Origin of the sequence: Streptomyces sp. CA-294286 (genome assembly GCF_050947155.1) — a bacterium.
GTDB lineage: Bacteria > Actinomycetota > Actinomycetes > Streptomycetales > Streptomycetaceae > Streptomyces.
This window is the reverse complement of sequence record NZ_CP192004.1, coordinates 848,529-905,454: the sequence shown is the minus strand read 5'-3', so window position 1 is coordinate 905,454 and position 56,926 is coordinate 848,529. Positions and strand designations below refer to the sequence as shown.

General features: G+C 72.1%; 47 protein-coding genes and 1 pseudogene (2 of these 48 only partly in view). 17 read left to right on the top strand and 31 right to left on the bottom strand.

Translation table 11 applies throughout. From position 1 onward, the window contains the following. From ACQPZG_RS03965 to ACQPZG_RS03955, 3 genes and pseudogenes are all read right to left on the bottom strand, one after another. Positions 1 to 3,616, bottom strand: partial view of an amino acid adenylation domain-containing protein gene (locus tag ACQPZG_RS03965; RefSeq protein ID WP_433544344.1) — the start only. Its footprint begins 7,727 nt before the window's first position; only the first 3,616 of its 11,343 coding nucleotides appear in the window; it begins with the start codon at positions 3,614 to 3,616; its stop codon lies beyond the left edge, outside the window. Continuing rightward, entirely contained in the window at positions 3,576 to 4,829 is a 1,254-nt protein-coding gene (locus ACQPZG_RS03960; protein WP_433544343.1) for an MFS transporter, read from the bottom strand. The genes ACQPZG_RS03965 and ACQPZG_RS03960 overlap by 41 nt, the downstream gene beginning before the upstream one ends. A gap of 172 nt (positions 4,830 to 5,001) precedes the next feature. Then, a pseudogene (locus ACQPZG_RS03955) lies at positions 5,002 to 5,169 on the bottom strand (transposase family protein); the annotation flags it as partial. Positions 5,170 to 5,271: 102 nt separating this feature from the next. Here ACQPZG_RS03955 and ACQPZG_RS03950 point away from each other — a divergent pair. Continuing rightward, positions 5,272 to 6,171, top strand: coding sequence for an NAD-dependent protein deacetylase (locus tag ACQPZG_RS03950; protein ID WP_433544342.1), 900 nt, complete (start codon positions 5,272 to 5,274; stop codon positions 6,169 to 6,171). Positions 6,172 to 6,627: 456 nt separating this feature from the next. Here the strand turns inward: ACQPZG_RS03950 and ACQPZG_RS03945 are convergent, their stop codons facing one another. From ACQPZG_RS03945 to ACQPZG_RS03935, 3 genes are read right to left on the bottom strand one after another with little or no spacing between them, the layout of a single operon-like run. After that, a complete protein-coding gene (locus ACQPZG_RS03945) occupies positions 6,628 to 7,287 on the bottom strand; it encodes a response regulator (protein WP_433544341.1) in 660 nt (219 codons plus the stop codon). Next, positions 7,284 to 8,447 carry a sensor histidine kinase gene (locus ACQPZG_RS03940; RefSeq protein WP_433544636.1) on the bottom strand — a complete coding sequence of 388 codons (1,164 nt, stop codon included), beginning with the start codon at positions 8,445 to 8,447 and terminating at the stop codon, positions 7,284 to 7,286. The genes ACQPZG_RS03945 and ACQPZG_RS03940 overlap by 4 nt, the downstream gene beginning before the upstream one ends. Then, positions 8,447 to 9,283, bottom strand: coding sequence for a lysostaphin resistance A-like protein (locus ACQPZG_RS03935; RefSeq protein WP_433544340.1), 837 nt, complete (start codon positions 9,281 to 9,283; stop codon positions 8,447 to 8,449). Before ACQPZG_RS03935 ends, ACQPZG_RS03940 begins: the two co-directional genes overlap by 1 nt. Before the next feature lie 248 nt (positions 9,284 to 9,531). Between ACQPZG_RS03935 and ACQPZG_RS03930 the strand changes: the two genes are divergently transcribed. Beyond that, positions 9,532 to 10,491 carry an ATP-dependent DNA ligase gene (locus ACQPZG_RS03930; protein ID WP_433544635.1) on the top strand — a complete coding sequence of 320 codons (960 nt, stop codon included), beginning with the start codon at positions 9,532 to 9,534 and terminating at the stop codon, positions 10,489 to 10,491. Between the two features lie 300 nt (positions 10,492 to 10,791). Here ACQPZG_RS03930 and ACQPZG_RS03925 read toward each other — a convergent pair whose 3' ends face one another. The 5 genes from ACQPZG_RS03925 to ACQPZG_RS03905 form a co-directional block, all read right to left on the bottom strand. Next, entirely contained in the window at positions 10,792 to 10,956 is a 165-nt protein-coding gene (locus ACQPZG_RS03925; RefSeq protein WP_433544339.1) for a hypothetical protein, read from the bottom strand. Between the two features lie 44 nt (positions 10,957 to 11,000). After that, positions 11,001 to 11,951, bottom strand: a complete 951-nt coding sequence (locus ACQPZG_RS03920) for a hypothetical protein (protein ID WP_433544338.1) — start codon at positions 11,949 to 11,951, stop codon at positions 11,001 to 11,003. Between the two features lie 611 nt (positions 11,952 to 12,562). Beyond that, the gene (locus ACQPZG_RS03915) at positions 12,563 to 12,817 is read right to left on the bottom strand and encodes a hypothetical protein (protein ID WP_433544337.1); all 255 of its coding nucleotides are present in this window, start codon (positions 12,815 to 12,817) and stop codon (positions 12,563 to 12,565) included. Beyond that, positions 12,814 to 13,881, bottom strand: coding sequence for a DNA polymerase Y family protein (locus tag ACQPZG_RS03910; protein WP_433544336.1), 1,068 nt, complete (start codon positions 13,879 to 13,881; stop codon positions 12,814 to 12,816). Before ACQPZG_RS03910 ends, ACQPZG_RS03915 begins: the two co-directional genes overlap by 4 nt. Further along, positions 13,878 to 17,327, bottom strand: coding sequence for a DNA polymerase III subunit alpha (locus tag ACQPZG_RS03905; protein WP_433544335.1), 3,450 nt, complete (start codon positions 17,325 to 17,327; stop codon positions 13,878 to 13,880). Before ACQPZG_RS03905 ends, ACQPZG_RS03910 begins: the two co-directional genes overlap by 4 nt. Positions 17,328 to 17,574: 247 nt before the next feature. Here ACQPZG_RS03905 and lexA point away from each other — a divergent pair, with 247 nt between their 5' ends. Beyond that, positions 17,575 to 18,258, top strand: coding sequence for a transcriptional repressor LexA (gene lexA / locus ACQPZG_RS03900; protein ID WP_433544334.1), 684 nt, complete (start codon positions 17,575 to 17,577; stop codon positions 18,256 to 18,258). Positions 18,259 to 18,417: 159 nt separating this feature from the next. Here lexA and ACQPZG_RS03895 read toward each other — a convergent pair whose 3' ends face one another. The 5 genes from ACQPZG_RS03895 to ACQPZG_RS03875 all read right to left on the bottom strand — a co-directional run bounded on the left by ACQPZG_RS03895 (position 18,418) and on the right by ACQPZG_RS03875 (position 26,033). Next, entirely contained in the window at positions 18,418 to 19,014 is a 597-nt protein-coding gene (locus ACQPZG_RS03895; RefSeq protein ID WP_433544333.1) for a hypothetical protein, read from the bottom strand. A 514-nt stretch (positions 19,015 to 19,528) separates the two neighbouring features. Beyond that, complete coding sequence (locus ACQPZG_RS03890) at positions 19,529 to 19,801, bottom strand: hypothetical protein (RefSeq protein ID WP_433544332.1); 273 nt, start codon at positions 19,799 to 19,801, stop codon at positions 19,529 to 19,531. A 562-nt stretch (positions 19,802 to 20,363) separates the two neighbouring features. Continuing rightward, complete coding sequence (locus tag ACQPZG_RS03885; RefSeq protein WP_433544331.1) at positions 20,364 to 21,494, bottom strand: serine hydrolase domain-containing protein; 1,131 nt, start codon at positions 21,492 to 21,494, stop codon at positions 20,364 to 20,366. A gap of 578 nt (positions 21,495 to 22,072) precedes the next feature. Further along, complete coding sequence (locus tag ACQPZG_RS03880; RefSeq protein WP_433544330.1) at positions 22,073 to 23,182, bottom strand: alpha/beta hydrolase; 1,110 nt, start codon at positions 23,180 to 23,182, stop codon at positions 22,073 to 22,075. Between the two features lie 196 nt (positions 23,183 to 23,378). After that, positions 23,379 to 26,033 (bottom strand): helix-turn-helix domain-containing protein, encoded by a 2,655-nt coding sequence (locus ACQPZG_RS03875; protein WP_433544329.1) that lies wholly within the window; start codon positions 26,031 to 26,033, stop codon positions 23,379 to 23,381. Between the two features lie 93 nt (positions 26,034 to 26,126). Between ACQPZG_RS03875 and ACQPZG_RS03870 the strand changes: the two genes are divergently transcribed. From ACQPZG_RS03870 to ACQPZG_RS03855, 4 genes are all read left to right on the top strand, one after another. Next, complete coding sequence (locus ACQPZG_RS03870; RefSeq protein ID WP_433544328.1) at positions 26,127 to 26,429, top strand: hypothetical protein; 303 nt, start codon at positions 26,127 to 26,129, stop codon at positions 26,427 to 26,429. Positions 26,430 to 26,755: 326 nt separating this feature from the next. Continuing rightward, positions 26,756 to 27,358, top strand: coding sequence for a LysE family translocator (locus ACQPZG_RS03865; protein ID WP_433544327.1), 603 nt, complete (start codon positions 26,756 to 26,758; stop codon positions 27,356 to 27,358). A gap of 1 nt (position 27,359) precedes the next feature. Then, positions 27,360 to 28,115, top strand: coding sequence for a B3/B4 domain-containing protein (locus ACQPZG_RS03860; RefSeq protein ID WP_433544326.1), 756 nt, complete (start codon positions 27,360 to 27,362; stop codon positions 28,113 to 28,115). 96 nt (positions 28,116 to 28,211) lie between these two features. Beyond that, positions 28,212 to 29,936 (top strand): PLP-dependent aminotransferase family protein, encoded by a 1,725-nt coding sequence (locus ACQPZG_RS03855; protein WP_433544325.1) that lies wholly within the window; start codon positions 28,212 to 28,214, stop codon positions 29,934 to 29,936. Positions 29,937 to 30,124: 188 nt separating this feature from the next. Here the strand turns inward: ACQPZG_RS03855 and ACQPZG_RS03850 are convergent, their stop codons facing one another. From ACQPZG_RS03850 to ACQPZG_RS03840, 3 genes are all read right to left on the bottom strand, one after another. After that, positions 30,125 to 30,937, bottom strand: coding sequence for a DUF6042 family protein (locus tag ACQPZG_RS03850; protein ID WP_433544324.1), 813 nt, complete (start codon positions 30,935 to 30,937; stop codon positions 30,125 to 30,127). Between the two features lie 1,040 nt (positions 30,938 to 31,977). After that, positions 31,978 to 32,100 carry a hypothetical protein gene (locus ACQPZG_RS03845; RefSeq protein ID WP_433544323.1) on the bottom strand — a complete coding sequence of 41 codons (123 nt, stop codon included), beginning with the start codon at positions 32,098 to 32,100 and terminating at the stop codon, positions 31,978 to 31,980. After that, positions 32,097 to 32,882: a lipase family protein gene (locus ACQPZG_RS03840; RefSeq protein ID WP_433544322.1), complete on the bottom strand. Its 786-nt coding sequence runs from the start codon at positions 32,880 to 32,882 to the stop codon at positions 32,097 to 32,099. The genes ACQPZG_RS03845 and ACQPZG_RS03840 overlap by 4 nt, the downstream gene beginning before the upstream one ends. A gap of 449 nt (positions 32,883 to 33,331) precedes the next feature. Between ACQPZG_RS03840 and ACQPZG_RS03835 the strand changes: the two genes are divergently transcribed. Further along, positions 33,332 to 34,309, top strand: a complete 978-nt coding sequence (locus tag ACQPZG_RS03835) for a zinc-binding dehydrogenase (protein ID WP_433544321.1) — start codon at positions 33,332 to 33,334, stop codon at positions 34,307 to 34,309. A gap of 260 nt (positions 34,310 to 34,569) precedes the next feature. On the opposite strand, the gene ACQPZG_RS03830 is transcribed toward ACQPZG_RS03835, so the two are convergent. After that, entirely contained in the window at positions 34,570 to 35,301 is a 732-nt protein-coding gene (locus ACQPZG_RS03830) for an SDR family oxidoreductase (RefSeq protein WP_433544320.1), read from the bottom strand. 85 nt (positions 35,302 to 35,386) lie between these two features. Between ACQPZG_RS03830 and ACQPZG_RS03825 the strand changes: the two genes are divergently transcribed. After that, the gene (locus ACQPZG_RS03825) at positions 35,387 to 36,379 is read left to right on the top strand and encodes a helix-turn-helix transcriptional regulator (RefSeq protein WP_433544319.1); all 993 of its coding nucleotides are present in this window, start codon (positions 35,387 to 35,389) and stop codon (positions 36,377 to 36,379) included. Between the two features lie 137 nt (positions 36,380 to 36,516). On the opposite strand, the gene ACQPZG_RS03820 is transcribed toward ACQPZG_RS03825, so the two are convergent. Beyond that, entirely contained in the window at positions 36,517 to 36,774 is a 258-nt protein-coding gene (locus ACQPZG_RS03820; protein WP_433544318.1) for a hypothetical protein, read from the bottom strand. Then, the gene (locus tag ACQPZG_RS03815) at positions 36,764 to 37,000 is read right to left on the bottom strand and encodes a hypothetical protein (RefSeq protein ID WP_433544317.1); all 237 of its coding nucleotides are present in this window, start codon (positions 36,998 to 37,000) and stop codon (positions 36,764 to 36,766) included. The genes ACQPZG_RS03820 and ACQPZG_RS03815 overlap by 11 nt, the downstream gene beginning before the upstream one ends. Positions 37,001 to 37,253: 253 nt before the next feature. Here ACQPZG_RS03815 and ACQPZG_RS03810 point away from each other — a divergent pair, with 253 nt between their 5' ends. Then, positions 37,254 to 38,018, top strand: coding sequence for an SAM-dependent methyltransferase (locus ACQPZG_RS03810; protein WP_433544316.1), 765 nt, complete (start codon positions 37,254 to 37,256; stop codon positions 38,016 to 38,018). A 454-nt stretch (positions 38,019 to 38,472) separates the two neighbouring features. After that, positions 38,473 to 38,982, top strand: a complete 510-nt coding sequence (locus ACQPZG_RS03805; RefSeq protein WP_433544315.1) for a GNAT family N-acetyltransferase — start codon at positions 38,473 to 38,475, stop codon at positions 38,980 to 38,982. Between the two features lie 527 nt (positions 38,983 to 39,509). On the opposite strand, the gene ACQPZG_RS03800 is transcribed toward ACQPZG_RS03805, so the two are convergent. Further along, on the bottom strand, positions 39,510 to 40,040 hold the full coding sequence (locus ACQPZG_RS03800; RefSeq protein WP_433544314.1) for a TspO/MBR family protein: 531 nt from the start codon (positions 40,038 to 40,040) through the stop codon (positions 39,510 to 39,512). 435 nt (positions 40,041 to 40,475) lie between these two features. Beyond that, positions 40,476 to 41,168 carry a restriction endonuclease gene (locus ACQPZG_RS03795; protein WP_433544313.1) on the bottom strand — a complete coding sequence of 231 codons (693 nt, stop codon included), beginning with the start codon at positions 41,166 to 41,168 and terminating at the stop codon, positions 40,476 to 40,478. A gap of 208 nt (positions 41,169 to 41,376) precedes the next feature. Between ACQPZG_RS03795 and ACQPZG_RS03790 the strand changes: the two genes are divergently transcribed. From ACQPZG_RS03790 to ACQPZG_RS03780, 3 genes are all read left to right on the top strand, one after another. After that, a complete protein-coding gene (locus tag ACQPZG_RS03790) occupies positions 41,377 to 42,018 on the top strand; it encodes a gamma carbonic anhydrase family protein (RefSeq protein ID WP_433544312.1) in 642 nt (213 codons plus the stop codon). Between the two features lie 516 nt (positions 42,019 to 42,534). Further along, a complete protein-coding gene (locus tag ACQPZG_RS03785) occupies positions 42,535 to 44,100 on the top strand; it encodes an alkaline phosphatase family protein (protein ID WP_433544311.1) in 1,566 nt (521 codons plus the stop codon). A gap of 345 nt (positions 44,101 to 44,445) precedes the next feature. Next, positions 44,446 to 44,652: a cold shock domain-containing protein gene (locus ACQPZG_RS03780; RefSeq protein WP_433544310.1), complete on the top strand. Its 207-nt coding sequence runs from the start codon at positions 44,446 to 44,448 to the stop codon at positions 44,650 to 44,652. Positions 44,653 to 45,730: 1,078 nt separating this feature from the next. Here the strand turns inward: ACQPZG_RS03780 and ACQPZG_RS03775 are convergent. The 3 genes from ACQPZG_RS03775 to ACQPZG_RS03765 all read right to left on the bottom strand — a co-directional run bounded on the left by ACQPZG_RS03775 (position 45,731) and on the right by ACQPZG_RS03765 (position 49,889). Then, complete coding sequence (locus ACQPZG_RS03775; RefSeq protein ID WP_433544309.1) at positions 45,731 to 46,492, bottom strand: DJ-1/PfpI family protein; 762 nt, start codon at positions 46,490 to 46,492, stop codon at positions 45,731 to 45,733. After that, complete coding sequence (locus tag ACQPZG_RS03770) at positions 46,489 to 47,475, bottom strand: GlxA family transcriptional regulator (RefSeq protein WP_433544634.1); 987 nt, start codon at positions 47,473 to 47,475, stop codon at positions 46,489 to 46,491. The genes ACQPZG_RS03775 and ACQPZG_RS03770 overlap by 4 nt, the downstream gene beginning before the upstream one ends. 722 nt (positions 47,476 to 48,197) lie before the next feature. Beyond that, complete coding sequence (locus ACQPZG_RS03765; protein ID WP_433544308.1) at positions 48,198 to 49,889, bottom strand: class I adenylate-forming enzyme family protein; 1,692 nt, start codon at positions 49,887 to 49,889, stop codon at positions 48,198 to 48,200. An 823-nt stretch (positions 49,890 to 50,712) separates the two neighbouring features. On the opposite strand from ACQPZG_RS03765, the gene ACQPZG_RS03760 reads away from it, so the two are divergent. Both ACQPZG_RS03760 and ACQPZG_RS03755 read left to right on the top strand, forming a co-directional pair. Further along, positions 50,713 to 51,402 (top strand): pyridoxamine 5'-phosphate oxidase family protein, encoded by a 690-nt coding sequence (locus ACQPZG_RS03760; protein ID WP_433544307.1) that lies wholly within the window; start codon positions 50,713 to 50,715, stop codon positions 51,400 to 51,402. 357 nt (positions 51,403 to 51,759) lie between these two features. Continuing rightward, complete coding sequence (locus ACQPZG_RS03755; protein ID WP_433544306.1) at positions 51,760 to 52,197, top strand: ATP-binding protein; 438 nt, start codon at positions 51,760 to 51,762, stop codon at positions 52,195 to 52,197. Positions 52,198 to 52,751: 554 nt separating this feature from the next. On the opposite strand, the gene ACQPZG_RS03750 is transcribed toward ACQPZG_RS03755, so the two are convergent. From ACQPZG_RS03750 to ACQPZG_RS03735, 4 genes are all read right to left on the bottom strand, one after another. Next, the gene (locus ACQPZG_RS03750; RefSeq protein WP_433544305.1) at positions 52,752 to 53,351 is read right to left on the bottom strand and encodes a class F sortase; all 600 of its coding nucleotides are present in this window, start codon (positions 53,349 to 53,351) and stop codon (positions 52,752 to 52,754) included. Positions 53,352 to 53,415: 64 nt separating this feature from the next. Next, positions 53,416 to 54,015 (bottom strand): hypothetical protein, encoded by a 600-nt coding sequence (locus ACQPZG_RS03745; RefSeq protein ID WP_433544304.1) that lies wholly within the window; start codon positions 54,013 to 54,015, stop codon positions 53,416 to 53,418. A gap of 140 nt (positions 54,016 to 54,155) precedes the next feature. After that, positions 54,156 to 54,662, bottom strand: a complete 507-nt coding sequence (locus ACQPZG_RS03740) for a hypothetical protein (protein WP_433544303.1) — start codon at positions 54,660 to 54,662, stop codon at positions 54,156 to 54,158. Between the two features lie 115 nt (positions 54,663 to 54,777). Continuing rightward, entirely contained in the window at positions 54,778 to 55,209 is a 432-nt protein-coding gene (locus ACQPZG_RS03735; protein ID WP_433544302.1) for an ankyrin repeat domain-containing protein, read from the bottom strand. 717 nt (positions 55,210 to 55,926) lie between these two features. On the opposite strand from ACQPZG_RS03735, the gene ACQPZG_RS03730 reads away from it, so the two are divergent. Then, positions 55,927 to 56,926, top strand: the 5' portion of a protein-coding gene (locus tag ACQPZG_RS03730) for an alpha-lytic protease prodomain-containing protein (protein ID WP_433544301.1). It continues 350 nt past the right edge of the window; 1,000 of the gene's 1,350 nt are visible here — the first part of the coding sequence; the start codon lies at positions 55,927 to 55,929; its stop codon lies beyond the right edge, outside the window.

Sequence of the window (56,926 nt, the reverse complement as noted above, 5' to 3'; positions counted from 1 at the left end):
CGGCGGCCGCGAGTTCCGGCTGCTGCCGCAACCGGTCGCGGAGCCTGCCGGTGAGTTCGGCCAGGGCATCTGCGTCGCGGGCCGACACCGGTACCAGTACGGGCAGTTCGGCCGCGGCCGACCGCTTCGCGTCCGGGTCGGGGGCCTCCTCCAGCACCACATGGGCGTTGGTGCCGCCGACGCCCAGTGCGCTGACCCCGGCACGGCGCGGCACGCCCTGCCGGGCGGGCCACGGCCGCAGCTCGGTGGACAGGACCAGCGGGCCGCCTTCGAGACGGAGTTCCGGGTTGGGCCGGGTCAGGTGCAGCGTCGGCACGAGGGTGCGGTGCCGCAGCATGAGAACGGTCTTGATCAGACCGGCCATTCCCGCGCAGCTGTCCAGGTGGCCGATGTTCGGCTTCACCGATCCGACCGCGCAGAACGCCGTGCGCGGCGTGCCCTCGCCGAGCGCCCTGCCGAGTGCTTCCAGTTCCACCGGATCACCGAGGCGTGTGCCCGTCCCATGCGCCTCCACATAGCTGATCGTGTCGGCCGGCACGTCCGCCCTGCGCAGCGCCTGGCGTACGACCTCGACCTGCCCGGCGACGCCGGGCGCGGTGAACCCGACCTTGCCCGCGCCGTCGTTGTTGACCGCGGAGCCCAGGATCACCGCGTGCACGGTGTCGCCGTCGGCCAGGGCCCGGTCGAGCCTCTTGAGCAGGACGACGGCCACGCCGTTGCCGCCCACGGTGCCGTCGGCCTCCGCGTCGAAGGCGCGGCAGCGTCCGGTGGGCGAGAGGATGGAGCCCGGGTGACTGCGGTAGCCGGTCTCCTGGGGGAGGTGCACGGCGGCGGCTCCCGCCAGGGCCAGGTCGGCGTCGCCGCTCAGCAGCGCCTGGACCGCGAGGTGCACGGCCACCAGCGAGGTGGAGCAGGCGGTCTGGACGCCGATGGCGGGGCCGGTGAGCCCGAGCCGGTAGGCGGCCCGGGTGGCGAGGAAGTCCGGCTGCTGTCCGATCGCGGCCTGCATTCCGGTGGCCGGGGCGGCGTCGTCGTCGGGAGCACCGGTCGTGGGCGGGTGCTGGTGGTCGTAGAGGTTCATGCCCGTTCCCGCGAACACCCCCACCCTCGTGCCCGGTTCGGTCGCCGCGTAGCCGCCGTCCTCAAGGGCTTCGTGGCAGCACTCCAGGAAGAGCCGGTGCGCGGGGTGGGTGAGCCCGGCCTCCTTGGGGCTCATGCCGAAGTGGTCCGCGTCGAAGTCCTCGACGGCGTCGAGGACTCCGGCGACCGGCACCAGGTCGGGGGCACCGTGCTGCCACGGATCCACACCCGCCGAGGCGAGCTCGGCCTCGTCGAAGACGCGGACGCTGTCCACGCCGTCGCGCAGGTTGGCCCAGAACCGGTCCGCCGAGTCGGCTCCGGGAAAGCGCAGCGACAACCCGACGACGGCGACGCGCTGCTCCGCGGCGCCCGTCGGGGCGGCGCCGGAGGCCGCGGGCCCGGACCCTTCCCGGGCGGTCGCAGCCAGGTGCGCGGCGAGCGCGTCGGCCGTGGGATGTTCGAAGAACGCGGTCTGGGCGATGTTCTTCGCGAGCCGTTGCTCCAAGCGGGACCGCAGGCGTACGAGGAGCACGGAGGTCAGACCGAGTTCGTAGAACGGCACGCGCGCGTCCACCGGGCGCCCGAGCACGGCGGCGATCTCCTCCTGGACGATCCGTGCCGTGCCGACGCGGTCGCCGTCGGCGGGGGTGGGGATGGGGGCGGAGGTGGAGGCGGGGCCGGGGGCGGGGGCGGGGGCGGGGGCGCTTCGGGGGGCGGGTGCGTTGCCTGCGTTCTGTGTGCCCTGTGCGTCCCGTGGGGTCCCCGCGTCCCGTGCGTCACGTACGTGGCGTGCGTCCCGTGGACCCCCCGCATCCCGTGGCTCCCGTATGCCCCCGGCGACCAGACGGTCACGGAGCTCGGCGCGGCGCACCTTGCCCGCGGGGGTCCTCGGGAAGTCGCCCCCCGGGACGGGGAGGACATGGGCGGCGGTGAGGCGCAGACGGGCGAACAGCGCTGCTCCCACCTCACGTGCGAGGCGCGCGTCTTCGTCCGCGTCGCCGCGGCTCACGAAGAACACCGCGAGTTCTTCGGTGCCGCTGTCCGCGTGCGGGATGCCGCAGGCGGCCACCTCGCCCTGCCGGACGCCGACGACGGCGGTGGCGGCCTCTTCCACCTCGTGGCAGTAGACGTTGTGCCCGTTGAGAATGATCATGTCCTTGCGTCGGCCGGTGATCACGACCTGTCCGCCGTCGAGGAAGGCGAGGTCTCCGGTGTCCAGCCACTCCCGCCCGGCGGGGAAGGCATCGGCGTCCGCCTCCGGGTTGTTCACGTAGCCGGGGGTGAGCCGGGCCGCGCAGTGCACCTGGAGCCGGCCGATCCTGCCCGCGGGCGCGGGTTCGCCGCGGTCGTCCACGACGCGCAGGGTGACCCCGTGCGCGGGCGAGCCGGCCGCGACGAAGGTGACGCAGTCGTCCTCCGGGGTATCCCCGTCGGCCCTGACCAGGTCGCCGCCGAGGCTGCTCTTGAGCAGGCGGTGTACGGTGCCCGGCTGGTCGAGCCGCCCGTACGTGACGGCCGTGACCGTCTCGGCCATCCCCCACACCGGCACGATGTGGCGGTCCCTCATCCCGGACGCGGCGGTGGCGTCGAGGAAGCGGCGCAGCACCGGGAGGACGATCTGCTCGCCCCCGCACAGCAGGGACTTGACGCCACTGAGGTCCCGGCGCCCCTCCGGGTGCTCGGCGAGCGCGTCCGCGACGAGTCCGTAGGCGAACGTGGGCGCCCAGCTGTGCTGCGCGCCGTGCTCCTCCATGAGGTCCAGCCAGCGCAACGGCTGGGCCAGGACCGTCTCGGTGGGCGCGTGGACGTTGGTGCACCCCGCGAAAACCGCGAGCAGGTGGTAGAGCAGGAACGCGCCGCTGTGGTCGACCGGGAGCCAGTTCACCATGGTGTCGTCCGGGCGTACGTCCAGAATGCGCCTGCTGCTGGCGGCGAAGTCCGCCAGGCCGGCGTGGGTGAGCCGAGCAGCCTTGGGCACACCGGTGCTGCCCGAGGACAGCATCAGCAACGCGTCGTCGGAGCCCGCCGGATCGATGCGGTCGTCCGCGAGTGACGCGTCGGCGCAGTCCCCCGCGATGACCACCCGCATCTGCGGCGCGACGAGCGCCAGGTCCTGCGCTCCGGCCGCGTCGCTGACCACCATCGGCCGGTCCAGTGTCGCGGAGGCGTGGAGGAGGCGTTCGAGCGCCGGGGAACCCGGTGTGGCGCGGTCGGCGATCGCAACGGGCCGGGCGCCGCCGAGCTGGCAGGCCCAGAAGGCGGTGAAGAACTCCGTGAGCGGCAGCCCGCACAGCACCACCGTGTCACCGGTGCGCAACCCGTGCTCCCGCAACCCGGTGAGCGTCCGGCGGGCCCGTGAGAGCAGGTCGGGGTACGACAGGGTGGTCGTGGAACCGTCGGGGGCGACGGTGACGACGCCCGCGCCGGTGGCCGAGTGCGCGGCACGCCGCAGCGCGTCCACCGCGTTCCGCGGGTCGCCCTCGGTGTGTTCCGGCTCAAGCCCCCGGCAGAGCGCCTGTCCCCGTACGCGTTCCATGCGTGTCCCCTTCTTCTCCACTTGCGGACGGCGGCCGGGCCCTGAAAGGGCGGCCTCCGGCGAACAGCAGCAGAACCAGAGCCCCGCACATCGCCGCGCCGTGGAAGGCGCCGACGACCGTGAGCGCGGGCAGCGCTTCGAGAGCCGCCGCGGCCAGCACGGCGCCCACCGCGAATCCGGCGGTCTCGGCCGTGGCGGACAGCCCGAACAGGCGGCTGCGCTGCCGGTCGGGCGCCGCCTGCAGGCGCGAGGTGTAGATGATCTCGGTCCAGCCGTCCGCGAACCCGGCCGCCGCAGCGGCCAGCATCAGTGCCGGGGCGGCCGGACCGGTGAACGCCGCCACGAAGGAGAGCGACATGGCGAACGTACCCACCGCGAAGGCCCGTTCACCCCATGTCGAGCCGTGCCGACTGCGTCTGAGCACGAAGTGCGCGGTGATGGTGCCGAGGGCCCACGCGACCCAGAACCTGGTCATGAAGAGGGCCGGTTCGGACGGAGCCGTGGAGTGCGCGACCAGGGGCAGTGCGACGTTGTGCGACGAGGACGCCAACGCGTCGACGCCCCGGAGCAGGACCATGCCGAGCAGCAGGGCGGGCAGACCGGCGAACCCGCGCCATCGACGTGCACCGCGGGCGTCAGGGTCGTGCTCGGCGCTTTCGTGCCCGTCGTCCATGTGGTCGCCGTCCGTGCGCGGCCGGAGCACGAGCAGGGCGACCGCGGAGACCACGAAACTCGCGGCGTTGAGGGCGAAGGCGGTGGCGAAACCTCCCGCCGCGATGACCGGGGCCGCGGAGGCGAAGCCCAGTACGGTGGCTATGGAACGCGCCGTGACCAGCAGCCCGTTGGCCTGTGTGCGGCTCTCCTGACCGACCATCGCGGGTACCGCGCTGCGCAACCCGACGGTGAAGAGGACGTTCCCCGCCCCCAGGACGACGGCGGCACAGCCGAGCAGCCAAGTCGGCGTACTGGAGGCGCACAGCGCCAGTACGACCATGACGACCGCCTGGGCCGCGTCGGCGCCGATCATCACCAGCCGCCGCGAGGTCCTGGCCAGCAGTGCCCCGGCGGCGAGTCCGGCGAGCGAGCCGGCGAACAGGCGTAACGCCAGTAACATCCCCACGCCGTAAGCGGTGCCGGTGACCTCGTAGGAGAACAGGCTGAGGGCGATCAGGTTGAGGTAGTTGCCGTAGCCGGACACCGCGTGTGCGCACACGAGCGCACGGAACCGCCGGTCCAGATCACCCACTGTGCCCCCGCCATGTGCGAACTCGATCACCAGTTCTGGTCAGGACCTTACCAAGCACCCTGGATCTTGTCCGGAGAATCCTGTCGGCCCTCCGGGGTCCCGCAGACGGCGTCGTTCGGGCCGAATGGGCCGATTTCCCCTTGCAGGGCTGGAGAGTGGGCATCGGCCCGAGGTGCTCGACGATCCGGCCCGCCGCCGACTCGGACACCCCGAACGGCGGGGCGAGCTGCCGCATGAGGAGGCCGGTGCGCCCGTACGCGGCGACCGGCGGCAGCCGTTCCTCCGCCGGAAGACCGCACGGCCGCCCCCCGGGACAGCGTTCCGACCGGCCTTTCGTGCCGCCTGACCCAGGTCGGCACGTCCGCCCGCCTGGCAGGCGTTCCGACCGGCCTTTCGTACTCTGGGCAGCATGCGTATGCGCCCCACTTTGAACTGGTTCCCCGACGGCGACCTGCCCCCGGGCACCTCGGACTGGGAGCCGGTGGCCGACGCGCTGGCCCGCGGCGGTGCCCTGGTGCTCAGCGGGGCGGGCATCTCCACCGAATCGGGGATTCCGGACTACCGGGGCGCGGGCGGAAGCCTCAGTCGGCACACTCCGATGACGTACCAGGAGTTCACCGCCGACCCGCAGGCCCGACGCCGCTACTGGGCGCGCAGCCACCTTGGCTGGCGCGTCTTCCGCCGGGCGCGGCCCAACGCCGGCCACCTGGCCGTGGCGGCCTTCGCACGGCACGGCCTGGTTTCGGGCCTGATCACGCAGAACGTCGACGGGCTCCACCAGGCCGCGGGCAGCGAGCACGTCGTGGAACTGCACGGAAGCCTGGACCGGGTCGTCTGCCTGACCTGCGGCGCTCTGACGGCCCGTGGCGAACTCGCCGTCCGCCTGACCGAGGCCAATCCGCACTTCGCCCCGGTGGCCGCGGGGATCAATCCGGACGGCGACGCCGACCTCACGGACGAGCAGGTGGGGGACTTCCGCGTGGTGCCCTGCACGGTCTGCGGCGGAGTCCTGAAACCGGACGTGGTGTTCTTCGGGGAGGCCGTCCCGCCGCAACGCGTCGAACAGTGCCGCGCACTCGTCCGGGAGGCGGCCTCGCTGCTGGTTCTCGGCTCCTCGCTGACCGTGATGTCCGGGCTCCGGTTCGTCAGGGAGGCGGCGCGGGCGCAGAAGCCGGTACTGATCGTCAACCGGGACCCGACGCGCGGCGACCGGGAGGCCCTGGCCCGCGTGGCGCTGCCGCTGGGGCAGGCCCTCACCGACGTCGCCGGCCGGCTCGGCGTCCGCGTCGACGACACGACGCCTGCCTGAGCGTCGGCCCAGCAGGGCGGCGGAACAAGGCGGCGGAGCAAGGCGGTAGGGCACGGGAGCAGGCAGAGGAGGGCACGGACCGCCGCCCGCACCGGCCTGCCGCCGTACCGCTGCACGGGCCTCGGCGGGAACCGGGACACCGCGGCGTACACCGCCGCGGACATGGCCGGGGACATGACCGGGGACATCGCCGTGGCGAAAACCGCGCTCCCGTACGACCTGCGCCGGGCGAGCTTCGTCCGGCGCGTCGGGGAGAGCCCCGCCCGGCTCCGTGACCGACGTGATCGACGTGCTGTCCCAGAAGGACGTGCGGCTCCCAGAAGAGCACGGAGGGGAGCGGCGAGGACTCCGTGAGCGTCGGCGCCCCTGCCGAGGCCCTGCTGAGGTCCCCATGCGGCGAGAAGTCGGAGGCGTGGGGGGCCCACCGGGGCCGGTCGCCGGTACGCGCGTGTCGCGTCAGGTCACCAGTCCGTGGCGGTAGGCGTAGACGACCGCCTGAACGCGGTCGCGCAGGCCCAGTTTGGCGAGGATGCGGGACACGAAGGTCTTGACCGTCTCGGGACTGATCACCAGGGCCGCGGCGATCTCGCTGTTGGAGAAGCCGTCCGCGATGAGGCGGAGGACCTCGGTTTCCCGGGGGGTCAGCGGGATGTCGTGCGGGGTGCCCCCGGTGGGCCGGATCCGGGCGGCGTACCGGCCCACGAGCCGTCGCGTCACCTCCGGGTCCAGCAGGGCCGCGCCGGTGGCCACGGTCCGGATGCCGTGCAGCAGTCGGTCCGGCGGCGCGTCCTTGAGCAGAAAGCCGCTGGCTCCGGCGCGCAGCGCCTCGTAGACGTACTCGTCCAGGTTGAACGTCGTCACCACCAGCACCTTGACGGGATGCGCCACCCCGGCGCCGGCCAGCAGACGGGTGGCCTCGATGCCGTCGAGCACCGGCATGCGGATGTCCATCACCACGACGTCCGGGCGCAGTTCGCCGGCCAGGTCGACCGCGGTCCGGCCGTCCCCGCACTCGCCGGCCACCTCCAGGTCGGGCTGGGCGTCGATGATCGTCGCCAGGCCGGTGCGGATCAGGACCTGGTCGTCGCAGACCAGGACCCGTACCGGCGCATTCACGACTGTCCCCCCACCGGTATGCGGGCCCGGACGACGAAGCCGCCGCCCTCCCGGTGGGTCGCGCCGAAGTCACCGCCCAGGACGTCGACGCGCTCGCGCAGGCCGGCCAGGCCGCGCCCGCTGCCGCCGGGGGAACCGGTCCGCGCACCCGTACCGTCCGTGCCGACCTCCACGGTGATCTCCCTTTCGTCGTGGTGCACCAGGACCGTGGTACGGCTTCCGCGGTCGTGCTTGAGGACGTTCGTCAGAGCCTCCTGCACCACGCGGTAGGCCACGAGGTCGGCGCTGCCGGTCGACGACGCCGGTGTTCCCTCCTCGGTGAACTCCACCGGCTGCCCGGCCCGTCGCGTCTGCTCGACGAGCGTGAGCAGTCTGCCGACGGGCGGTGTCCTGCCCTCGGTGCGGTGGCCGGTGCCGTGGTCCGGGGCGAGCAGGTCGAGCAGGTGCCGCAGGTCGGTGATGGCCCGTCGGCCGGTGTCGCTGACGGCGGTCAGGGTCTGGTCCAGCCGGTCGGGTGCGGCTGTCAGGTACCGTGCCGCTTCGGCCTGGACGACCATCGCCGTCACGTGGTGGGTCACCACGTCGTGCAACTCACGTGCGATGCGGGCGCGTTCGGCGTCGCGGGCGTCCTCGGCAACGCGGCTCCGGCGTTCGGCCTCCGCCGTCCGGGCCGAGCGCAGCCACGCGCCGACGCCCCACGCGAGGGCCAGGACCAGGTAGAACGTCACGAACTCGCCCGGCGGTTCGCCCGGACCGCGCCGGTGCAGCATGACCGCCAGGGGCACGTACGCCGCGGACAGGGCGAGCAGGGTGACGCGCCGGTACCGCTCCAGGTGGGAGCCCGCGCTCATCAGCGCGAGGAACAGTGCGGTGCCCGCGAGCAGGTGGTAGCCGTTGAGCTGGTCGACGGCGAAACCGACGGTGACCAGGGCGAGGCAGGCGAGCGGCCACCGCCGGCGCAGCACGAGCGGCAGGCACTGGAGGGCGAGCGCCACGCCGCCCAGCGCGTCGAGGGGCAGGGTCGGCAGGCCGCCGATCTCCGTCCCGTTGCCGCGGAATGCCGGCAGGAGCGACGCGGTCAGGAGCAGTGCCGCGAGCGGGAGGTCCCGGACCGTGACGTCGAGCCGGTGCCACAGCTCCGGGACCCGCCGACGATCCATCACCGGGGAAGTGTAGCGACGGGTTCGACCCGCGCGGCGCGCCGGGTGCGGGGCACGATGTTGCCGCGTCGGCGGGCCAGCCACAGGAACACGATCGTCAGCAGCGCCCCGAAGCCCACCGCGTACACGCTGCCCTCCGGACCGAACCCGCCGCCGGTGAGCAGTTGCGGTCCGGAGGTCGCGGTGTCCAGCAGCCCCCGGTTGGCTCCGCTGCCGGACACCTCGGTGCTGAAGATGCCGGCCGCGGCGAAGTTCCAGCCGAAGTGCAGGCCGATCGGGAACCACAGGGTGCGGGTGGCGGCGTATGCGGCGGCGAGCATGAAGCCGGCCTCGATGGCGATGGCGAGGGCGCCCCAGAGGGTCGCGTTCTCGTTGAACAGGTGCGAGAGGCCGAACACGACGCCGGTCAGCGCCAGGGCGAGATACGTACCGGTCCGCTCCTCGATGATCCGGAACAGGACGCCGCGGTAGACCACTTCCTCCGCCACGGACACAGCGGCCATGAATCCGACCAGGCCCATCGCCCCGGACGGCGAGCCCAGGCCGTCGATCTCGTAGTGCCCGGCGGCGGAGAGGATCACGATGACGGCCGTGAACATCCCGACGCCGATCAGCATGCCCCGGCCGGTTCTGGCGGCGGCGCCCTCCCGGGCCACGTCCGGGGCCGCCCGGTGTTCGGTGCGCCGCACCACCCACCCGTACACGAGCAGGGCGAGCGCGGCCGTCGTGACTCCGACGACGAGCGTGAGCCAGTCGTTCTCCTTCACCGCATTGACCGCGCCGCTGCCGATGGCGTAGATCGCCAGCACGGCGAGGAACTGCCGGACGAACCTCATGGGGGAACTCCTTGCTCGGGGCCGGGGCCTGAGTGCCGCGGGCTGCACCGGACGCTACGGATTCGGCGCCCGAAGATCGTCACCGCACGGTGGACACCTCGCCGTAGCTCGCACGGGGGACGAACCCGGGTCAGCTCGCACGGGGGACGAACCCGGGTCCCGGGCCCTCACGGCGGACCGCGGGGCCGAATGGACGGCAACCGCGGCCGATACGTGTGAACGGGGCGGTGGCGGGCCAGGGCTGGACCATGGTCACCCTGCCGCGGATCGCCCCGATGCTCGCCACCCCCGGTACGCTTCCCGCCCCGGCCGCGGAGCCTCTGTGGAGTGCGGAGACCAAGTACGACGGGCAGCGCGCGGTGGTGTACCTGCCGGGCGACGGCACGCTGGTGCTGCGCTCCCGTTCGGGGGCCGCGGTCACGGCCGCCTATCCCGAACTCCACCCCCTGGGCGAGGCGCTGGGCGGGACGTCGGCGGTGCTGGACGGCGAGATCATCGCCCTCGACGGGCAGGGCCGTCCGGACTTCGAGCGCCTGCAGTCCCGTATGGGCCTGTCCGCGGCTCCGGCGAAGGCGGCGCGCCTCGCCGCCCGGAGCCCCGTGCACCTGGTCCTCTTCGACGCCCTGCACCTGGACGGCCGGGACCTGACCCGCCTCCCCCACGCCGAGCGACGCAGCCTCCTGGAGGAGCTGGCCCTGCACGCCGCCCACTGGTCCACGCCTGCTTCGGTGACCGGGCACGCCCGGGAAGCCTTCGCGCTGACCCGCGAGCACGGCCTGGAGGGCGTCATCCTCAAACGGACCGATTCACGGTACGAGCCCGGCGTCCGCTCCCGCGCGTGGATCAAGCTGCGGCACCTTCGGACCGCGGACTGCGTGATCGGGGGCTGGGTGCCGGTACGAGGCTCCTCCGCACCCCTGCCGGGCGCGGTACTGGTCGGGGAGCGCCTGGAGGACGGCAGGCTGCGGTACGCGGGGAGCGTGGGCACCGGCTGGTCGGAACGCGAGCGCGCCGAGCTGGCGCGCCTGCTCGCGGTGGCCGCCGTCGACGACTGTCCCTTCACCACGCTCCCGCCCGTGCCCGCGGCCCGCTGGGTCCTGCCGCGCCTGGTCGGGGAGGTCCGCTACGCCACCCGCACCCGCACCGGCCTCCTGCGCCAGCCGGTCTGGCACCGCCTCCGGCCGGACCTGGCCCCCGAACACCTGTGACGCCCGGCCCCGACGGGCCACTTCGCCGCCGGCGGTTCCACGGGTGCCGCACCCCGCAAGGGGACTTTCAGGGTCCGTGCCCTGTGTGCTCGGGTGGCGCTCCGGGCCCGATACGCGCTGGTGGCCGAGCGGAAGCGGATCTCGCGCGCTGCGCTACGAAGTGGTCCGGCCCTTTCTCAAGGGCCGGACCACTTCTGTCATGACGCGCAAGGGGGCTTCGCCCACCCGTGGCGAATCAGCGCCATGGCCTCTCTCCCGGGAGAAACAATGCGCAGCATCCCCGTTGCTCCGGTTCCTTCGCTAGTCGCGCGATCTCCTACCCAAGACGATCAAGCGCGCCGCGATGAAGACCGGGAGCACCATGAGTGGCCAGCGGGCCGTTTCCCAGCCCATCGTGAACCACACGACGAGAACGATTGCCAGATAGACGGCAGTGGAGATCAGCAAGTCCTTGTTGACGCCCATTGTCTTTCTCCTTCAACGCAAAGAGTGTCGAGTGATCCGGACCATCAGCACTTGTAGCGCTTCCAGTTGGTAATGACGCCGACGTAGCTGACCTTCCACTCCACACACTGGTTGGCCTTGGAGGCGTCCTGCATCTGCGAACGCAGGGAGCCCGCCTGGGTCGTCAGCGCGGCACCGCACCCTGCGGCGGCCACCGCGTTGGGGATCTTGGCGCAGGCCATGACGGTGGCAATGGCTGCGAATTGGTACATGGGGGTCTTGGCCATGTCCTTCACCTCCTTCTTGCTGAAGCGGAGGTAGATGGACCAACCGAGCGAGACCTTCGGGTCGGCGACGACCGGGAACGCGGTGTCCTTGTTGGTCTCGATGGACTGCGTGAGCTTGTTACCGACAAGTGTGTAACGGGTCGGCACAGCCTTGCCGTTGGCATCCTTCGCCCACGGAGCATCGACGGCGCCCAGGATCTCGGTGTCCTGCCCTCGCTCCGTCGCGATGAGGTAGCCGTCCCCGTCCCTGATCAGTTTGGCCTGGTCGGGGAGGTGAAGCAGGAAGTCATGGCTGGTCGGCGCCTGCTCGTCCTTGAGGGTCACCAAGGTGCGGGCCGCGCCGTCGGCTGTGGGCTGCACAGCGAAGTCGGTTGAAGGTGCGGCGTCGGTGTACACGACGGTTCCGGAGCCGGCAGCGACGCCGACGGTGTTCTTCGTTGCGGGGATGCCCAGCGACATCTCGGCGTTCGGAGTCGCGATGTTCACTTCGCCGGAAGCCCTCTCCGGTGCCGTTATCGTCACGGCGCCTTCCTCCGTCACCGTGCTGCCCTGCCGCCCCTTGAGGGGAACGAGGTCCGCGGTTCCTGTTGCCTTCTCCACGACGGCGGCTGCGCGTGCCGCCTGCGAGTGCGGCTCGGCTGCGTTCGCCGCCGGTGCTACCCCGACAAGTACGGCCCCCGCGGTCAGTGTTGCGACGAGGCTGCTTGCCAGGCGCTGGCTGCGCTTCATATCTCTCTCCCGTTTCCATGCAGATGCAAGGGCGCCCCCAGACTTCCGGAGAAGGTTCCCACCGGGACGCCACCGCCGAGAACTTTTACACATGCGTAGAGGTCAACGAACAGCCATCGGCGGCCTGCGCAAAGAAAGAGACTCTCGTCACCCTCCACGGCGAGGCACCCGAAGCAGCGCGTTCCGGAAATGTGATAGAGGCACTCAAGGAATTCCGCCCGCGCGTCAACGGCGCTCAAGTCCTGCCCAGTTGATCGGACCGACGAGTTGCCCGGAACGAATGCGCACCTCGCACACCTCCAAGCCGCTTCGGGACGAAAGGCAAGGCGCTGTCACTTCATTGCGATCCGACTACAAAAGCCGGACGAGGAGTCCTTCAACGGGTGGGGGCGTCAGCCGCAGGCCCGCCTGTTCGACACCCGGGCGACATCCAGCACGCTGGTCGTCCTGACGACCGCACGGGTCAAGGCGTCGTCGCGTTCAGCCCCAGAGGCTGGTTCTCCGCGGTGAGTTCGTCGACGCGGACGCCGGGTTCGGCGGCACCCGACGGCTCGGGCTGCCGGCCGAGGGACCGGCGGACCTCACCTCACAGAGGCGGGTGGGCGGGCCGGTCACGGGAGGGCGATGCGCAGCCGGTAGGGGGCGCCGGAGCTGATGGCCTGTGCCTGCTCCTGGAGGTCGGTGGGCGCGAAACCCAGCAGTGACCGGTCGGCCGCACGGCGCAGCAGCGGCACGATGTCAGCGGTGGGGCGGCCTCGGTGGGAGGCGGCCAGGGTGGCGAACTCCGCCTCGTAGCGGGTGCCGTGGGCGGCACCGTCGTGGCGTGCGTGCGGCAGGGTGTGCGCACGGACGTGGCTTTCGCTCATCTCCGTTGCTCCTTCTTCTTGGCGTCGGCCCGGAGGCGGGGCGACGTGGTGCGGTCGGACAGTGCCAGTGCGGCGGGTACTGCGGCGGTGGGTCCGAAGCGGGCGCGGACGCGGTCGGCGGCGGCCTCCGCCGCGCGGGTCCGGTCGTCGTCCGGGTCCAGTGACAGTTGGTGGGTCGCGTCCTGCGCCGCGAGCAGGCCCTCTGCGCGGAGGGTGAGGGCGCGGACGCGGGCGCGTTGGAGTCCCAGCCGGGTGTAGAGGTCGTGGGCGGTGTCGGCGAGGGCCGGGCTGTGGTGGGTGGGTTCGGTGAGGGTGCGGCTGCGCGTGGTGGTCGTGCGGTCGGCGTAGCGCACCGTCAGGGCGAGGGTCGTGGTGATCTGCCCGGTGGTGCGCAGGCGCAGCCCGAGGTCTTCGGTCAGGGCCAGCAGGGTCCGCCGGTGGGTGGCGGGGTCGAGTTCGTCGTGGTCGTACGGGTGGGTGGTGCTGAGGGATTGGGCGGGGGCCCGGACGGTGACGGGGCGCGGGTCCTGGCCGTGGGCGCGGTCGTGGAGCTGGCGTCCTTGGGCGGTGCCCAGGAGGCGTTGGAGGGTGAGGAGGGGGGTGTCGGCGAGGGTGCCGAGGTGGTGGATGCCGTGCTTGTTCAACGTGCGGGCGGTTGCCGGGCCGATGCCCGGCAGGGCGGCGACCGGGCGCGGGCGCAGGAAGCGGGCGAGGGCATCGGGCACGGCAGGCAGGACGGTGAGGTCGCCGGGCGGGGTGGCGTCGGCGGCCATGGCGGCGAGCATCCGGTTGGGCGCCGCGCCGATGCTGGTCTCCACGCCGTGCAGGGCCATCACCCGGACCTGGAGCAGCCTGCCGAGGGTGGCCGCGTCGCAGTCGAACAGCCGCAACGAGCCGGTCACGTCGAGGTCGGCGGCCAGCGGAGGGAGCCGCTGGACGAGCGGGGTGACGGTGGTCAGGACGTCGAGGAGTGCGTCGTAGAGCTCGGGGTCCTCGGTGGTGAGGTGGAAGTGGACGCGCAGGATGTGGCGTTCGCGGACGGCGTTGGTCGTGGGGGTCGTCATCCTGGGCTCCCGGGGCTGCGGTGGCCGTAGGCGGTCAGGTCGGCCGAGCGGGTGCCGGCGGGCTGGAGGTCCGCCCAGGGGTGGAGGCGGGCGCCGGCGGTGCCGTCGGCCAGGGTGCGGTGCGGTTGGGCGGGGGTGGGGCTGGTCCCCTGGCGGCCGAGGAGGCGGAGGACGGCTCGGGGGCCGCCGTCGCGGCGGGCGTCGGCGAGGACGTCGAGGTCCCAGACCATCGAGCCGACCACGGTGCGCCGCGGGCCGCGTTCCTGGACGGTGCCGCGTACGAGGAGGAGGCCGGAGTGGAAGACGGTGTGGGCGCAGGCGTCGTGAGAGTCCTCGAAGAAGGCGAGGTCGACGAGGCCGGAGCCGTCTTCCAGGGTGACGAAGATGATGCGCTTGCCGGAGGCGATGGGCGGGGTCTGGGTCGAGGCGCGGACCCCGGCGACGAGGACCTGCTGGCCGGTGCGCAGCGCCTTGAGGTGGGCGGCGTCGGTGGCGCCGACTTCGCGCAGGAGGCGGTGGTGGTGGTCCATCAGGTGCTGGGTGACGTCCACCTTGAGGACCTCCAGCTCGGCGCCGAGTGCCTCGCGGGCGGTCATCTCCGGCAGCCCGGAGGGGTCGGTGGCCGTGGTCAGGCCGTCGAGGGGGAGCTGGCCCTCGGTCTGCCGGGTGCGGGTCTGGTGGTGGAGCTCGCCTGCCTGGAGCAGCAGGTCGCGTCGGGACTGGGCGCCGCGCACGCCGTCCAGCGCGCCGACCTCCACGAGGCGTTCCGTGGTGGGACGGGAGGGGCGGGCCCGCTCCCACAGGTCCGGCAGTCCGGCATAGGGCTGTCCGGCGACGATGCGCTGCACGTCGTCCTCGGTGATCCCCTTCACCGAGGACAGCGACATCCGTACCCCCCAGGTGCCGTCGGCGACCTGTTCCAGTTGGTGGGCGGCGGCGGAGCGGTTGATGTCCACGTTGAGGATGGGGACGTTGTGGCGGCGGGCGTCGGAGACGATGACCCGCATCGGCCACATCCCCGGGTCGTGCTCCAGGAGTCCGGCGTAGAGGGCGGCGGGGTGGTGGGCCTTGAGCCAGGCGGACTGGAGGGCGGGGACGGCGAAGGCGACCGCGTGCGCACGGCAGAACCCGTACGCGCCGAACCCCTCGATCACCGCCCACACCTCCTCCAGCACTCCGCGGGCGTAGCCGTTCTCGCTCGCTCGGTCGAAGAACCAGGTGCGGACGCGGGGGAGGCGGTCCTTGTTGACGAGGGCACGACGGGCGACTTCGGCCATGGCGCGGTCGCAGCCGGTGAGGGTGGCGAACATGTCGATGACCTGTTCGTGCCAGATCGTGACGCCGTAGGTGTCGGCGAGGACGGGTTCGAGGTCGGGGTGGGGGTATCTCGGGGCGGCGCCGTGGCGGGCGGCGATGTAGGCGGCGGGCATGCCGCCGGCCATCGGGCCGGGGCGGAAGAGGCTGATGTCGGCGATGACGTCCTGCGGGTCGCGGGGCTGGAGCCGGCCCAGGAGGTCCTGCTGGCCGGGTGATTCGAGCTGGAACATGCCGACGGTGTCGGATGCCTGGATCATCTTGAACGCGAAGAAGTCGTCCAGGGGTACCTGGGCGGGATCGTCGAGGTCGATGCGGCGGCCGGTGGTGCGGGCGATCTCGTTCACGGCGTGGGCCATGGAGGACTGCATCCGCACGCCGAGGACGTCCAGCTTGATCAGGCCGAGGTCTTCGACGTCGTGCTTGTCGGCCTGGACCATCGGGTACTGCCCGCCCGGGGTCGGCTGGACGGGGAGCCGGTCCAGCAGGGTGGCGTCGGTGATGATGACGCCACAGGGGTGCATGGCCATGCCGCGCGGCAGCCTGTCCAGGCCCTCCGCGAGGTCGAAGAGCGGTCCGAACCGGCCGGACGCCGCCTCCTCCCGCAGGTCACGCAGCTCGGGGAGTTCCGCGAGGGCGCTGGTGACGTCGCAGGCGCGGATGTGCGGGAAGGACTTGGCGATCCGGTCGACCTGTTGCGGGGCGATGCCCAGGGCGAGGCCGGTGTCCCGGAGGGCGTGGCGGGCGCGGTAGGTCTCGGGCATGCCGGTGACCGCGACCCGCTCGGGGCCGAAGCGTTCGAAGATGCGGTCGTAGACCTCCAGGCGGCGGGCGGACTCCACGTCGACGTCGATGTCGGGCAGCGAGGTGCGCCGCTCGGAGAGGAACCGTTCGAAGAGCAGGTTGTGTTCGAGGGGGTTGGCGGTGGCGAGGTGCAGGGCATGGCAGGCCATCGACCCTGCGCCGGAGCCGCGGGCGGCGATCCGGATCCCCATCTCCCGTACATCCGCGACGACTTGGGCGACGGCCAGGAAGTAGGGTTCGAAGCCCAGCCTGGTGATGACCCGCAGCTCCTCCCGGAGACGCTCGACCGCGGCCGGGACGCGGTCGAGGCCCCGGCGGGCGAGGCCGGCCTCCGCGCGTTCGCGCAGCAGCGCGGCCGCCGCGCCCGGCCCGGTGCCGGCGCCGACCACCTGGGGCTCGGGGAAATGCGGCTTCCCGAGCCCCAGGTCGGCGACCGGGTCCAGGACACAGCTGTCGGCGACCGCAGCGGTCTCCGCGAGCAGCCGGGCGGCACGCTCGGCGCCCTGGCCCGCCGCCTCGGCGATCCGGGCAGCGAGGGCGGCCATGTCGGCGGACCCCTTGAGCCACCGCTCCCCCGTGTCCAGGCGGCGCCGGTCGATGGGCCGCAGCAGCCGAGCGGCGTCCAGGACATCGGCGAGCCGGTGCTGGGCGGGATCGGCGTACCGGGCCGCGTTCGTCAGCACGGCGGGCACCCGGAGGTGGTCGGCGAGCTGCACCGTACGAGCCGCCAGACGCACCGAACCGGGCCCGGTGCCCTGCACCCCGTACGACAGGGCCTCCAGGCGCAGGTCCGCGCCGAACAGTGCCCGCCACGGGGCGAGCAGCTGCTGCGCCCGGTCCGGACGCCCGCCCGACAGCGCACGCACCGGCTCCGAGGCCGGGCCGAACAACGCCACCAGGCCTGCGACACCGTGTTCGGCGAACGCCGCGTGCGTGACCACCGGCGGACCGCTGGGAAGGGCGTGCGCGGCCGACACCAGGCGGCACAGCCGGGCCCACCCGCCGGCGTTCCGCGCGAGCAGGGTGATCCGCAGCGGGGCCTCGGCGACGTGCGCGCCGCCCCGCACCGGCGTACGGCGCCGGGGCTCAGCGCCGTGGGTGGTGGGGGCGTGGGGCTGGACGGCGACGTCGACACCGAACAGCGGGCGCACCCCGGACGCGGCCGCGGCTTTCGCGAAGCGCACCGCGCCGGTGACGGTGTCGCGGTCGGTCAGCGCCAGGGCGCCCATACCGCGGTCGGCAGCCGCCCGGACCAGCGCTTCGGGGTGGGCTGCGCCGTACCGGGCGGAGAACCCGGAGGCGGCGTGCAGGTGGGTAAAACCGGCCATGATCTGCCACCCATCTCCACCCCTCCGCTCGCCTCGGCTCCGTTCGACCCGTTATCGAACATGTGTACGACTGTAGCGGCAGGCCGCACTCCCGGCACGCCGAAGAAGGGGCCCTCCCGCCCTCGCACCCCCGGGATTCCGTGCCGCACAAGGGCGGGGCGGGTGTGAAAAAATAGAATGCGTGTTCCCGCCCGGTGCTGGGACGGGGTACGGTCGCGGCACCGGACGATCACAAACGGGGAGATTCATGCGCACGACGACCACCGCCGGGCCCGGACGGCCCGCCGGCATCCGTACCCGTGCCGACGGGCTCACCGACCGCCAGGCCACGATCGTCGCGGCCATCCGCCAGCACGTCACCGAGCGCGGCTATCCGCCGTCCATGCGCGAGATCGGCCGAGCGGCCGACCTCGCCTCCACCTCCTCCGTCGCCCACCAGCTGTCCGCGCTGGAGCGCAAGGGGATCCTGGAACGCGACCCGTGCCGCCCGCGCGCCTACCGCATCCGCGCCGACCGCCACCACGGCACCGCCCCCGACGCCGGCCCGCCCTCCCCCGGTGCCGCGTACGTGCCGCTCGTCGGCCGCATCGCGGCCGGCGCACCCATCCTGGCCGAACAGCACGTGGAGGACGTACTGCCACTGCCGCGCCAACTGGTCGGCGAGGGCGACCTGTTCGTCCTGACCGTCGTCGGCGAGTCAATGATCAAGGCACACATCGCCAACGGCGACCAGGTCGTGGTCCGCGCCCAGCCCGACGCGAACAACGGCGACATCATCGCTGCCATGATCGACGGTGAAGCCACCGTCAAACGCCTCAAGCGCGACGGCGACCACGTCTGGCTGCTCCCGGAGAACGACAGCTACGCCCCGATCTGGGGCGGCGAAGCCACCATCCTCGGCAAGGTCACCGCCGTCCTGCGCGCCCTGTAGAACCCCCGCGCGCCCCGAACCCCCTGCCATCGGCGCGGCCGGGCCGGATGTCATCCTCGACAGCGGGGAGTTGACCGATCAAACTGCTGACGGGTCCTCAACTCCCCTCTTGGAGTGCAGCGATCGGATCAGCAGGCGGCAGGGGTTCACGCGTCGGGCTCAGGAGTCCGCATCGAGTTTCCTGATGTCCGGACCGAGGGCGCGCTCGGGCTCGTCGGACTCCCAGATCGTGAGTCCGAGCGGGATGCTCTGGGTGCGTGGGATTCCGAAGACGCTGAAGCGCAGCGGTATGTCGATCTTGGTGCCGACGTGACCGCCGGTCATGTGGGCATCACAACCGGGCCGGCCGATCCGACCGATCAATTCGAGCATGATGGATTCCCCCGGATTCAGCGTGAAAGGCACCGTGCGAGCGGGGGTACCCGTGCGCACTGCCGTGAAGTGCGCCCGCACCGGCTGCCAGAGGCACGGCCCATGACTCCGGCGCCAGTCGGCCAGCGCCGGCTCGGGGTCGATGATCCTGATGCTCCGCGAGCTGGTGTTGTTGATCTGTTGGCGGAGCGTGAGCGTGGCACCGGACTCGTTCTTGACCAGGAAAGCCCGGTCGTCGAGGAGGAATGAGTTCACTTCCCAGGCGTCGGTCGACGAGGTCGCGTAGGGCCGGCTGCCACCCGTCGCAAGCGGCTGGAACCCGAACCACAGCTTGCCCGCCAGTAGCACGGCCATGGCGACCGCGACGACGACGGCCCAGGTCACCCACCGCCGAGTCATCCATCTCCTGCGGGCGGGGCTCGCAACGGCTGTGTCCACGGGCTGCTCGGCTGTAGCACTGGTCTCCGACATACGGATCATCCTGGCCCGGACCGGAGGTGTCGGGAAGCTCAGGAACGAAGCCGGTGTGGACGCGGTGACTGGATCTACTGAAACGGAAGCGTCCCAGAATTCTGATCCGGCCAGACGTTTGCCGCCGGTCCCTTGTCCACCTCTCGCCCCAGCACCGCGCACTGCTCGTCGCTCAACAGCGGGTGCGGAGCAGACCCCTTCGTGCGCAGAACCTGCCCGGCGCCGACCTCCCGGGGCCGGCGCCACCGCCGGACCGAACGCACATGAACCCTCAGCTCCTTCGCGACCGCCGCGCAGTCCTCACCCTGGACGAACCCGGCAACCGTCGGCGCCGGCGGTTCTCACCTCGCTGAGAACCGCCCCCTGGATCGCCGGGCCGGAGAAACCCGTCGCGGCCCTTGACCGGGACCGCGCCGACTTCGGGCACTCACAGACGACGCGGCGGACTGTTGCGGATGACCGAGCGGCGGGCCCACAGAGCGCAGGCGAGCAGCACCAGGCCGACGAAGCAGTAGACCCAGGCGTTGGTGCTGCCCCTGGCCGCGCCGACGGCCCAGGCCAGTGACCAGATGGCGAGCAGAACGGACAGCGCGGTCCAGGCGATCCCCCACATCTGGTTGCGTGCGGCGAGACGCTGCGGAGTGCCTCGCTCCATCTCGCCCATGTCGGGCGTCTCACGGTGCTCATCACGAATCGTCATACCTTGCCGGTGCCCCGACCGGCCGCAAGAAACCCCACGGACGGCTTTCGCCCCGGCAACAGGGCGCGAAAACCCGCGGGTTGAGAGCGACGGGCCCGGATCGCCGATCGCCCACGGGACAGCGTGTGCGCGGTCGGCCTTGGCGACGCCGACACCGCGGGCCGCCCTGCCCAGCTCATCGGGACCCGCAGCAGCGACTCCGGAAGCCCGGTGCACGGTCATACCTGTGCACGGTCATGCCGGTGACGGTCATACCGGTGCACGGTCGTCCTGATCTCCCCGCGCTTCGGTGGCGGCCCGACGGGCGGTGGAACGATCCCGGCTCGGGCGGGTTGCGAGGCGCCCGCAGCCTGCCGGCCGAACCGACCGAGGGGCCCGCGATCGGTTCGGCCAGGTCACCGGTTGTTCGTCCCCGGGGACACCGGCGGACAAGGTGCCGTCCGTGGTACGTACCCGCGCGCCGACGGGCAAGGCGTCGCCCGTCGTACGTGTCCCCCCGCGCGCCACGTGCAAGGCGTCGCCCGCCGTACGTCCCCCGGGCGGCGAGGGGTCAGGTGCCGTCCTATCCCCGGCCCTCGCACAGCGCCGTGTCCAGCAGTGTGCCGAGCTTGTCGCCGGCCGGGTTGCTGGCGAGGTAGGCGTTGGTCATCACGGAGGCGTGGCGTCCGTCCTCGGTGACCAAGGTCTGCGTGAAGTAGCCGGGCACCGCGCCGTTGTGTCCCCAGGCCGCACCGCCGCACGAGAGGTTCACCTTCTGGATCCCCAGGCCGTAGCCGGCGCCGCCGACGTCCCGTACCTTCTCCATCTCGGCCAGCGCGGCCGGGGAGAGGACCTTGCCGGCGGTCAGAGCACCGTAGAAGGTGCTGAGGTCCGTCAGCGTCGAGACCATCGCCCCGGCGGCGCCGAAGACGGACGGGTCGTAGGAGATGACCGCACTCCAGAAGTAGAACGACCCGATCCTGACGCCGTGGTAGCCGGGCACGGCCGGGGCGGGCAGGGCGCGTTTCCCGGGGGCGGGGAAGACGGTGCGGGTCAGGCCGAGAGGCTCGACGATCCGTTGCGTGACGGCTTCGTGGACCGGCAGGCCCGTCACCTTCTCGATGAGCATGCCGAGGACGAGGTAGTTCGTGTTCGAGTACGTGAGGCCGGCGCCGGGCGCGGAGACCGGCGCGTGCTTCAGGCCCTCCTTCACGAGCTTGGCCGTCTTGAAGGTGCCGTCCGGTTCGGCCAGGGCCAGGGAGTTCAGGGGCTCGTACCTCGCGATGCCGCTGGTGTGCTGGAGCAGGTGACGCACGGTGATGCGGGTGCCGTCGTACCCGTTGCCGGTGACGGTCCCCGGCAGGTAGGTGTCTATGTACGCGTCGAGGGAGACCTTTCCTTCGTCGACGAGCTGGAGGACGGTCGCCGCCGTGAAGGTCTTGGTCTGGCTGCCGATGCGGAAGTGCTCGTCGGCCTGGATCGGCTTGTTGGTGTTGATCGTGCCGGTACCGGCGGAGAGCGTCCAGGAACCGGTGCTGTCGCCGGCGTGGACCGCGGCGCCCGGACCCGCGGCGGACTGGAACGTCTTGAGCGCCGCACGGGTGGCGGCATGGTCGTCGGCCGGGGCGGCGTGGGCCGTGGCCGTCGTCAGCATGACGATCGCCGCGGTCGCCGCACCGACGACGGCCGCACATCTGTTTCTGCTGGGCTTCATGGTGTTCTCCTTGGTCTGGTGGGACGTCTGGACGGGGCGTGGGGCGGGTCGCCCCTCAGGGGTTGATTCCGTCGAACTGGAGCAACATGTAAGGCGATTGGTGACCGATGCCCGGCCTCTGGAGGACGACGAGGGTCGGCGGGGCCGCTCTCGCGCTGCCGTGGATGTGGCCGCCGTACAGGTGGGTCATCTGCGGTTTGGCCCGGTGGCTCGTCGGCCCGCGGTCGTCGCCGACCGTCCGAGGGGTGGGTGCGGACCGCACGGCGTCGGGCCCGGACGCGGTCCGGGGCAGGTCGCATGATCCGTGACGTCGAAGTAGCTCACGCGGTAACGGCCCTTGATCCGCTTGACCGAGCTCATTGATGTCGTTGCCGGTCAGGACGGGCGGGGGCGAGGCGGTCGTGGTGCACTGCCGACGTCCGCCCCGGTGGGCCCGGTGTTGCTGCGCACCGAGTCGCCGGCCCGGAACGCGTCGTCGGGGGGCTCGGGCGCAGCTGTTGCTCCTCGGGGAGAGGCGGGGAGGTGAGGACGCGCCGTGGAAGCAGGCACCGGGTGCGGTCCGGTGCCCGGCCGGGCGGTCAGCCTGCCGCGGCGAAGGCGGCTTCGAGGCGCGGCACGTAGTCGGCGAAGGCCGGGGCCCAACAGCCGTAGTTGTGGCCCCCGTTGCAGGTCGGGGACAGCGAGGCGCCGTTGCCGTAGTCGACGAGACGGCTGGGGATCTTCAGCTGGTCCAGGCGGGACTTGACGTTCTTGGAGGCCACCGCGGTGCGGGCGTCGAACACGTCGTTGTTGCCGGTGTAGATCGTGACGCCGGTGTGGGACAGCTTGGCGAGGTTCGCCGGGGAGGCCGGGTCGACCGCCTTCCACACCCGGTCGGCGTTGAAGATCGGGTAGGGGGAACCGAAGATCGCGTCACTGTCCACGTAGGGACCGTGATCGGGGCAGCCGAGCGAGCTGCTGGACCCGCAGATGGCGCCCGCCAGGCTGAGTTCGGTGGCCAGGACGACCCCGCGCATCTCCGCCAGGCCGAAGTCGATGGCGCCCGACAGCGCGGCCACGTGCCCGAACAGGTCGGGGCGGGCCTGGGCGTAGTGCAGGGAGCCGAAGCCGCCCATGGACAGGCCGACGACGGCTCGGTGGGCCCGGTCGGTGCGGGTGCGGAGGTTGGCGTCGATGAACGGGACGACCTGCTTGAGGTGGAAGGTCTCCCAGTTCGCGGCCCCCATGGCGGTGTTCTGCATGACCCAGTCGGCGTACCAGCTCTTCAGACCTCCGTCCGGCACCACGGTGATCATGGAGTTCGAGTACAGGGCCGGAGCGGCGATGACGTCGTTCACATTGCCGGCGGCGCCGTGCAGGAAGTAGGTGACCGGCCAGCGCCGGGTGGGTTCGGCGGCATAACCGGCGGGCAGGAGGATGCGGATCTTGTGCTGCCCGGAGAGCTGCTTGGTGGTGACGGTGAGGGTGAAGTCGGTCGGGCTGTGCACCTCGGTGGCACCGGGGACCACGGTCAGTCCGTGCACGTTGCTGAAGTCGGGGAGGTCTGCGGCGGAGGCTGTGGAAGCGGCGGGGGCGGTGGCCGACGGCGCGGTGGCAGGCGCTCCGGCGTACGCCGAGCCGGTGCTGGTGAGGGCGGCGAGCGCGAGGGCCGCGCCCAGTACGGTGAGGCGCCGGGGGTACGGAGACATCAGGGAGCCCTTCGTCGGGGAGGCTCGCGCCGCGGGGGACCGCTGCGAGCCGGACACGCCGAATGCTGCTGTCCCCGTCGCTCGGCCGACAGGCCATGCCACCGGCCATCGGTGACCGGCCGCCCCGGTCCCGGGTCCCACTGCCACGGCGGTGCTCCGGATCACCGCTGCGGCGGGCCGGTGCCGCTCCCCGGGGTCACTGGGCGCCGGGCGTCGGGGGCGGGAAGGTGGCCGGTGCGAAGTCCGGGTGGCGGTCGCGGAACGCGGTGCCGAGGTGGTGCTGCAAGCGGACATGGCGGAACTGGTAGACCGCGCCGGTCCGCCGCAGTACCCCTCGCCGGTAGGCGTCGTCCAGGAAGGCGGCGGGGTTCCAGGGGAGCCGACCGGTCAGCGGCAGCCAGAGGCGGGCGAACAGGAGCCATTGGCCCCACGCGGTGAAGGCGAGCACGTAGGCCGCCGCACCGCCGAGGCCGCCGACCCCTCCGACGAACAGGCCGTCTTCGAGTTCCCAGTGCAGGGGCCCGAGCGCCCCCTGGAGCAGCACGACGACCAGTCGGCCGCCGAAGGCGATGGTCAGGGCGAACGCGGGGGCCAGCAGCAGGACCTGCCGGACCACCGTCGTGCGGTTGGCCAGCAGCAGGCCGACCGGGGTGGCCGCGGCGGTGACGTCCACGGGTGCTTCGAGCATGGCGACGAGGCCGAAGACGAGACCGGCGGCCGAGCCGAAGATCAGCGCGAAGACCACCATGTTGATCAGGGTGCCCTCGACGAGACGCGCGTCGAGGAACGAAGCGCCCGCCGCCAGTGTCCGCCCGACGGTGAGCGCACAGGCGCAGCCGATCCCCATGACGGCGCCGCCGAACAGCCCGTGCCCGAACCGCACGACGAAGGTGCGCAGGGGACTGCGGCCGAGGCCGTCGCGCGTGGCGCTCAGTGTCAGCCGGACCCGGGTGGGCTCGGGGCCCGCTCCTCCCGAGGCCCGGTCCGCGAGCGCGTGGACGGAACCGAAGGCGAGCCCGGCGGCGGGACCCACGAGGCAGCCCTGGAGGAGGAGTTCGGCCAGGTCGAGCGGCCTGAGCAGCAGCCCGACCAGCCAGTCGGACAGGGTGACGCACAGCGCGGTGGCCAGTGCGACGGCCAGGGTCCGCCGTGAGCGGGACAGCGAGTCGCCGAGCTGCCACCATGCGAGGTCCTGCCGTTCGCGGTCGAAACGGACCAGGTGGTGGGCGAGGTGACCGAGCCAGCGCTCGGCCTGTGCGGGGTCCTCGTACGGGGTCCTCGTCCGCCGCCCGTGGTGGTCACGCTCCGGGGCGCGACGCCGGTAGACGGCGGGCACGAAGCCGGCCAGCAGGTGCTCCTCCAGGCTCCGCACGGAGGGAAACCGGCTGGCGTCGAGAAGTTCGGCGGGATGCCGGCCGGGGGTCTCGCTGTACAGCGTGCGGGCGAGGATGACCATGAGCGGGGTGGTCAGCACCTCGGCCAGGCCATTGCCCTCCGCGGCACCGCGCAGGCGCAGTTCGGCCAGTACCGCGTCCCAGCCGGGCCCGGCCCTGCCGCTGCCGTCCCCGCTCTCCTCGGACGCAGCGGTGCCGGTGGTACGGGTGGTACGGGGCAGGTAGTCGGCGAGGTCGTCGAGGGTGAGGTCGGTCAGCTCGACGCCCCCGGCCCAGACGAGCGGCGCGTGTGCCGCCCGGACCGCTTCGGCGTACTCGTCGCGCCGGCTGGTCAGGACGAGCGGCGTGGAGGTCGCGTTGAGGGCGTCCAGGGCGTCGCGCCGCAGGCCCTCGGCGATCTCGTCGAACCCGTCCAGGACCGGGAGGATGAGGTCGGCGTCGACCAGCGCCGCGGCCAGGGTCGCCCCGCGGGAGCCGCGCCGGGCCAGATGGGGGTGGTCGCGCAGCAGCAGCCCGATGAGCCAGTCCCGCAGCGCCGTGGTCGTCGGGTCCCAGGATCCGGCGCTGAAGACGACCGGCACACGGCCGTCGGCGGCAGGGGACTCCAGGAGGTCCAGGGTGAGCCTGATGGTGAGGATGGACTTCCCCGACCCCGCCCGGCCGAGAACCACCAGGCGGCCGGAGGGTATCCGGCGGTAGACCTCGGCCACGCCGCGCAGGTCGCCGTCGAGATCCACCTCGGCCGGTACTTCACCCGGCCCGAGCCGCTGGACGTTCTCGTCCCGGTCGGTCAGGGCCACGGGCGCCGTACGCCACCGGACCGGCAGCGGGAAGGGGTCGTGCACCCGGCGCTGCGCCTCCTCGCGGCGCCAGCGTCGCCGGACCTCCGTCGCCAACTCCCTGGCCGCATCGGCGAGTGCCTCGGGTACGGGAATCGGTACGGGCCCGGCCGCGGCGGTCTCCCGTACCTCCTGGCCGGGATGCCGGACGCCCTCGTCCGGAGCCGAGGAGCCGACCCCGGGCCCGCGCCCCGGCCGGGGTCCGTGTCCGTCCGGAGCCCGGGGTCCGGACGGAACCGTAGGTCCATCCGAAGCCGCAGGCCCCTCCGAAGCCCCAGACCCGTCCGACGCCGGGAGTCCGTCCGGAACCCCAGGCCCGTCCGCAGCCGCGGGCCCGGTCTCGGCAGCCGGTGCCCCGCGCGCCCCCCGTACCCCCCGTACCCCGCGCGCCCCGCCTGCCCCGGTGAGGGTGGCTGCCAGACGCCGGCGGTCCTCCTCCCCCAGGTCCAGCGCGTCGGCGAGCAGGTGCACCGTCCCCATCCGGTGGTTGGTGGACCCGCCGCTCTCCAGGCGGCGGATGGTGCGCACGCTGACCCCGGACCGTTCGGCCACCTGTTCCTGCGTCAGTTCGGCACTGTCGCGCAACTCCCGTAACAAAATGCCGAGTTCGTCTGCCACAGAACGTCTCCCCTACTCGCCAGTACGGACGGCGGTGAGCCTACCCGTGGCCACCGGCCACCGATGGCCGGTTCCCTGGCCTGTGCAGCGGACATGACCAAGGTCACCGTCGGGGTCCGGTGCCCCGCCCGCACCGTTGCGCAGCAAGGAGTCGACGTGGTCAACCGCTACTGGTGCGGCGAGTGCACCTTCAAAACGCCCTGGCTCACCGAGCCCGAAGGACTGCGTCGGCAGATCGAGCACTACGCGGGCAGGCATCCCGGAACTCCCCCGGGCGGCCAGGTCGAGACCCGCCGCAGGAACCCGGTCCGGGTGCGCGGGCGCCTCGTGTGGGCTGTCCTGTGGGTCGGCGTCGTGCTCACCGTGGCGGTGGTCGTCGCCACGACAGCCCTGTGAAACGTGACCTCTCCTCCGCAAGCACGGCTTCGCGCCGGCCCCGGTGCCCCTTCGCGGCCGGGAGGCGAGTCCGGCTTGACGGCGCACGGGCTGCAACGGCTGGACCCCGACGGCGAGTTCGCCGATCGCGTCGACCGTCGGGCGGCTGATCCGACGGTTGCCGACGAGCGCTGCCCGCCCACGTTCCGCACGGGGCGACGGATCCGGAGCCGGGGCCGCCGGGAGCCGACGCCCCATTGGACCCGTGGGGCCGCCCGGCTTTGGCTCTGTTCGCGAGGCCAAGGCCGCTCCAGAGTGGAAGGACCTTGAACCCCGCGGAGGACTCCTTGAGTATCGCGTTCCTGCTCACCACCCTTGCCGTGGTGATGACCCCCGGCCCCGGCGTGATCCACACCCTCGCCGCCGGCCTCTCCCACGGCCGACGGGCCGGCGTGGTGGCCGCGTTCGGCTGCACGCTCGGTGTCGTGCCGCACCTCGTGGCCTCGATCACCGGGCTCGCCGCGCTGCTGCACACCAGCGCCGTCGCCTTCGAGGTGGTGAAGTACCTCGGCGTCGGCTACCTGCTGTACATGGCGTGGGCGACACTGCGCGACAAGGACGCGCTGACCGTACGGGAATCCGAGGCAAGGTCGGCGGGCCGTGTGATCGTCTCCGGCGTACTGCTCAACCTGCTGAACCCCAAGCTCACCATGTTCTTCGTGGCGTTCCTTCCGCAGTTCGTGCCCGTCGGCGGACCCGGCTCGCTGGGAGCGATGCTCCGGCTGAGCGCCGTGTTCATGGCCCTGACCTTCCTCGTCTTCGTGGGATACGGCATGAGCGCCGCCGCCGTGCGCGACCGCGTACTGGCCCGTCCCCGGGTGATGACGGGCATCCGGCGGGTGTTCGCCCTCGCCTTCGTCGGGCTGGGCGCACGTCTGGCGGTGGCCTGAGATGCGCTTCCGGCACGCGGACGCGATCTGGTCCGCACACCCCCGGTTGAGCGCGGGCGTACTCCACGCCGTCGATGTCGGCGCGGCGGTCGACGTGGGTGCGCGGGTGGCGGAGTACACCGCCGGGGCCCGGGTCCGGCTCGCCGGAGAGGCGGAGAGCGGGTTTCCCGAAGTGGTCGCGTGGCGACGGGCGTTCGCGCGGATGGGGCTGAAGCCCACGCAGTACCGGTGCGCCTCGGAATCGCTGCTGCGCAGGCTGCGGAAGGAAGGGAGCCTGCCGCGCATCCACCCGTTGGTCGACCTGTGCAACGCGCTCTCCGTGGCGTACGCGGTCCCTGTGGCCGTCCTCGACCTCGACCGCATCGCGAGCCCGCTGCTCGAAGTGCGCCACGCGCAAGGCGACGAGCACTGCACGACCTTCGGCGGCGACACCGAGCACCCCGCGCCGGGAGAGGTGACGTTCGTGGACTCCGCAGGCCGCGCCCACGCCCGGCGCTGGACCAACCGGCAGAGCGGCCACTCCGCGGTCGGGCCGCACACCGACCGCGTCCTGGTGGTGGTGGAAGCCATGCACGACGCCGGCCCGGAGATCGTCCCGGAAGTCCTGAAGACGCTCGGCGAGGAGCTGGCCGAGCTCTGGCACACCGATCCGCTGTCCGCCGTACTCACCTCCTCCTCCCCCGAGTTCGCCTTCGGGGACCGGACCCCGGCCGACAGGACTCGCCCCGGCCCGCACCGCAACGACGCAGGACGCTGAGTGCCGTCCGAGCCACCGGACAGGACCCGGGCGTCGGCGCGTCCCGGTGCCCGGACGGCCCCGCGTCGGCGGGCGCACGCATGGCAGCATGGGCCGGTGGGCAACGGGGAGCGGGCGACAGGCGGCGCAGACACAGCACGCACGAGCACGGCATCGGCCGCGGAAGGCAGCCCGGCAGCCGCCACGCCTCCCTCGCCGTCAGTTGCCGGCGAGGCCGCACCGGCGGCGCACGGCTCCGACTTCCTGCAGCTGGACGTCGCCGGAGCGCCCCTGGGCGGCAAGGCGGACTGGCTGGCCCGGCACCTGCGGCACGCGATGGCGGACGGGCGGCTCGCGGTGGGCGCCAAGCTGCCGCCCACCCGCGTCCTCGCCGCCGAACTGGGCGTCTCCCGCGGCGTGGTCACGGAGGCGTACCGCAGGCTCACCGAAGACGGCCACGTCGAGGGCCGTCGGCGCGGCGGCACGACGGTGGTCGCCGTGCCGCTCACCCCGTCGCCGACGCCGTCCGGCCCCGGGTCGCCCCGGGGCCGGAGGGACGGGCGCTTGGGCACCGCCGCGCCCTGCTCCGTGTTCACGGGGGACCCGGGGCCCGATGCCTTCGACGCGCTGCGCGCCGCCACCGCCCGTATCGATCTCACCCCCGGACAGCCCGACCTGTCGGCCTTCCCGCGCGCCGCCTGGCTGCGCGCCGAACGGGACGTGCTGGCCGGGCTCTCCGCCGAGGATCTCGGGTACGGAGACCCCCGGGGAGCCCCTCGCCTGCGCCACGCCGTCGCCGACTGGCTGGCGCGCAGCCGCGGCATCCGGGTCGAACCGGACGACATTCTGATCGTCGCCGGCACGGCTCAGGCGCTCACCCTCCTGCATCCGGTCCTGCGGGCGCACGGCGTCGACAACGTCGCGGTCGAGGATCCCGGGTCGCTCGGCACCCGCCAGCACCTTCTCAACGGAGGTCTCACGACCCCGCCGGTTCCGGTCGACGAGGACGGCCTGCGCGTCGACGCGCTGCGCGCCACCGGCGCTCCCGCCGTCCTGGTCACCCCCGCCCACCAGTTCCCCACCGGCGCGGTGACCAGTGGCGAACGGCGGCGCGAACTGCTGCGCTGGGCGGCGGACGGCGGGCTGATCGTGGAGGACGACTACGACGCCGAACACCGTTACGACCGGCCGCCGGTGCCCGCGCTCCGCTCGGTGTACGCCGACCGGGTGTGCTACCTGGGCAGCGTGTCCAAGCTGCTCGCTCCGGCACTGCGCATCGGCTGGATGGTGCCGCCGCCCCGCTTTCGCAAGGAACTGGCCGACGCCAAACGGTTCACCGACCTCGGTAACGCCGTGCTGCCCCAGCTGGTGCTCGCCCGGCTGATGGAGTCCGGTCGGCTGGAACGGCATCTGCGGCTGCTGCGGGGCCGTCACGTGCGCCGGCGCGACGCGATGATCGATGCGTTGGCCGCCCATCTGCCGGGCGCGGTGGTGCACGGAGCCGCGGCAGGTCTGCACCTGACGGTGACATACCCGCAGGAGGTCCCCGACACCGAGCTGGCCGCCGCCGCGCTCGCCCGCGGGGTGAAGTGCCAGCCGCTCTCCTGGCATCGTCAGCTCCCCGGCCGCCCCGGCCTGGTCCTCGGTTACGCGGCGGGCCCGTCCGGCGCCGTCGCCGAAGGGGTGGAACTGCTCGGCCGCACCCTGCGGGAGCTGACACGTACCCCTTCGCGTCCCGCTGCCACCGGCACCGGGGCGGGCACCGGCACCGGCACCGGCACCGGCATCGGCATCGGCATCGGCATCGGCATCGGACAGACCGTCTCCGGTGGAACCGGCTGAACCGGCGGGTCCGCGAAGAGCCGACGTGGTGCGCTACGTCGCTGGGTTCACAGGTGGCCCCCACCCGGGAGGAAGTGCTCGCCGCACCGACGGGCGCAGGAGGGCGCCCCTCCCACGCCTCCACCGACGGTCCCTGCGGGCCCTGGCCCTGCGAACCGAGGGCGCGCAGAGGTCCGGCACCCGCCGCGTCACGCGTCGTCGCCCGCGACGCCCAGCCGGATCCGGGTCGTGTGGAAGTGCTCCCAGTCCATGACCAGGCGGAACCGCTGGTGTGCCTCCAGGCGTTCCGCGTCGGCCGACTCGCGTCCGCGGTACACCTGGGCGTCCCCGGACCGCGCGAACTCCGCGAGGGCGAGGCGGACGTTGTCGGTGTCCTGGCCGGTGGCCGTCGCCAGTCGGTCCAGGGAGGTGAGGATCTCCTGCGGTTCACCCAGATCGTCGACCAGATGGTTGACGAGTTCGTTGACGAGCGGGCCGGTGCGCATCGTCCAGCGGTTCTTGTCGAGCCGTTCGGCGAGCTCGGGGTCCAGGGTCAACAGGTCGCCGGGCAGCGGCAGTACGACGGGCATCGTCCACCGGATGCCCTCCGGCGTCTCCTCGCGGCCGGCCAGTCCCCAGGTCACGTAAAGCTCGGACAGGTCCCGTACCGTTTTGGGCACCGGGAAGCCCGCGGCCGTGAGCATGGCGCCGAACTTCTCCCCACGTTGCGCCTCGCTCGCCTCCCGGCCCTCCGGCGCGTCCTCGTAGTCCCACTCCTCATCGGGCCAGGAGAACGTGAGTGCACCGTCGAGATCGCCACCGATCATGTCCCAGGGGCCGCCGAAGATCTCCTGGAGCAGGTCGTCCAGCGAGCCGGTGAGGCCGGACTGGCTCGCGGTCCCGATCAGCATGGTCAGGGCGAACCCCTGGCGGGGCAGGACATGCTCCCATCCCGAGACGAACCAGTCGTTGTGCAGGGCCAGGTCCTCGCACGGACCGGGTACAGAGGGGTTCTCAGTCATGCGCGGCTCCTCCTGGAAAACGGCCGGACGGCTCGGAGCGTACGCACTGCGGCACGACTCGTTCTTCACAACGGCCGACTCGGGCTGGATGGTCCTGCCGGCCCGGATCGCCGATTAACATGCCCCCGGTCGCCCTCTCGTACGAGACGGGGAGGCGATGGCGCAGACGCCTTGCCGCCCTCACACGTCCCGGCCAGGGTGAGGGCGGCCAGTGCCTGCCGTCCCGGTAAGGTCGCCGCCGTACACCTGGCAGGGATGCCCCGCCGGGAACGTCGCCCCCTCCGACCGGACGTCCACCGACCCGCCACGGCGGCGGGCAGCACAGCCCTCGCACGTCGATGAACACGGGCAGACCGTGCGTTGGCTGTCGCGAATCGAGCGACAGGAGCACCAGGGCACACGGACCCCTGTCACACCCGGCTCGGGATGCTGCCGCAAGAGCCCCGCCGTGGTCGCCTGACGCCAGGAGTCCGTCAGGACCGCATGCACGCACCCCTCCGATGTTGCTGAGGTGGGTCACGGGCCCTCCGGGCCGTGCTTGCGAACGCCGGGGGCTGGTCGCCTTCACGACCTCGGAGGTCGGAACACCGGCCGAGGGACGGCGCGGTGCGTGAGGCGATTCCGACGCCGGATGGGGCCCGACCTGGGATGCGGGTCGCCAGCGGCGCTCCCGGCACGCCCAGGGGCCCGCAGGGCGGCGTCTTCCTCGTCGCAACGGCAAACCGACTCACTTTCAATACAGCGGGCTTGAGAGACCGAACGCAGAGGTGGGCCAACACTCACCGACGCGGACCGGCGGGCGTTGTCCCCGCTGCGCCGGACGCACGTAAACCCCGACGGTCGGTCCGAGCTGGAGAGGAACAGCCGCTCGGATCTGGGCCTGGGCGCCGGGGCCGCGACGGTGCCCGGCCCGCCCGCGCCCGAGGCCCAAAGTGCGGCGTCCTCCCGCCTGGCTGGCGTCTGGCGTACGGCGGAGGCATGGGGGCGGGCGGGCAGCTGCGCGTACATCCCCTGCCTCCAGCCCTTGTCGGTGGCGTGCTTCACTTGGTCCTTGCCGCATCGTCGAAGAACTCGATGATGCGGGGCAGGGCTTCCCGCACCGATCCGTTGTGGTCGTAGTCACCGACGTCGATCAGCCGGCGGGCGGCGCCGTTGCTCGTCAACTGGTCTGCGCAGTAGGCCGAGTGGCCGGGGAGGACACGTCATTGGCCGCGGCGGCCTCGAAGGCCGAGAGGTTGTAGGGGCCGCTGACCGGGGCGAGCGCCCCGAGCCGGAAGTAGCGGTCGGCGCCCTCCTGCTGAAGCGCCCGGCCCACCAGCATGGTCGCGGGGCCGCCCTGCGAGAACCCGCTGACCTGCACCTTGCGTTTCAGCTCCCGGCCGCTGCGGTGGGCGAAGGTCCGGGCCGCGCGCAGTCCGTCCACCGATGCCGCGACGGTGGCCCCGGGGTCACCGTACGGGTGGAAGCCTTCGCCCGAGCCGAGGCCCACGTAGTCGGGCGCCGAAACGGCCCGCCCTGTCGAGGCAAGCAGCAGGGCGACGAGCCGGTCGTTCGACTTCGGGTTCTCCGAGGCGACGTCCTTGCGATGGACGGTGGTGCCGTGCAACCAGGAGACGGTGGACAGGTGGCGCGCCCTGTTCTTGGGCAGGACGACGAGCTGGCTTGCGGTCGTGGGCGCGCCCGCGCTGTCGGTGGTGCGGTAGGTGACCCGATAGGCGGTCACGCCATGGCGCACCCGGGACGAGTCGATCTTTCCCCGGAGCTCCCCGGCCACCCCCTCCGCTGTGAGGTCGGCCGCATGCTCGACGGAGACCAAGGCCCCACCTCGTACCCGCTCACTGGTGGGGGAGCCGGACGCCGCCGAGACCGGAGCCATCAGGGCGGACACACTGCCGAGGACCGTCGCACCAACCACAATGCGGATGCTTGTTCGCTGTAAAGTCATGGACGAATCGTGCCCGTCGGCAGCGCCACTCGGACATGGGGCGATCCCCCGGGCCGCAACGGGGGGAACCCCCCGCGGGGTCGTAGGGCATGACCGCGGCCCTACGAAGCGGACACCGCCGTGGGCAGTACGGTCACCGCGCGGAGGGCCGCGGCATGCCCGCGCCGGTGAGGTACCGGTCGACCTTCCTCGGTGTGCGGTGCCGGAACGGCGGACATGCGCACGCTGCGGGCAGCGAGTTCCGTCAGTCGTCGACCCTCAGGTCCGCTCCGCCGTCCCCGTGCTGCCGCAGCAGATGGCTGCACCTCGCCCCTGCGGCCGAAATCGTGCACCTCGTAGCTGTACGAAAACAGGGCCGTCGCAGGCGATTCGCGGAGTGCTTGACCTCAAGTGCAGTCGAGGAAACAGAGTCTGAGTCGTCCGCGAGAGCCACGCCGGAAGGAACAGTCATGCGAGCCGTCGTCCTGCACGAGTTCGGACCCGCCGAGAACCTCCGCTACGAGACCGTGCCCGACCCGGTGCCGGGACCGGGCCAGGTCCGGGTGTCGGTGCGCGCCGCAGGAGTGCACCAGATCGAGACGGCGATGCGGCAGGGCCTGGACATCGGCCCGCCGCTCCCCGAACTACCCGCCGTCTTCGGCGGCGAGGTGGCCGGCGTCGTCGACGCGGTCGGTCCGGGGGTGGACGGAGGCTGGATCGGCACCGGGGTGACGACCAAGGGCGGCATGCCGGGCGGCTACGCCGAACTCGCCGTCGCCGACGTGACCTCCCTGCACCGGATCCCCGCCGGACTGGGGTACGAGGTCGCCGTCACCATGGTCGTGACCGGCACCACCGCCATCGGCCTGCTCGACCTCGCGGAACTCACCGCCGACGACGTCGTCCTGATCACCTCCGCCGCCGGCGGGATCGGCCGCCTCGTGGTGCAGTACGCCCACCGCCTCGGCGCCACGGTCGTCGGCGCGGCCGGTGGGCCGGCCAAGACGATCGCCGTACGGGAACTGGGGGCGGACGTCGCCGTCGACTACAACGAGGCGGACTGGACGGACACCGTCCGCGACGCCCTGGGCGGGCGCGGCGTCACGGTCGTCCTGGACGGCGTCGAGGGCGACAAGGGCCGGGCCGCGTTCGGGCTGCTGGCCGAAGGCGGGCGCTACCTCAGCATAGGCGCGGCCTCGCGGGAGGAGTTCCGGCCCGACGAGACGGAGCTCACGGCGCGCGGCGTGCGTTTCACCGACGCGCTGGACCTGCTGCTGCAGGGGCAGGACGCCTCAGCCGACGAGGCGCGCGCCCTCGCGGCGGCCGCCGACGGCAGCCTGGTTCCCGCCTTCCAGGCCTTCCCGCTGTCACGCGCCGCCGAGGCGCACACTGCCCTGGGGGCACGGGCCACGACGGGGAAGGTCGTTCTCGTCCCCGAGGCCCGCTGAACGAGCAGGACCGGGGCGGCGCGCCCCTCCGCGGCGGGCTGGGCCGTCCAGGATCCGGTCAGCGACAGCGCCCGTACCGCCCGCTGCGCGCGTACGACCGGGGCGGGGCGCGCCCGTATCGAGGCGGTACCCGGGTGCGCCCGCGGGAGACCTTCCGTGTCGGGGGCTCTCTTCGATCGACTCGCTCATCCCCTGGGCCTCTTCGGTCGTCGGCAGAGCCCTGCCGGGAGGACGGGGAGCAGCAGGCGCCATCCTCTCCGTCACACCAGGCCTCCGTCGGCTACGAGGTTCTGGCCGGTGAGCCAGGCTGCGTCCGGGGTGAGCAGCAGTGCGACGACGGCCGCGATGTCGGCGGGCGTGCCCACCCGGCCCAGTGCCGTCATGTGCGCCACCCCGGCCACCGCTTCGGGCGGTGTGCTGGCGCGCAGCATGTCCGTGTCGGTGGGGCCGGGTGATACCGCATTGACGGTGATCCCGCGCCGCCCCAGTTCCCGGGAGGCGACGCGGGTGAGCTGCTCGATTGCCGCCTTGCTCGCGGCGTACACCGACTCGCCCACGCTGGGCCATGCGGTGCTGGTGGAGGAGACCATGACGATCCGGCCGCCGTCGGCCATGCGGCGGGCTGCCGCCTGCACGGCAAGGAACGCGCCGCGCACGTTGACCGCCATCACCCGCTCGAACCTCTCCGGGGTCAGTTCGTCGATCGGCGCGTGGTCGATGACACCCGCGTTGTTCACCAGTGCGGAGAGCGGCCCCGCTGCTCTGTCGGCGAACACCTTGTCCGCCATGGTGAACAGTCGCTCCATCTGGTCGTGGTCGGCCGCGTCCGCGCGCACGGCGAAAGCCCGCCCTCGGCACGTCTTCTCCACCTGCAGAGCTGCCCGCTCGTCGGCCGCGTAGCTGAACACCACCGTGGTGCCCTCGTCCGCGAGCCGTTCGACGACGGCCCGCCCGATCCCTCGTGACCCGCCTGTCACCAGTGCTGCTTGCATGGAGGTCCCTTTCTGTTCGAGGAGCCCTCACCATGGCAGCCATTGCGGAAACAGGACTTCCGCAGCGGGCTAGAGACTGGACGACATGACCACGAGAGATCCTGCGGCGCGGATGCTACGGCTGCTGTCGTTGCTCCAGGCACGCATCGACTGGCCGGGGCCGGAGCTGGCCGGCCGGCTCGGTGTCAGCACCAGGACCATCCGCTCCGACATCGAACGCCTCCGTAACCTCGGCTACCCGGTGACGGCGACCTCCGGCACCGCGGGTGGCTACCGGTTGGGTTCCGGCGCCCGGCTGCCACCCCTGGTGCTGGACGACGAGGAGGCGGTCGCGGTGGCGATCGGCCTGCGTACGGCCACGGCCCAGGCGGTGGGCGGTATCGAGGAGACATCTCTCCGAGCGCTGGCCAAGCTCGAACAGGTGCTGCCGGCTCGCCTGCGCCCCCGTGTGGCCGCGCTCGCAGCCTCTACGGTGCCCCTCCCGGGAACCGGCCCGGCCGTCGACGGCGGCGTGCTGACCACACTGGCCGCCGCCTGCCGGGACCGGCGGCGGGTGCGTTTCGACTACCGCGATCACGGCGGCAATGCCACCGTCCGCGACGCCGAACCGCACCACCTCGTATCGACCGGTACCCGCTGGTACTTGGTGGCGTGGGACACCGATCGCAACGATTGGCGGACGTTCCGCATCGACCGGCTCCAGCCGCGCACGCCCCTGGGGCCCTCCTTCCCCGGCCGGGCTCTGCCGCCGGAGGACGCCATCGACTTCGTGGCCAAGGGCGTGGCCTCGACACTGGGCCCGTGCCGCACGGTCGCGTCCGTGCAGGCGCCGGCAGCGACCGTCCGCGAGCGGGTACCGCCGGTAGCCCGGGTCGAGCCGCTCGACGACCAGCGGTGCCTGGTGCACATGGGCGCCGCCACGCCGCTGAGACTGGCCGTCTACCTCGCCGCGCTCGGCCTGCCGTTCACCGTGGACCATCCCCCCGCCTTGCTGGAAGCGCTGCGGCAGGTGTCGCGGCACTGCGAGGGTGCCGCAGGGACAGACGCCCTGCCTCCAACGACGGCACCAACCGCCTGACCGGACTCGCGGTACCCGTCGCGCATGCGGGTCGCCGCCCACCCAGAGAGACGGCGTCCACCCGCCTCGGAGCAGCCGACACACCAGCGCCCCGCACCCGCTCGCTTCCGGGTCGCTGACGCCGTGTTCAGGCTTCTTCAGGCTTCGACGTACGCCACGATCGTGACCGTCCGGAGGGCCGTCACGTAGAAGATCACCCGGACACCGTCGATCGCGTCGACGTAGTCGCGCAGCAGCGTCCCGGGCACCTCGGTGCCCAGCTCCGGGTTGACGCTGACCGCGACGATCGCGCGGTCCAGGCGGTGCGTCTCGCTCGCGGTGAGCTTCGCCAGCTGGGTGAGTGCGGGCTCCACCATGATGACGCGCGAGCGGCGCGGTCCGTGCTCAGGCGACACGGGGCTGCTCGTCCGCGAGGCGGGCGAGGTGGGCGTCACGGGCGGCCTCCCACGGCACGCCGGACTCCGGCGAGGGGTAGCCGTTGGCGGCGATGTCCTCCAGGACCGACGCGAGGACGTCCGTCTTGGCGCGCTCCGCGGCCGCGTACGCACGGGCCGATTCGGCGGCGTGCTCATCGAGGGGCTGACGGTCGGGCACGGGCGCGGGGGCCGGCTGCTGGCTCATCCGGGGCTCCTGGGCTTCTCGCTGGCGTGTCCCACCACGGTATCGCCGGAGCGGTTCACCGAAGCCCGATACGGACGATCCAGCCCCTTCGCTCTTCCGCGTGAGGGGAATCGGGTCGGCCCCCCGGACACCCAGGTGTTGCTCCGCCCTTCCCGTTGCCGTTGCCGTGGCCAAGGGGCCTACCGGTCGGTCCGCCGATGTGGTGAGCAAAACGGGTTGCGACCGTGCACGCGATCGGCTTGGGTCCGTGCTCGTGACTGCCTTGAACGATCTCGTACGTCCCGACCGCTACCCGCGCTCCTCTCGCTACGACCCCGCCTGGTTGCTCGACCTCGACATGGGGCCGAACCCGTTGTGGCTGCTGGAAGACCTCAGCCATGATCTCGAACTGCGGCCGGGGATGCGGGTTCTCGACCTCGGCTCCGGCAAGGGCGCCACGTCGGTGTTCCTGGCCCGCGAGTACGGAGTCGAGGTCGTGGCGGCCGACCTGTGGATCGCCCCCGAACAAGCGGCGGCCGTCTTCGCCCAGGCGGGTGTCGGCGACCTGGTGGAGGCCGTACGCGCGGAGGCGCACGCCCTGCCGTTCGAGGAGCGGAGCTTCGACGCGATCGTCAGCGTGGACGCCTTCGAGTACTTCGGCACGGCCGACAACTACCTGCCCTACCTACTGCGGTTCCTCCGGTCCGGCGGCCAACTGGGCGTGGCGACCCCCGCCATGACACGGGAGGTCCGCGAGCTGGGGATGATCCCGCCCCACATCAAGGAAGTGGTCGGCTGGGAAGCGATCGCCTGGCACACGGCGGAGTGGTGGCGCTTCCAGTGGGAGATCACCGAGCTGGTGAAGGTCACGTCGGCGCGGCTGCAGCAGGACGCCTGGCGGGACTGGCTGCTCTGGACCCGGGCGGGCGCTGAACACCGCCCCCACAGCCGGAACGCGAACCAGCCCGTCATCGACATGCTCACCGCAGACGAGGGAGAGTTCCTCTCCTTCGCCCTGGTGACCGCACACAAGAACTGAGCAGACGCCATGACGTCCTTCTGTCTCCGCGGTCGTGACCGGGCAGACGGAACCGGCCCCGGCCGAATCGGTCGAAGAAGTCCGTGGACAGCAGACAGCAGACAGCGGACAGCACCTGACGTTCTTCCCGCCCTACCGCGCGGTGAGCTGGGTTCGGGGCCGTCGCTGTGCCCTTGCGCGTCATCTGGAGGGCGTCAAGTCGACCTGGAAATCGGGCACTTGAGAGGTCGCTCGTGGCGGGGTGATACGGTGTCGGGCGTTCGTGTCGGATCCGGATCGAGGAAATGGGGAGGTGAGGTTGATGACCGCGCTCAAGGCCACTGCCGTGTGCTCTGCCCGGACCACCCTCACGTCCCGGGCCGTGGCCTGACCTCATCCGGACCCGCCTCGCTGGGAGCGTGAGCTCGCGGGGCGACACCGACACGAACCGACCACGAAACGGATCCCCCTCTTCATGAGCATCAACTGGATCACGCGCGTCGAGACCAGCGCCGACATCCCCGCCATCCGCGACATCGGCCTCGCCGCGTTCGACACTCCGTTGGAGGCCGACCTCGTCGACGCCCTTCGCGCCGACCCCGCGTGGGTCAACGGACTGTCCCTCGTCGCCACCGATCAGGACGGCAGGCTCATCGGCTACGCGCTGCTGACGCGCTGCCACATCGACGACGCCCCGGCCCTGTGCCTGGGTCCCGTCGCCGTCCGGCCCGAACACCAGAAGACCGGCGCCGGCTCTGCGGCAATCCGTGCCTCGTTGCAGGCAGCCAAAGAGCACGGGGAGCACTTCGTCACCGTCCTCGGACACCCGGCGTACTACCCGCGCTTCGGCTTCACCCGCGCTTCCCAGTACGGCATCGGACTCAGCATCGACGTCCCGGACGAGGCCATGATGGCCCTCGCCCTCGACGCCGACCACCCGCTGCCCAGCGGCACCGTCCGCTACGCCGCACCGTTCGGCATCTAGGCAGAGACAGCCGTGCCCGGGGCGCCACTGAGCCCCGGGCACGGCTGTTCTCGGCTGTTCTGGGCTGTTCTCGGCTGTTCTCGGCTGTTTCCCCCGCACTGTGCGCCAGGTCGGTCGCCTGCGAACCGGCGCTGCACGCCGCACGGTCGCCGGGACCGGCCTCGGAGCCTAGTGGGGCGGCCGGGCGGCCGACTTCGGCCGTGCCGGTGCGGAACGGGACAGCCGGGCGACGGACGTCGCGGGTCGTCGTTGCGCGGTCCGGTGACGGGCGTGACGTAACGGCGGCAGGCCGTCGAACGCCACGGAGGCGGCGACGCGTCGGATTCATGCGGTCGCCCCCGGACGGGATAGTGAACAGGCGGTGGCCGACGCCCTCCGGAAGCGGCCGCCGACGACAAGGCGCGTCCGTTGAGGCACCCACACGGGTGCCGGGCACGAGGTGACGTCCGGCGTCCGCTTCTCGCGCCACGTTCCGGCCGCACGCGCTCGCGACCTTCTGCCCTCGGGTATGGGACAGCCGGACGGCCTCAGGTGTGGGACAGCCAGATCGACAGGTTCAGGGCGGCGGCGAACGCGACCCAGGCCGCGTAAGGAACGAGCAGCAGGGCCGCGCTCCTGCGGTGCCGCGCGAACGTCATCATCGTGACCGCGAGAGCCACCAGCAGGAGGCAGATGTCGAGGAAGGCCAGGCCGTACTCGCCGGCCGCGAAGAAGAGCGGGGACCAGGCGAGGTTGAGGGCCAGTTGGACGGACCACCACGTCATGGCCGTACGGACGGACCCGGCCGGGCGGCGCAGCACCAGCCACGCGGCGACCGCGATCGTGATGTACAGGACGGTCCACACCGGCCCGAAGAGCCACCCCGGCGGCGCCCAGGCGGGCCGGTCCAGCGACTGGTACACCGAGCCCGCGTCGGCCGACGCCCAGGCTCCGATGCCGGCCACCGCGAAGCAGACGGCGAGAAGCCCGAGCAGCACCAGTACGCCGGACGCGGGGCGGCCGTCGTGTCCGTGAACGCCGCTGCCACCGTGTTCGTCACGGGCCGGATTCGGCATCATGCTCCCGTCGTCGTGCGCTGGTTCCGCTGCGTGTATCCGCTGTTGCCGCCGTGTTCCGCTGCGTGTGCCCGCTGTTGTCGCCGTTACGCGCCCCGCCGCGGGTCCCCGGTACGGCCGAGTGTGCCGCGCCCGCTCCCGTGGACGCCGCAGGCGCGCGTAACACGACGGGCGGACGGGTGCGCACTCCGCGTGCGCGTATGGGCGGGTGCGCGAGCCGCGTGCGCGTACGGGCGGGTGCGCGAGCCACGTTCGCGTACGAGCGCATGCGCGGACACGACGGAAGGGCGTGCACGGGCCGCGTGCGTACGGTTGGTTGCCCCCACCGCGGCACCCCCGTGCCGCGCGCGAGCGGGGGAGACGGCAGGGGGCACGGCAGTGACATGGCAGGGGACAGACTCGGACCGACCCCGCACAGGCCGTCGCCCTCTCCCGCCGTCAGGACTTGCGGGGACGGCGGCCGCTGCCGCCGCCGGAACCGTTCAACGGCAGCAAGGATTGCAGGGTGGCCCCCTTCACCCAGGAACCGAGCAGGTCGCGGTGGATCGCGACGATGTCGTTGCGCAGCGCGAGGCCCTGTGCGTCGCGGGTGAAGGCCCGCCCCGTCGTCACGTACAGGGCCACGTCCGCCCGGTGCTCCGGCCTCGCGGTGCCCACGAACTTCTGCATGTCCCCCGAGCCCACCGAGCGTGCGGGCGCATAGTGCTTGCACTGCACGACCAGGCGTTTCCCGTCGGGGAGGTAGCCGACGACGTCCGCGCCCAGGTCACCCGTCCTGCCGCTGACCAGCACCTCGGTGCAGCCGTCGCGCACGCACAGCTGCGCGACGTAGGTCTCGAACTCCTGCCACGACATCGCGTCCACCGCCGCCATCGTCAGCTCGCGCGCCCTGTGCTCCTCCGCCACCCGCCAGGCCGCGTCCCCCGCCCGCTCCCGCCGGTGCGCCCGCCACAGCCACCACCCGGCGCTCCCGAGGAGCGCGAGCGCCGCAGCGCCGGCGAGGTAGGGCCACACGGTGTTCCAGTTCGCCACCAGGAGCACCGACAGGACCGCACCGGCCATCGCGCCCCAGCGCGTGAACTGCTGCCGCTGCTTCTTCGAGCGTCTGCGACGCCTGCGCCGAGCTGCCATCCCCACCCCCGGGCCGGATCCCCTGACCGCAGTGTCGGGAACAGAGCCCGGCAGGCACAAGACCACCCGACCCGCGGCGGAGCCGCGCCCAGCGCCGTACCAGCACCGTTCGCCCTGGAAGCGCTCGATCGCGGGGGTGCAGGTCTCGACGAGGACGACGTCCGAAATCCGCCAGTACGCTCGCGGCCGGTCGGGCGAGAATCCACCAATGACCGAGCACGTACAGGGAATTCGCATCCGGCACCGCGGGCACGCACCGCAGGTCCACCCCACCGCCTACGTCGCCCCGACGGCCACGCTCGTCGGTGAGGTGCTCGTGGGGCCGAGGGCGCGGGTGATGTACGGTGCGGTGCTCGACGCCGAGGGGTCGCGGATCGAGGTCGGGGAGGCCACGGTGATCTGCGAGAACGCGGTGCTGCGGGGGTCCGCGGCCGTCGGCGATCAGCCGGTGCTCGTCGGCGATCACGTCTTCGTGGGGCCGCACGCCACGCTGCTGGGCTGCACGGTGGAAAGGTGCGTCTACGTGGCGACCGGGGCGACCGTCCTCCAGCGCGCACGGTTGGGGGCCGGCTCGGTGGTCGCCGTCGGCGCGCTCGTCCATGCACGCACCGTTCTGCCGGACGAGTACTTCGTACCGCCGAACACGGTGGCGCTCGACGCGCCGGTGCGGCTGCTGGCGCCCGGCGATGCGGGTCTGGCCCAGGCCGTCGGGAAGGTGGGCTTCGCGCAAGTGGCGTTCGGCGTCGACGCGGAGCGCACCGACCGGATCAGCCGGTACGAGCACGTCGCGGAGGTGCGCGTCGCCGAGTTCGGCACGCACGCGGACGACGAGGTGCTGAACCTCGGCTAGCCCCGCATCAGTGCCCCTCACGCCGAAGTGACGCACCGTCAAAAACGTTGCCCAAGCGGCCATGGTGCTGGACGTGCAGACCCGCGCGGCTCGAACCGAGACTCCGAACGCGGACGGCTCGATGACAGCTCCGCCACGACGCCGGGCACGGGCGTGCTGCACTTCCACGGAGGGGCTCTCGTACCGCGGCCTCCGCATCGCACAGTCGCAGGCGGGAGTTGACCGACCCGCAGAGCCCCGGCAGGTGCGGCCCGCGTGCTCGGGCGTACCGGCCCCCGTCCTGCCGCCAGGTCGCGGCGGTCTGCGTGTGGCCCCGCCCCCTCCCCGTCGTCCCTCGGAAGCGCACCGGACACCGTCCGGCAACCCTCCACCCGGACAGTGCACAGGAGGCGTCCCGAGCGCGGTGCCGTGATCGGCAGGTCACGTTCTCCCGCGCGTTCCTCTCGGGGGTGCGCCAAGGAGGGCGGGCCGGTCCGCGGCGCCCCCTGTTCCACGGATCCGTCCACGGAGGACCACGTGCACATTTTCTCGTCCCGCTCCACGCGTCGCGGCGCCCTCGCGGTGGCGGTCACCGCGGGCGCACTGCTGGCGGGCACCGTCCCTGCGGGTGCGGCCGCACCGGCGACCCAAGCAGCCTCCGGTCCCGCCGACTCCCCTGCCGCAGAAGCCCACACGAACAAGGTTCTGGTCATCGGCCTCGACGGCGTCGTCCTCGACCGGCTGAAGGCGGCCCGCGCACCGCACCTCCAGGGGATCATGAGCCAGGGCCTGACCGCCCGCAGCTCGCTCTACGCCCAGCCGATGGCGGCCACCTCCTCGGGCCCCGGCTGGTCGACCCTCGCGACCGGCGTGTGGCCCGACAAGCACGGAGTACGGAACAACTCCTTCACCGGCAAGCAGTACGGCACCCACCCCGACTTCCTCACGCGGATCGAGAACGCGAACCCGGCGCTGAACACCTACGCGGCCGCCGACTGGGAACCCCTCACCTCCACCTCGCAGAACGGCCCCGTCTTCTCCGCGCAGGTCGACAAGCGGCTCAACCTCAAGGGCGACGCGAACGGCTACCGCTCCGAGGACCCGAAGATCGCCTCCGCCGCGGCCGGCGAACTGCGGAACGGCAATCCGGACGCCTCCTTCGTCTACCTCGGCGAGGTGGACGAGGCCGGCCACGCCTCGGGGGCCGCCAGTCAGGCCTATCTCGATGCGATCGCCCGGGTGGACACCCTGGTCGGACAGCTGCTCACGGCCGTCACCTCCCGTCCGACGTACGGCCAGGAGAACTGGAAGATCCTCGTCACCACCGACCACGGCCACACCGCCGGCGGCGGCCACGGCGGGTCCTCCCCCGCCGAGCGCGCCACGTTCGTTCTCGCCAAGGGCACCGGAATCGCGGCGGGTTCGGTGCGCGACGACGTGAAGCTCGTCGACGTCGCGGCCACCGCGCTCGACCACGTCGGCCTCTCCGCGGCAGCCGTGGACGGCACCCCGCTGCGGACCGCAGACGCGGACGCGTTCGACACCGTACGGCCGTCGTTGCAGTCCCGCGTGGACGAGACGGGCATCGGCACGGGCGTGAAGGGCTTCACGCACACGGCACCGGCCGGCTGGTCCGTGGACAACTCGCGGATGGGCACGGGCGGTGTCGCCGAGTGGCGCGGCTGGGCGTTCGCGACGGACGAGTTCTGGTCACCGTCGCAGCGCGACCAGTGGCGTGAGCTGAACGTCCGTTCCCGTGACGTCTTCGCCGTCGCGGACTCCGACGAGTGGGCCGACAAGCCCTTCACCGGTACGTACGACTCGACGCTGATCGGGCCCAAGTGGGCGGTCACCGGCGGCACGAGCCGGACGCTGCGGTTCCAGAGCCACTACCGGCACGAATCCGGTCAGCGGGCCGAGGTCGGCGTGTCGTACAACGGCGGGCCGCAGACGGTCGTCAAGAGCTACACGGCCGACGCGACGGCCGCGTCGGAGAACATCACGCTCCGGATCCCGGCCGGGGCGACGGACGTCCAGGTGCGCTTCCGCTACGCCGGCAGCAACAATTGGTACTGGGCGGTGGACGACGTACGCCTGGGCTGACCCGGCGGAGTGCCGCGCCTGCAAGGCACACGGGACCGGTCGTGCGCGTCGTCTCGGGGCGGGTTTCGGAGGCCGAAGCCGAAAGGCCACGTCACCGCAGTACTCACACCGGCAGCAGGTATGTCGGTAGGTCCGCTCGCCTGCGTGCCGATCACGCGCTCGCGCTGTATCGCGCCTTCCGCCGCCTGGTTGCTCCGGGCAGGAATGGCCCCACGGGCCAGGAGCAGCGGGGTCCCTCCTGAGGTGCCAAGCTGGAGGTGTCCCGCCGGAGGCGCCCGGGGGGCGCGGTTCTCCTGGCAGGGCGCTGCCCGGGCACGGGTCGGGTCGGGAAAGGAGAGTGCTGTCATGGAAGACCGGATCGAGGGGTGTGTGACCTACTTCAACCGCCTCCAGGGTTACGGGTTCGTGGTGCCCGTCGGCAGCCAGGATCAGGTGTTCGTGAGCTCCGAGGACATTGAGTCGGACGTGCGGGTGCTGTCGGAGGGACAGCAGGTGTCGTTCACCCTGGAGCTCGGCTCCGGCCGCTGGGAAGCCCGACAGGTGCGTGTCTGACCGCTGGGCGTGCTGGACGCCGCCCCGGGTGAACGACGTCGCTCACCGTGCGACCGGTCCTCACCGATCCGACTTCAAGTGATCTGGTCGCATCCGGGTGGGCTCAGCAGGTGGTGCCCCACCCGCCCCGTAGGACGAGCAGATGGTCCCTCGGGGACGGTGACAGCATCGCCGCCCACCGACACTGCGCGCCACCGCCACACCCGCCCCTCCCCCGCGATCCGCTCGACCGCGCGCCGTGGGCTCCGTACCCACAGCATCCGGCGTGCCCTGCCCCTGTGACCGCAGGGACCGAGGGCTGTGACCGCAGGGACCGAGGGACCGAAGGGACCGACTTCTCGAACTGGGTCGATCCGCCGTGACGGCCATTCCGGGGCTGGGTCCTTCCTCCGGGCGATGGCCCGGCCCAGGAGAGGAACGGTCTGCTCTTGCCTGCCGCTGGAGCGTGAGTGGCGACCAGGAAGCCGTGCTCGCCGAATGGGGGGCCGAGCCCGACCGTCACGACGGGCGGGTGGTCAACGCCGCGCGGTGGTCGACGCCGCGCGGTGGTCGGCGCCGCGCGGTGGTCGGCGCCGCGCTCGAAACAGACTGGTCCGCTCCGAATGCGTCGACCGGCTCAGCCGTGGCCCCGTCGGCTGCTCTTCCTGCGGCCCGGCTCACGGCTCACGGCTTTCGCTCCGCTCCGATGGAAAAACGGACCGGCCGGATGTCCCGAAACGGGGAACGAACACGCCATCCGGGTCACCGTCCCGGTCGTGCGTCGGCCGCAGGGAGCCTTGGCGTACGAGGTCCTTGCCCGGCGCATGCTGCTCCCAGTCCTGCTGACAGGTCTCCTTCCGACCACCGAGGAGGACCAGAGGATGAGCGCCGTGATCAAGGGCAGCTCCACGACGCGGAAGATCCGCCTCGTGGAGCAGGCCATGGAGGAACGCTCCGGCGTCACCGCGCGCGAAGCGGCCCGACCGCGTGATCGGAAACGTCGAGGCACAGTGCCCGCACCGGAGCCGTCACCGATCCAGGGCGCGGGTCCCGGAGGTGCAGCTGTCGGTACCTGTCCGTTCAGTGGCTCGCGCCTCGGCTACACCTGCGAGGCGGCGAGCAACCGCAGCGCCCTTTCCTTGAGTTGGGGACTCGCCTGAGCCGCGTTGCCGGAGTCGAAAGGGGGTTGGGGGTCGTATTCGACGGCGAGTTGGATCGCCTTGGCCGTGTCGTCGTCCGAGAGGAGGGAGGCGAGATGGAGGGCCATGTCCACTCCCGCCGACACCCCGGCCGCAGTGATGATCTTGCCTGAGCGTACGTAGCGCTGCGGGAGGTAGGTCACGTCGAACGTGGACTGGAGGTACTCGGCGGATGCCCAGTAGGTCGTCGCCCGCCGTCCGTCCAGCAGCCCGGCCGCGGCGAGGACGATGCTGCCGGTGCACACGGAGGTCGTCCATCGGCTGTGCCGGTGGATGCGGCGGATCCAGCGCAGGAGCGTCTTGTCGTTCATCGCCGCGACGGTGCCGCGGTTGCCCGCGCCCGGCACGAGGAGGACGTCGAGACGGTCCACTTCGTCGATGGACTGCTCAGCGACCAGGGCCACGTCCCCTGTGTCCGTGCGGACCGCGCCGCGCTTGGCGGCGATCATCGTCACGGTCGCGCCCGGCAGCCGGGACAGCACCTCGGCCGGACCTGTCGGGTCCAGCAGGCTGTAGCCGTCGTACAACAGGATCCCGATGTTCGGCCCCGTGCCGTCCCGCGGAACGGCGTGCGCCTCGGTCGCGGTCGCGGCCGTGGCGGCGAGGGCGACCGTGGCCGCACTCCCCCGGAGTACGTTTCTGCGTGTCGTCGAATGCCTCATGGGCCGGGAGTCTGCCGCCTCGGTGCGACGCGCGCGGTCGGCATGTCCGGCATCCTGCGAATCCTGTCCCCCGTGATCCCGTAGTGGTCCAGGAACGCCTGCCGCAGTGTCTCCGCCGACCCGAAACCGCAGCGCCGGGAGATCGCCGCCATGGACAGTCCGCTGGACCGCACCAGATGTGCTGCCGCCTCGGTGCGCGCCACGCGCACGGCCCGTGCCGGCGTCGTACCGAGGTGCGCGGTGAACAGGCGGGTCAGGTGCCGGGGGCTGACTCCCGCCCGCGCCGCCAGGGCGACGGGCGTGAGGTCCTCGGCCAGATGACCGGCGATATGCCCCACCAGGTCCCGCACCAGCCGGTCCTCCGGCGGAGGTGCGGCCAGGAACACGGAGATCTGCGCCTGATCGGCCGGCCGGTGCACGTGAGTGACGAGTTCTCGGGCGACGGCACGTGCCAGGGTCGGCCCGTGGTCGTCCTCGATCAGCGCCAGGGTCAGGTCGAGTGCGCTGGTGACCCCGGCCGAGGTGTAGACATGGCCGTCGCGTATGTAGAGAGGGGCGACGTCCACGGCCACGGCGGGGTGACGCTCGGCCAGTCGTTCCCCCCACCCCCAGTGGGTGGTCACCCGCCGGTGGTCCAGCAGCCCGGCGGCGGCGAGCACGAACGCACCGGTACAGACGGAGGCCACCCGTCGACTGAGCCCGGCCAGTCGGCGCACCTGGCCCAGTAGGTGCCTGTCCGACGCCGCGTTCTCGCAGCCGATGCCGCCCACCACGAACAGGGTGTCCAGCCGCCCTGCGACCGTCTCCAGCCCCTGCCCCGCTCCGATCAGGATCCCGGCCGAGCTGCGGGCGGCCCGACGCCCCAGGGTCCCCAGCTCGACGGAGTACGGCGGCTTGGCACCGTACCCGTTGGCGATGTCCAACGCGCCACTGGGGCAGGCGATGTCGAGTATCTGCGCACCGTCGTAGGCGACGATCAGCACGCGCCGCTTGTTGTCCATGCCCCGATACCAGCACATCCCTCAACGCCCTCTGCCGACGCGGAAGGACCCGCGGGCTTCGCGGAGGCAACCTGCCACTGCGGGAAGTGCCGCTCTGCCCGGCGCAACGGGCAGGCCCCCGGTCCCCGGATCAGCTCGCGCGGCCCGCGAGAAGGGCCACCGCCTCGGTCCGCGCCTGCCGGAGCCGGGCCGCCCGTTCCCCGGCGGTGAAGTCCGTGACGGTACGGAACCCTGTGCGCCGCACGTGGGTGACTCCGGTGTACGGAAGTACTCGACTCGCCCAGACCCGCTGCAACGGGCCGCCGGACTCCTTCCGGTCCGCGCCTCGGAGGCGTCCGAGGTGTTCGCTACCCACGCCCGTCAGCTCCCGCGCCTCGGTGGTGCCCGAGGTGGTCAGCGCCGACCCCCGCCCGCTCCCGCGCCTCGGGGGCGTCCGAGGCGTGCAACACCCGCTCCCGTCAGCTCCCGCACCTCGGAGGTGCCCGAGGCGTGCAACACCCACGCCCGTCAGCTCCCGCACCTCGGAGGTGCCCGAGATGTGTGACACCATCCCCGCCCGCTCCTGCGCACCTCGGGGGCGTCCGAGCGTGCAACACCCACGCCCGCCCGCCCCGAGCAGTTCTTGCTTGCGCGAGGTGCCGCGGCCCGTCCCGGGCCCGAGAGGCCGAGGCGGCTTCCGGGCTGCTGCCCGGGTCCGCGCCGCGCTACGGCGTGTCCGGGGCCGCTTCGGTCCACGCGGCGCGCAGCGCCTTCTTGTCCACCTTGCCGACCTTGGTCGTCGGCAGGCGGTCCAGCAGGACCGTTCTGCGAGGTGCGTACAACTCCCCCAGTTCGGCGCTCACCGCCGCTCCGACCGCCTCCGGGTCGACGTCGGCGCCCTCGGCCGTGGCCAGGAAGACCTGGACCGCCTCCCCGTACTCCTCGTCGGGTACGCCCAGTACCGCCGCGTCGCGCACACCGGGCAGCGTGAGCAGGAAGTCCTCCAGCACGCGGGAGTAGACGTTGTCGCTGGTGCTGCCGGTGACGATGATGTCCTTGGCCCGGTCGACGAGGTAGAGGTGTCCCTCGGCGTCGAGGTAGCCCATGTCCCCGGTACGCAGCCAGTCGTCGTGCAGCGCCTCGGCGGTGCGCTCCGGATCCTCGTAGTAGCCGAGCATCACCGTCCTGCCCCGTACGCAGACCTCGCCGACCTGCCCGGCGGGCACGGTCGTCGCGCCGTCCTCGCCACGGATCTCGATCTCGGTGTCCGATATCGCCCGGCCGCAGCTGCGCCAGAGTTCGGGCTGCCGGGCCCCCTCGGAGGCGAGGTCCTCCGCGCCGAACGCGGTGATGCCCAGTGCCTCCGACTGTCCGTAGCCCTGGCTGAGCACGGGGCCCAGGACGTCGACGGCCTGTTGGAGCCGGGCGGGCGAGGAGGCCGCGCCCCCCACGACGACACGCCGCAGCGCGGGGAGGGTTCCCGGCGCGCACTGCGGGTGGTCGAGGAGCGCGTACAGCATCGGCGGTACGAACATGACGGCGGTGATCCGCTCCTCGCGCAGCACCTCCAGCGCCGCCCCGGCCTCGAACTCGGGCAGCACGACGAGGACGGACCCTGTCACCAGCGCCTGAATCGCGGTGAGATGACCGCTCCCGTGGGTGAGGAGCGTGGCGGCGAGCACGCGGTGCCGGGCCGGGTCCGTGGTCGGATCCCAGGCCGCGACGGGGCCGACGTCCGGGAGGGCGGCCGGGGTCGGGGCCGGGCGCGAGGTCAGGAAGGCAGTCGGGCCGGAGTCCTCGGAGTCGCTCTTCGTCAGGTCCACCAGCGCGTCGTAGAGGCGGTGGCTGTGCGCGGCGAGTTTGGGGCGGCCCAGGGTGCCGCCGGTGTAGAGGACGGTTACGGCCTCGTCCGCTCCCGCTGCGGGCACGCCCTCGGGGCGGACCGCGGGGCACTCGGCCTGCAGTGCCAGCAGGTCCGTGCACTGCTCCTCGCAGGGCCCGAGGCTGAACAGTACGGGCGCGTGGGCGCTGCGGCCGGCCGCGGCGGCGGCCCGCCGCGCGAAGAGCGGGTCGGCGACCACCGCGCGCACCCTGGACTGCTCCACCAGCGCGGCGAGTTCGCCGGGACCCGGCTCGGGCGGCAGGAAGACCACGCGGCAGCCGATGAGGTGCACCGCGAGCTGTACCAGGACGGAGTCCACCCGGTTGGCGAGGAAGAGACCCACGCCGTCGCCCGGCACGAGCCCCTGCCCGCGCAGCGCGTGCCCCAGGCGGAACAGTCGCCGACGCGCCTCTCCTCGGGTCAGCCGCTGGGCGCCCTGGACGAGTGCCTCCGCGTCCTCGTCCTCGTGCCAGTGCTCCAGGATGCGGTCCAGGTACGTCCGCTGCTCGTAGGTCTGCTGAATGTCAACGATCATTGCTACATACAATCATTTACTCAAGTACCGTGCCGCCACAGGCAGCTTCCTGCGACTGCCGGGCCGCGGAGTACCATGTCCCGCCGCCCTGCGGGCCGTTCCTCGCGGAGCGCAGGCGGCAGCGGTCGACCGCTGCCCCCGGGCGCGTGGGTGTTGTCGACGGGTGCGTCGCGGGGCGCGAAACGCCCTCGTCGAGGGGCGCAACACGTCCCTGCCCAGGGGAAGTTGCTGACGGGCAGCCGAACCGCCGCGGCTGAGCGCCGCTCCCCCGGGCAGCGGACCACGCGGCTTCTCGTGGACGCTCGCCGCATGCGGGAACCGCCGCGAAGGCCGCCCGAGGATCGGGCCCGTGGGGGCGTCGAGATCACCGAGTTCGCATCGGCTCTCGCGGGGTAGGGGTTCCGTTCAGTCGCGCACCCTGCACCACGACTCATCCACTGTTCAACCTTCGAGGCTGGGTGCCTCGAACGGTACGGGACATTCTCCGAGGATTGCGAACGCTCTCTTGTCGGCACAACTGCTCAGCCCGGTGGCCCCGGCGCCGCGCGCGACACCCGGCCCTCCCCCGCCGAGCGCCGAGGGCCGAGGGCCGAGGGCCGAGGGCCGAGCGCCGAGCGCCGAGCGCCGAGCGCCGAGCGCCGAGCGCCGAGCGAGGGTGCGCCGCCGCCCCGAGCCCTCCGGGAGAGGGACGTGAGGGCCGCGCCGCTCACGGCTCGGGGGGCCTGCCTCATCCAGATCCCCTAGTCCACCGCGACCGGCTCGGCACCCCCGTCCTCGACGCACCCCGCACCCCGCCCCGACCCGCTCAGGAGACCGACCAGCTGTGACCCACCCCGACGCCACCCCTTCGCAGGGCGAGCGCCTGCTGCAGACCCACCTGGGCACCAGCGAACGCGCCGACGCCTTCTACGACCGTCAGGTCCACCCCCGTCTCACCTCCTCCATGCGTGACTTCATCGGCCGCCAGTCCATGGTCTTCCTGTCGACCGCCGACGCCCGCGGCCACTGCGACGCCACCTTCCGCGCCGGCCCTCCGGGCTTCGTCACCGTCCTGGACGAGCGCACCCTGGCCTACCCCGAGTACCGCGGCAACGGGGTCATGGCCAGCGCCGGGAACATCAGCGAGAACCCGCACATCGGGCTGCTCTTCATGGACTTCACCCGCGACCACATCGGACTGCACGTCAACGGCTCCGCGCGGCTCCTGGGCGAGGACGAGATACGCGCCGCCCACCCCTGGATACCCGCCGACCCCGCTCCGGGACGGCAGCCCGTGCTGTGGACGTACCTCACCCTCCACGAGGCGTACGTGCACTGCTCCAAACACATCCCTCACCTCGAACCGGCACCCCGCCCCCTGCGACTGACCCGGGCCCGCCCCAGGGACCCCGACTACTTCACGGAACCGGCCCCGGTGCCCTCGACGCGGGACGCGGGAACGGTCCCGGCACCCGCCGAACCCACGCACGACCGCCCGGCCGGGCACCCCCTGACCGGCGCACGCGAACACTGAACAGGGACCGACCACGCAGCGGACCTCCCACGCTTTGGAACCGGAGACCTGTTCCCTTGCCAGGGCGGAGTCGGTGCGCTGAGGTGCGGAACGGCGCCCCGAGGAGCGGATGAGCGCGCGCCACGACCGTGACATCGGTCGGGACGCGCGCTTGTCGATGCCCAGGGGAACCGCCGGCTTGCTCGGCGCAGCGCCAGATACAGACGAGGGCGGCCCGCCCTCGTCTGCCCAGGTCCTGAGATGCCCGCGGATTGCTACTCCGAGGACGCAAAAGCCGGAAGACGGACATACCCACGCAGGGATCGGGAAGCCGAACTGGCGACCCTCCGGTTCCGGAAGAGCGAAAGGGAGAGTGCCATGGGCGTCGAACGCAAACCCCTGCCGAGCGCATCCGATCTGAATACCTTGGCCGTCGAACAGACCTGGCACTTCTCGGGTGAACTGAGCGATGTGACCGAGGCCCGTGAGAGCGCGGCCGTCTTTCTCGGCGCCCTGCGGCGCATGCAGCCCCCGTCCTCGCCCGATGCGCACGACGACGTACTGCTGGTCGTCACCGAGCTGGCCTCCAACGCGTTCGCGTACGCGCCCGGCCCCTTCGGCCTCCGGCTGAGGGCAATGGCCGACACCGTGCAGATCGCCATGACCGACACCAGCCCCACCGCGCCGAAGCCCCGCCCCGCCGATCTCTCCGGGCGCGGTGGCATTGGATGGCACCTGATCAACGCCGTCGCCGAGCAGACCATCACCGTGCCGGAGGACGCGGGAAAGACCGTCCACGCCTTCCTGCCGTGGTGACCGCCGCAGGAATCCCCCGCCGGTCCGGAAGGCCGTCGAGCGGACGCCCGCACCCGGGGCTTGGACGGATACCTCGCAGTACGACCGCCCGCACGGTCAATCCCTCGGGTGCCCGGAACGACACGCGCACGCGCAGCTCCGGGTGACCGCGGACGCCCGGTTGCTCCGCTCACGATCTGACCGCCTCTCCTCGGACGGTACGTGTACGGGATCGTGCGGGATCGGACGGTACGTGTACGGGATCGTGCGGGACTCGTCCGCGATCGGCGCCGGGTGGGCGGGCGGCGGGCCGGGGTCCCTGTCGAGGCCGAACGAGAAGCGGTGCCCGGACTCCTGTGGACGCGTGGCGCCTCCACGTCCTTCACCCGTGAGCGAGGGCTCACCCAAGAGTGTCCTGCGCACGAACGCCGTCCGGCTGCCGTACGTGCCGAACTTCCCCGTTCCCCGCCGTCTCCACCCCTCTGCGGGTCACGCCGGATGGAGGCGCTCGGTGTTCCCCCGGGAACGTCCCGGATCGGAGCCCGCGCACACCGGACGGGCCCGGATCCCCAGCGTCATGCCTCCTTCACGTCCGTGAGATGCGCGAACACGACCACGTTGGCGGTGTATCCGGTCTTGCGATCGAATTTTCCGCCGCACGTAAGGAGTCGAAGCTCCGGGCGGCGGGTTTTGCCGTAGACCTCGGCGTCGGGGAAGGCTTCCTTCTTGTAGGTCCGCACGGCGTCGACGGTGAAGACCGCTGTCCTGCGGTCCGCACGCAGCACGCTGACGGTGTCGCCGGGGTCGAGCGCGTTGAGGTTGAGAAAGATCGCGGGACCGGTCCGCGTATCGCGGTGCCCGACGATGAGCGCGGTGCCCGCCTCACCGGGGCTCGGGCCGTCCCGGTACCACCCGGCCAGGCGGGGATTGTCCACCGGCGGGGTGGCCAGGCGTCCGGCCCGGTCGAGCCCGAGGCCGGTGATCGGCGCCTCGATGGTCATGGCAGGCACCGACAGCTTCGTCGCGGAGGAACGCGGCAAGGGCGGGTGGGAGGCCCGGACCGGTTTGGGCACCGCGGGGGTGCCGGAATCCGCCCCGTGAGCGGTGGTGACCGGCATGTCTGCGGGCGTGTCACTGCATGCCCAGACAATGCCGGTCACCACCGAAACCGTCACGCTGATCGTGATCGCAAGACGGCAGGCCCGGGTCGGGCCGCGTCGGCGGCGGGGGCGTCGGGCGTTACGCGGCGCCATGGGTGCGGTGACGTGCCCGTCGGACGAGGATCAGGCCCGCCGCTCCCGCGGCACCGAGTACGAGCACGGGGGCCATCACGTCCGACGAGTCGCCGTTCTCGGCCCCGGGCACGCCGCCGCCACCCGCCCCGACCGCGCCGCTCGGCGTGGTGTTCTTGTCGTCGCTGATGGCGCAGTCGACCCGGAAGACCTTCTGCTTGGGAACGCCGCCGGGGAACGTCCAGGTCAGCTGGTACAGGCCCTTGGGGAGCGAGTAGTCGGAGGTGTGGCCCCGGCCGCCGACCATCGTGATGCCCCCGGTCAGAGTCGGCATGCTGGGCGTCTTCGGCTGCGCGGTGACCGTCCAGTTGACCAGGGGGACCGTCTCGAAATTGGACGCGGCCAGGTTGAACCTGCAGACCTTGGTCTCGTCCCTGCTGTCATTGAAACTGGTGCCCGCCTTGTGGATCTTGATGTCTCCGGAGTCACCGGGCGCGGCGAGGGCCGCCGGTGCCCCCCACAAGGCCATGCCTGCGAGGACCAGCGCGGTGAGGGATGCCGGGCCCGTACGGGCAGCGCGGGAGCGAAGAGATGCTGAGGCAGTCATGCGAGTGGAACTCCTTCGAGCCAGGATGATTGTCATACCGGACATTTAAGGAGATCTCACATCTCGGCGCCGATGAGGCCTCAAAGCGCTGATGAGCCATCAAATATGACCTGACTGGCCGACAGGCGGCCCCATGGCCTTCATCCGCGGCCGCGCAAGAACGTGGAAACCTCCTCGCGAGTCGGGGAGTTCGGCAGAGGCGCCGACTTGTCCTGAAGGAACGCCGTGATGGCGCGGGCGGCTCGGCCGTCGTTGTCGCCGAGGCCGTTCCACATGTGGTGCCCGACTCCGGGCATGTACTGCGTGCGACGGACGGCGGGGGCATGGGCGAGGACGGCGGTCGCCCATTGGCGGACCTGGGACGAGCACTCGGCGATCATCAGCATCGCGGGAGTCCGGGAGTGCCTCAGCCGTGGCCTCAGCTGTGGGGCGATGGAGGGGGAGTCCTTGACCGTCTGCTGGATGCGGAGGCTGGCGGCGGCACTGAAGGAGAAGTTCTGCGCGGTGTCCTCGATGGGGACGCGGTGCGCGTCGCGCGCGCAGTATGCGGACGCGGTGTCGCTGCCGAGGTCGGCAGCAGTGAAGGCGTTGCCGCCTTCTGCCTGTCCGATCAGTCCGGTGCCGGGGGTGAGGAGCCCGAGTCCCATGAGGCCGAACGCCACGGCGTACCGGGGGACATGCGTCGATCGCGGGCCGGAAGGGGCTACGGCCGGCCTTCGGTCTCCGTCCGGGCGGGCGGGCGCGTGCGGATCGCGAACGGTGCTACGGAGTTCCGATCCGGGTGGCTCCCGCTGCGGTGAGAAGATCGGCAGTTTCCGGATGAGAGCCGTGTATCGCCCACTCCAGGGGCGCCCAGCCCATGCGGTGATCCTCACGAAGGTTCGGATCAGCGCCGTGCGCCAGCAGTTCGCGCACCGTTTCGGTGTGCCCCCAACAGGCGGCCGCACACAGGGGCGTGCCTTCTGCGCCGAGTCCGCTGCTCCGGGCGTTCGGGGAGGCCCCGGCCGCCAGAAGCAGACGCGCGATCTCGGCTTTCCCGTTCACGCACGCCTCGTACAGGGGGGTCGTGCCCTCACGGTCCGCCCGGCCCGGGTCGACTCCACTTCGCAGGAGCGCCTTGACGACGGCAGTGTCACCACCCCAGATGGCTTCGAAGAGTCGTCGGGAGAGCTTCTTGTGCCGCCGCTGGCTCATGGGGCCCGAGGGTAGCCACGGGGTGATCGGCCGGGCCAGTCACATGCACTCGTTGACGGCCGCGACCAGCAGGTGCGCGCCGTGGCGAGCGGCGAGCTTGGCGCATGCCGGTGCCGTCCTCTTCATGTGGCTGGACCCCCTCCCCCACCGCGTGGCGCTCGCGGTGGTCGGCCTTGCGCCACGTGGGCGGTTCGGCCACCCCAACGCACCGTGCCTGCTTCTGAGGAAAAGCGTCGACCGGGCGCAGGATCGTGCTCCGGCTCACGCACACGCGCGGCGAGCGACCTTGCGTTCGGCCCGCCCGCGAGCGCCGGGCTTCGCCGCGACGGTCGCCGGGTCGACGAGCGCGCCTCCTCGCAGCCTCCGCCGAGCGGGCCTGCGCTGCCTCCCGTCCCGCCTCGTAATGCCCCCGCTCGATGCTCCCTACGGCCGTCGGACACCGCGATCGCCCGCCGGCCCACGTCCCGCGCGTCCTCCACACGTCAAAGCCCGTGCGCGCCCGCGCACCTGATGCGATGCCAGATCGGCGCGCCCCACCGGATCGCCGGAGCACGTACCCGGTAGAAGGTCCGTCGGCATCCGGTACTGCGCCGGGTGGGTTCTTCATGTCACCCAAAGCACAGAACCGGGCGGAAGTGGACATTTTCTGTGCCCATGTCGGCAAGGTCTAGATTCTCGACGCCCTTTTGCCATCGAACCCGACATCGAGGTCACCTCATGGTCCACAGACACTTCGGCGGAGCCGCCTGCGTCTCCCTCACCGTGCTCGGCGCGCTCGCGCTGACGGGACTGCCTTCCGCCGCGGCCGTCGAACCCCCCGCGCCGTCCTTTGCCCGGACGCTCGGTGCCGACAGCCCGTCGCCCGCCGTTCTGCACGCGATGAAGCGTGACCTGCGACTGACCGGTGCGCAGGCCAGGGCCCGGCTGGCGAACGAGGCGGAGGCAGGCACGCGGGCGGGCAAGCTCCAGAACGCTCTGGGCAAGCGCTTCGCGGGTGCCTGGGTGACGGGCACGACCTCCGCCGAGCTGACCGTCGCGACCACCGAGGCCGCGGACGTCTCCACCATCACGGCGGGCGGGGCGAAGGCGGTCGTCGTCAAGAACTCGCTGGCGGACCTGAAGTCCGTCAAGGCGAAGGTGGACGCCGCCGCAGGGCGGGGCCTGGACACGCCGGTCCGCTACGTCGACGTGCGGACCAACCGCGTGACGGTCCAGGCGACGAGCCGGGGGGCCGCCCGCACGCTCGTGGCGACCGCCGGTGTCAACAGGCGGCAGGTGCAGGTCAAGGTGAGCGCGGACCGGCCCCGTGCCCTGCACGACGTCCGCGGCGGTGACGCGTACTACATCGACGAGATGGCCCGCTGTTCGGTGGGGTTCTCCGTGACCAAGGGAGAACAGCAAGGCTTCGCCAGCGCCGGGCACTGCGGAAAGACGGGTGCCAAGACCACCGGCTTCAACAAGATCGCCCAGGGCTCCTTCGAGTCCTCGACCTTTCCCGGCCAGGACATGTCCTGGGTGAGCGTCAACAGCGAGTGGACCACCACGTCGGCCGTCAAGGGCAAGGACGACAAGGACGTGCAGGTGACCGGCTCGGTGGAGGCGCTGGTGGGCGCTGCGATCTGCCGGTCCGGTTCCACCACCGGCTGGCACTGCGGCACCATCGAGCAGCACGGCACCAGCGTGACCTACGCGGAGGGCGTCGTGGAGGGGGTGACGC

Excerpts from the sequence above, each read along its gene's own strand:
- ACQPZG_RS03950 (WP_433544342.1), top strand. The coding sequence starts at position 5,272 with ATGCGTATGCGCCCCACTTTGAACTGGTTCCCCGACGGCGACCTGCCC.
- ACQPZG_RS03940 (WP_433544636.1), bottom strand. The coding sequence starts at position 8,447 with ATGGATCGTCGGCGGGTCCCGGAGCTGTGGCACCGGCTCGACGTCACG.
- ACQPZG_RS03935 (WP_433544340.1), bottom strand. The coding sequence starts at position 9,283 with ATGAGGTTCGTCCGGCAGTTCCTCGCCGTGCTGGCGATCTACGCCATC.
- ACQPZG_RS03930 (WP_433544635.1), top strand. The coding sequence starts at position 9,532 with ATGGTCACCCTGCCGCGGATCGCCCCGATGCTCGCCACCCCCGGTACG.
- ACQPZG_RS03925 (WP_433544339.1), bottom strand. The coding sequence starts at position 10,956 with ATGGGCGTCAACAAGGACTTGCTGATCTCCACTGCCGTCTATCTGGCA.
- ACQPZG_RS03920 (WP_433544338.1), bottom strand. The coding sequence starts at position 11,951 with ATGAAGCGCAGCCAGCGCCTGGCAAGCAGCCTCGTCGCAACACTGACC.
- ACQPZG_RS03915 (WP_433544337.1), bottom strand. The coding sequence starts at position 12,817 with ATGAGCGAAAGCCACGTCCGTGCGCACACCCTGCCGCACGCACGCCAC.
- ACQPZG_RS03910 (WP_433544336.1), bottom strand. The coding sequence starts at position 13,881 with ATGACGACCCCCACGACCAACGCCGTCCGCGAACGCCACATCCTGCGC.
- ACQPZG_RS03905 (WP_433544335.1), bottom strand. The coding sequence starts at position 17,327 with ATGGCCGGTTTTACCCACCTGCACGCCGCCTCCGGGTTCTCCGCCCGG.
- lexA (WP_433544334.1), top strand. The coding sequence starts at position 17,575 with ATGCGCACGACGACCACCGCCGGGCCCGGACGGCCCGCCGGCATCCGT.
- ACQPZG_RS03890 (WP_433544332.1), bottom strand. The coding sequence starts at position 19,801 with ATGACGATTCGTGATGAGCACCGTGAGACGCCCGACATGGGCGAGATG.
- ACQPZG_RS03885 (WP_433544331.1), bottom strand. The coding sequence starts at position 21,494 with ATGAAGCCCAGCAGAAACAGATGTGCGGCCGTCGTCGGTGCGGCGACC.
- ACQPZG_RS03880 (WP_433544330.1), bottom strand. The coding sequence starts at position 23,182 with ATGTCTCCGTACCCCCGGCGCCTCACCGTACTGGGCGCGGCCCTCGCG.
- ACQPZG_RS03870 (WP_433544328.1), top strand. The coding sequence starts at position 26,127 with ATGACCAAGGTCACCGTCGGGGTCCGGTGCCCCGCCCGCACCGTTGCG.
- ACQPZG_RS03860 (WP_433544326.1), top strand. The coding sequence starts at position 27,360 with ATGCGCTTCCGGCACGCGGACGCGATCTGGTCCGCACACCCCCGGTTG.
- ACQPZG_RS03850 (WP_433544324.1), bottom strand. The coding sequence starts at position 30,937 with ATGACTGAGAACCCCTCTGTACCCGGTCCGTGCGAGGACCTGGCCCTG.
- ACQPZG_RS03840 (WP_433544322.1), bottom strand. The coding sequence starts at position 32,882 with ATGACTTTACAGCGAACAAGCATCCGCATTGTGGTTGGTGCGACGGTC.
- ACQPZG_RS03835 (WP_433544321.1), top strand. The coding sequence starts at position 33,332 with ATGCGAGCCGTCGTCCTGCACGAGTTCGGACCCGCCGAGAACCTCCGC.
- ACQPZG_RS03830 (WP_433544320.1), bottom strand. The coding sequence starts at position 35,301 with ATGCAAGCAGCACTGGTGACAGGCGGGTCACGAGGGATCGGGCGGGCC.
- ACQPZG_RS03825 (WP_433544319.1), top strand. The coding sequence starts at position 35,387 with ATGACCACGAGAGATCCTGCGGCGCGGATGCTACGGCTGCTGTCGTTG.
- ACQPZG_RS03815 (WP_433544317.1), bottom strand. The coding sequence starts at position 37,000 with ATGAGCCAGCAGCCGGCCCCCGCGCCCGTGCCCGACCGTCAGCCCCTC.
- ACQPZG_RS03805 (WP_433544315.1), top strand. The coding sequence starts at position 38,473 with ATGAGCATCAACTGGATCACGCGCGTCGAGACCAGCGCCGACATCCCC.
- ACQPZG_RS03800 (WP_433544314.1), bottom strand. The coding sequence starts at position 40,040 with ATGATGCCGAATCCGGCCCGTGACGAACACGGTGGCAGCGGCGTTCAC.
- ACQPZG_RS03795 (WP_433544313.1), bottom strand. The coding sequence starts at position 41,168 with ATGGCAGCTCGGCGCAGGCGTCGCAGACGCTCGAAGAAGCAGCGGCAG.
- ACQPZG_RS03790 (WP_433544312.1), top strand. The coding sequence starts at position 41,377 with ATGACCGAGCACGTACAGGGAATTCGCATCCGGCACCGCGGGCACGCA.
- ACQPZG_RS03780 (WP_433544310.1), top strand. The coding sequence starts at position 44,446 with ATGGAAGACCGGATCGAGGGGTGTGTGACCTACTTCAACCGCCTCCAG.
- ACQPZG_RS03775 (WP_433544309.1), bottom strand. The coding sequence starts at position 46,492 with ATGAGGCATTCGACGACACGCAGAAACGTACTCCGGGGGAGTGCGGCC.
- ACQPZG_RS03765 (WP_433544308.1), bottom strand. The coding sequence starts at position 49,889 with ATGATCGTTGACATTCAGCAGACCTACGAGCAGCGGACGTACCTGGAC.
- ACQPZG_RS03755 (WP_433544306.1), top strand. The coding sequence starts at position 51,760 with ATGGGCGTCGAACGCAAACCCCTGCCGAGCGCATCCGATCTGAATACC.
- ACQPZG_RS03745 (WP_433544304.1), bottom strand. The coding sequence starts at position 54,015 with ATGACTGCCTCAGCATCTCTTCGCTCCCGCGCTGCCCGTACGGGCCCG.
- ACQPZG_RS03740 (WP_433544303.1), bottom strand. The coding sequence starts at position 54,662 with ATGGGACTCGGGCTCCTCACCCCCGGCACCGGACTGATCGGACAGGCA.
- ACQPZG_RS03735 (WP_433544302.1), bottom strand. The coding sequence starts at position 55,209 with ATGAGCCAGCGGCGGCACAAGAAGCTCTCCCGACGACTCTTCGAAGCC.